This is a genomic window from Noviherbaspirillum sp. ST9 (assembly GCF_048799745.1).
GTDB lineage: Bacteria > Pseudomonadota > Gammaproteobacteria > Burkholderiales > Burkholderiaceae_D > Noviherbaspirillum.
In genome coordinates this window covers 113,397-171,067 of record NZ_JBLWFR010000002.1, presented here as the reverse complement: position 1 = coordinate 171,067, position 57,671 = coordinate 113,397, and the positions used below count along the sequence as shown (strand labels likewise).

General features: G+C 60.4%; 50 protein-coding genes, 2 tRNA genes and 1 pseudogene (2 of these 53 cut by a window edge). 20 read left to right on the top strand and 33 right to left on the bottom strand.

Annotation, left to right across the window (positions count from 1 at the left end; translation table 11 throughout):
• On the bottom strand, positions 1-1,060 hold the 5' portion of the coding sequence (locus ACNOHI_RS04210; RefSeq protein ID WP_420473394.1) for an MBL fold metallo-hydrolase RNA specificity domain-containing protein. The gene continues 302 nt to the left of window position 1, outside the view; 1,060 of the gene's 1,362 nt are visible here — the first part of the coding sequence; it begins with the start codon at positions 1,058-1,060; the stop codon falls past the left edge of the window.
• Between the two features lie 461 nt (positions 1,061-1,521).
• On the opposite strand from ACNOHI_RS04210, the gene ACNOHI_RS04205 reads away from it, so the two are divergent.
• The 4 genes from ACNOHI_RS04205 to ACNOHI_RS04190 all read left to right on the top strand — a co-directional run bounded on the left by ACNOHI_RS04205 (position 1,522) and on the right by ACNOHI_RS04190 (position 6,694).
• Positions 1,522-3,471: a serine protein kinase gene (locus ACNOHI_RS04205; protein WP_420473393.1), complete on the top strand. Its 1,950-nt coding sequence runs from the start codon at positions 1,522-1,524 to the stop codon at positions 3,469-3,471.
• Positions 3,472-3,484: 13 nt separating this feature from the next.
• Positions 3,485-4,639 carry a DUF444 family protein gene (locus ACNOHI_RS04200; RefSeq protein WP_420473392.1) on the top strand — a complete coding sequence of 385 codons (1,155 nt, stop codon included), beginning with the start codon at positions 3,485-3,487 and terminating at the stop codon, positions 4,637-4,639.
• Between the two features lie 12 nt (positions 4,640-4,651).
• Positions 4,652-6,058: a SpoVR family protein gene (locus tag ACNOHI_RS04195; RefSeq protein ID WP_420473391.1), complete on the top strand. Its 1,407-nt coding sequence runs from the start codon at positions 4,652-4,654 to the stop codon at positions 6,056-6,058.
• A 171-nt stretch (positions 6,059-6,229) separates the two neighbouring features.
• Positions 6,230-6,694 (top strand): RrF2 family transcriptional regulator, encoded by a 465-nt coding sequence (locus ACNOHI_RS04190; RefSeq protein ID WP_420473390.1) that lies wholly within the window; start codon positions 6,230-6,232, stop codon positions 6,692-6,694.
• Positions 6,695-6,706: 12 nt separating this feature from the next.
• Here the strand turns inward: ACNOHI_RS04190 and ACNOHI_RS04185 are convergent, their stop codons facing one another.
• Together ACNOHI_RS04185 and lhpH are read right to left on the bottom strand one after the other, a co-directional pair.
• Positions 6,707-7,621: a delta(1)-pyrroline-2-carboxylate reductase family protein gene (locus ACNOHI_RS04185; RefSeq protein WP_420473389.1), complete on the bottom strand. Its 915-nt coding sequence runs from the start codon at positions 7,619-7,621 to the stop codon at positions 6,707-6,709.
• A 9-nt stretch (positions 7,622-7,630) separates the two neighbouring features.
• On the bottom strand, positions 7,631-8,641 hold the full coding sequence (lhpH, locus tag ACNOHI_RS04180) for a trans-3-hydroxy-L-proline dehydratase (protein WP_420473388.1): 1,011 nt from the start codon (positions 8,639-8,641) through the stop codon (positions 7,631-7,633).
• A 93-nt stretch (positions 8,642-8,734) separates the two neighbouring features.
• Here lhpH and ACNOHI_RS04175 point away from each other — a divergent pair, with 93 nt between their 5' ends.
• The gene (locus tag ACNOHI_RS04175; RefSeq protein WP_420473387.1) at positions 8,735-9,466 is read left to right on the top strand and encodes a FadR/GntR family transcriptional regulator; all 732 of its coding nucleotides are present in this window, start codon (positions 8,735-8,737) and stop codon (positions 9,464-9,466) included.
• Between the two features lie 24 nt (positions 9,467-9,490).
• Here ACNOHI_RS04175 and serA read toward each other — a convergent pair whose 3' ends face one another.
• Entirely contained in the window at positions 9,491-10,690 is a 1,200-nt protein-coding gene (serA, locus tag ACNOHI_RS04170) for a phosphoglycerate dehydrogenase (RefSeq protein ID WP_420473386.1), read from the bottom strand.
• An 85-nt stretch (positions 10,691-10,775) separates the two neighbouring features.
• Between serA and ACNOHI_RS04165 the strand changes: the two genes are divergently transcribed.
• The gene (locus ACNOHI_RS04165; RefSeq protein WP_420473385.1) at positions 10,776-11,567 is read left to right on the top strand and encodes a ferredoxin--NADP reductase; all 792 of its coding nucleotides are present in this window, start codon (positions 10,776-10,778) and stop codon (positions 11,565-11,567) included.
• Between the two features lie 3 nt (positions 11,568-11,570).
• Here ACNOHI_RS04165 and ACNOHI_RS04160 read toward each other — a convergent pair whose 3' ends face one another.
• From ACNOHI_RS04160 to ACNOHI_RS04065, 20 genes are all read right to left on the bottom strand, one after another.
• Entirely contained in the window at positions 11,571-12,239 is a 669-nt protein-coding gene (locus ACNOHI_RS04160; RefSeq protein WP_420473384.1) for an SGNH/GDSL hydrolase family protein, read from the bottom strand.
• Positions 12,239-13,351 carry an acyltransferase family protein gene (locus ACNOHI_RS04155; RefSeq protein ID WP_420473383.1) on the bottom strand — a complete coding sequence of 371 codons (1,113 nt, stop codon included), beginning with the start codon at positions 13,349-13,351 and terminating at the stop codon, positions 12,239-12,241. The genes ACNOHI_RS04160 and ACNOHI_RS04155 overlap by 1 nt, the downstream gene beginning before the upstream one ends.
• 190 nt (positions 13,352-13,541) lie before the next feature.
• Positions 13,542-15,212: an SGNH/GDSL hydrolase family protein gene (locus tag ACNOHI_RS04150; RefSeq protein ID WP_420473382.1), complete on the bottom strand. Its 1,671-nt coding sequence runs from the start codon at positions 15,210-15,212 to the stop codon at positions 13,542-13,544.
• A gap of 127 nt (positions 15,213-15,339) precedes the next feature.
• A complete protein-coding gene (locus ACNOHI_RS04145; RefSeq protein ID WP_420473381.1) occupies positions 15,340-16,236 on the bottom strand; it encodes an SGNH/GDSL hydrolase family protein in 897 nt (298 codons plus the stop codon).
• A 298-nt stretch (positions 16,237-16,534) separates the two neighbouring features.
• Positions 16,535-16,903, bottom strand: a complete 369-nt coding sequence (locus tag ACNOHI_RS04140) for a hypothetical protein (RefSeq protein WP_420473380.1) — start codon at positions 16,901-16,903, stop codon at positions 16,535-16,537.
• A 189-nt stretch (positions 16,904-17,092) separates the two neighbouring features.
• On the bottom strand, positions 17,093-18,517 hold the full coding sequence (locus tag ACNOHI_RS04135) for a hybrid sensor histidine kinase/response regulator (RefSeq protein ID WP_420473379.1): 1,425 nt from the start codon (positions 18,515-18,517) through the stop codon (positions 17,093-17,095).
• 105 nt (positions 18,518-18,622) lie between these two features.
• Positions 18,623-20,815 carry an EAL domain-containing protein gene (locus ACNOHI_RS04130; RefSeq protein WP_420473378.1) on the bottom strand — a complete coding sequence of 731 codons (2,193 nt, stop codon included), beginning with the start codon at positions 20,813-20,815 and terminating at the stop codon, positions 18,623-18,625.
• A complete protein-coding gene (locus tag ACNOHI_RS04125) occupies positions 20,812-21,207 on the bottom strand; it encodes a response regulator (protein WP_420473377.1) in 396 nt (131 codons plus the stop codon). The genes ACNOHI_RS04130 and ACNOHI_RS04125 overlap by 4 nt, the downstream gene beginning before the upstream one ends.
• 225 nt (positions 21,208-21,432) lie before the next feature.
• Positions 21,433-23,511, bottom strand: a complete 2,079-nt coding sequence (locus tag ACNOHI_RS04120) for a 3-hydroxyacyl-CoA dehydrogenase NAD-binding domain-containing protein (RefSeq protein ID WP_420473376.1) — start codon at positions 23,509-23,511, stop codon at positions 21,433-21,435.
• Between the two features lie 154 nt (positions 23,512-23,665).
• On the bottom strand, positions 23,666-24,877 hold the full coding sequence (locus ACNOHI_RS04115; RefSeq protein ID WP_420473375.1) for an ABC transporter substrate-binding protein: 1,212 nt from the start codon (positions 24,875-24,877) through the stop codon (positions 23,666-23,668).
• A gap of 180 nt (positions 24,878-25,057) precedes the next feature.
• Positions 25,058-25,654: a gamma carbonic anhydrase family protein gene (locus tag ACNOHI_RS04110; protein WP_420473374.1), complete on the bottom strand. Its 597-nt coding sequence runs from the start codon at positions 25,652-25,654 to the stop codon at positions 25,058-25,060.
• Positions 25,654-26,352, bottom strand: a complete 699-nt coding sequence (locus ACNOHI_RS04105; protein ID WP_420473373.1) for an ABC transporter ATP-binding protein — start codon at positions 26,350-26,352, stop codon at positions 25,654-25,656. The genes ACNOHI_RS04110 and ACNOHI_RS04105 overlap by 1 nt, the downstream gene beginning before the upstream one ends.
• Positions 26,353-27,117, bottom strand: a complete 765-nt coding sequence (locus ACNOHI_RS04100) for an ABC transporter ATP-binding protein (RefSeq protein ID WP_420473372.1) — start codon at positions 27,115-27,117, stop codon at positions 26,353-26,355.
• The gene (locus tag ACNOHI_RS04095; RefSeq protein WP_420473371.1) at positions 27,114-28,400 is read right to left on the bottom strand and encodes a branched-chain amino acid ABC transporter permease; all 1,287 of its coding nucleotides are present in this window, start codon (positions 28,398-28,400) and stop codon (positions 27,114-27,116) included. Before ACNOHI_RS04095 ends, ACNOHI_RS04100 begins: the two co-directional genes overlap by 4 nt.
• A gap of 19 nt (positions 28,401-28,419) precedes the next feature.
• The gene (locus ACNOHI_RS04090; RefSeq protein WP_420473370.1) at positions 28,420-29,367 is read right to left on the bottom strand and encodes a branched-chain amino acid ABC transporter permease; all 948 of its coding nucleotides are present in this window, start codon (positions 29,365-29,367) and stop codon (positions 28,420-28,422) included.
• A gap of 113 nt (positions 29,368-29,480) precedes the next feature.
• Positions 29,481-30,725 carry a branched-chain amino acid ABC transporter substrate-binding protein gene (locus ACNOHI_RS04085; RefSeq protein ID WP_420473369.1) on the bottom strand — a complete coding sequence of 415 codons (1,245 nt, stop codon included), beginning with the start codon at positions 30,723-30,725 and terminating at the stop codon, positions 29,481-29,483.
• A 304-nt stretch (positions 30,726-31,029) separates the two neighbouring features.
• Entirely contained in the window at positions 31,030-32,277 is a 1,248-nt protein-coding gene (locus ACNOHI_RS04080) for a branched-chain amino acid ABC transporter substrate-binding protein (protein WP_420473368.1), read from the bottom strand.
• An 80-nt stretch (positions 32,278-32,357) separates the two neighbouring features.
• Positions 32,358-34,010: a 3-(methylthio)propionyl-CoA ligase gene (locus ACNOHI_RS04075; protein WP_420473367.1), complete on the bottom strand. Its 1,653-nt coding sequence runs from the start codon at positions 34,008-34,010 to the stop codon at positions 32,358-32,360.
• A 124-nt stretch (positions 34,011-34,134) separates the two neighbouring features.
• Positions 34,135-34,710: an HD domain-containing protein gene (locus tag ACNOHI_RS04070; RefSeq protein ID WP_420473366.1), complete on the bottom strand. Its 576-nt coding sequence runs from the start codon at positions 34,708-34,710 to the stop codon at positions 34,135-34,137.
• A 119-nt stretch (positions 34,711-34,829) separates the two neighbouring features.
• Positions 34,830-35,606 carry a class II aldolase/adducin family protein gene (locus ACNOHI_RS04065; protein WP_420473365.1) on the bottom strand — a complete coding sequence of 259 codons (777 nt, stop codon included), beginning with the start codon at positions 35,604-35,606 and terminating at the stop codon, positions 34,830-34,832.
• Between the two features lie 116 nt (positions 35,607-35,722).
• On the opposite strand from ACNOHI_RS04065, the gene ACNOHI_RS04060 reads away from it, so the two are divergent.
• The 7 genes from ACNOHI_RS04060 (at position 35,723) to ACNOHI_RS04030 (ending at position 40,857) form a co-directional block, all read left to right on the top strand.
• A complete protein-coding gene (locus tag ACNOHI_RS04060; protein WP_420473364.1) occupies positions 35,723-36,511 on the top strand; it encodes a Crp/Fnr family transcriptional regulator in 789 nt (262 codons plus the stop codon).
• On the top strand, positions 36,508-38,022 hold the full coding sequence (locus tag ACNOHI_RS04055; protein ID WP_420473363.1) for a protein adenylyltransferase SelO: 1,515 nt from the start codon (positions 36,508-36,510) through the stop codon (positions 38,020-38,022). The genes ACNOHI_RS04060 and ACNOHI_RS04055 overlap by 4 nt, the downstream gene beginning before the upstream one ends.
• Positions 38,019-38,411, top strand: coding sequence for a peptide-methionine (R)-S-oxide reductase MsrB (gene msrB / locus ACNOHI_RS04050; protein ID WP_420473362.1), 393 nt, complete (start codon positions 38,019-38,021; stop codon positions 38,409-38,411). The genes ACNOHI_RS04055 and msrB overlap by 4 nt, the downstream gene beginning before the upstream one ends.
• Before the next feature lie 16 nt (positions 38,412-38,427).
• Positions 38,428-39,045 (top strand): septation protein A, encoded by a 618-nt coding sequence (locus ACNOHI_RS04045; protein WP_420473361.1) that lies wholly within the window; start codon positions 38,428-38,430, stop codon positions 39,043-39,045.
• Positions 39,042-39,317: a BolA family protein gene (locus ACNOHI_RS04040; RefSeq protein WP_420473360.1), complete on the top strand. Its 276-nt coding sequence runs from the start codon at positions 39,042-39,044 to the stop codon at positions 39,315-39,317. The genes ACNOHI_RS04045 and ACNOHI_RS04040 overlap by 4 nt, the downstream gene beginning before the upstream one ends.
• A gap of 48 nt (positions 39,318-39,365) precedes the next feature.
• On the top strand, positions 39,366-40,142 hold the full coding sequence (locus tag ACNOHI_RS04035; RefSeq protein WP_420473359.1) for a peptidylprolyl isomerase: 777 nt from the start codon (positions 39,366-39,368) through the stop codon (positions 40,140-40,142).
• 88 nt (positions 40,143-40,230) lie between these two features.
• Complete coding sequence (locus ACNOHI_RS04030; protein ID WP_420473358.1) at positions 40,231-40,857, top strand: glutathione S-transferase family protein; 627 nt, start codon at positions 40,231-40,233, stop codon at positions 40,855-40,857.
• A gap of 59 nt (positions 40,858-40,916) precedes the next feature.
• Here ACNOHI_RS04030 and purL read toward each other — a convergent pair whose 3' ends face one another.
• Complete coding sequence (gene purL, locus ACNOHI_RS04025) at positions 40,917-44,936, bottom strand: phosphoribosylformylglycinamidine synthase (RefSeq protein ID WP_420473357.1); 4,020 nt, start codon at positions 44,934-44,936, stop codon at positions 40,917-40,919.
• Positions 44,937-45,127: 191 nt separating this feature from the next.
• Between purL and ACNOHI_RS04020 the strand changes: the two genes are divergently transcribed.
• On the top strand, positions 45,128-46,447 hold the full coding sequence (locus ACNOHI_RS04020; RefSeq protein WP_420473356.1) for an amidase: 1,320 nt from the start codon (positions 45,128-45,130) through the stop codon (positions 46,445-46,447).
• 56 nt (positions 46,448-46,503) lie between these two features.
• On the opposite strand, the gene ACNOHI_RS04015 is transcribed toward ACNOHI_RS04020, so the two are convergent.
• Positions 46,504-46,965: a cache domain-containing protein gene (locus ACNOHI_RS04015; RefSeq protein WP_420473355.1), complete on the bottom strand. Its 462-nt coding sequence runs from the start codon at positions 46,963-46,965 to the stop codon at positions 46,504-46,506.
• A gap of 231 nt (positions 46,966-47,196) precedes the next feature.
• On the opposite strand from ACNOHI_RS04015, the gene ACNOHI_RS04010 reads away from it, so the two are divergent.
• The 3 genes from ACNOHI_RS04010 to ACNOHI_RS04000 all read left to right on the top strand — a co-directional run bounded on the left by ACNOHI_RS04010 (position 47,197) and on the right by ACNOHI_RS04000 (position 50,418).
• Complete coding sequence (locus ACNOHI_RS04010; RefSeq protein WP_420473354.1) at positions 47,197-47,901, top strand: ParB-like protein; 705 nt, start codon at positions 47,197-47,199, stop codon at positions 47,899-47,901.
• A 158-nt stretch (positions 47,902-48,059) separates the two neighbouring features.
• A complete protein-coding gene (locus ACNOHI_RS04005) occupies positions 48,060-49,313 on the top strand; it encodes a D-amino acid dehydrogenase (RefSeq protein ID WP_420473353.1) in 1,254 nt (417 codons plus the stop codon).
• On the top strand, positions 49,306-50,418 hold the full coding sequence (locus ACNOHI_RS04000) for an NAD(P)/FAD-dependent oxidoreductase (RefSeq protein ID WP_420473352.1): 1,113 nt from the start codon (positions 49,306-49,308) through the stop codon (positions 50,416-50,418). Before ACNOHI_RS04005 ends, ACNOHI_RS04000 begins: the two co-directional genes overlap by 8 nt.
• Positions 50,419-50,420: 2 nt before the next feature.
• On the opposite strand, the gene ACNOHI_RS03995 is transcribed toward ACNOHI_RS04000, so the two are convergent.
• A complete protein-coding gene (locus tag ACNOHI_RS03995; protein WP_420473351.1) occupies positions 50,421-50,684 on the bottom strand; it encodes a DUF2249 domain-containing protein in 264 nt (87 codons plus the stop codon).
• 168 nt (positions 50,685-50,852) lie between these two features.
• On the opposite strand from ACNOHI_RS03995, the gene ACNOHI_RS03990 reads away from it, so the two are divergent.
• Positions 50,853-52,385, top strand: coding sequence for an NAD(P)H-hydrate dehydratase (locus tag ACNOHI_RS03990; protein WP_420473350.1), 1,533 nt, complete (start codon positions 50,853-50,855; stop codon positions 52,383-52,385).
• The gene (locus ACNOHI_RS03985; protein ID WP_420473349.1) at positions 52,360-53,277 is read left to right on the top strand and encodes a DMT family transporter; all 918 of its coding nucleotides are present in this window, start codon (positions 52,360-52,362) and stop codon (positions 53,275-53,277) included. Before ACNOHI_RS03990 ends, ACNOHI_RS03985 begins: the two co-directional genes overlap by 26 nt.
• A 2-nt stretch (positions 53,278-53,279) precedes the next feature.
• Here the strand turns inward: ACNOHI_RS03985 and ACNOHI_RS03980 are convergent, their stop codons facing one another.
• A complete protein-coding gene (locus ACNOHI_RS03980; RefSeq protein WP_420473348.1) occupies positions 53,280-53,963 on the bottom strand; it encodes an ABC transporter ATP-binding protein in 684 nt (227 codons plus the stop codon).
• Between ACNOHI_RS03980 and ACNOHI_RS03975 the strand changes: the two genes are divergently transcribed.
• A complete protein-coding gene (locus ACNOHI_RS03975) occupies positions 53,962-54,612 on the top strand; it encodes an arylesterase (protein ID WP_420473347.1) in 651 nt (216 codons plus the stop codon). The genes ACNOHI_RS03980 and ACNOHI_RS03975 overlap by 2 nt on opposite strands.
• A gap of 61 nt (positions 54,613-54,673) precedes the next feature.
• On the opposite strand, the gene ACNOHI_RS03970 is transcribed toward ACNOHI_RS03975, so the two are convergent.
• The 5 genes and pseudogenes from ACNOHI_RS03970 to lon all read right to left on the bottom strand — a co-directional run.
• The gene (locus tag ACNOHI_RS03970; protein ID WP_420473346.1) at positions 54,674-56,605 is read right to left on the bottom strand and encodes a SurA N-terminal domain-containing protein; all 1,932 of its coding nucleotides are present in this window, start codon (positions 56,603-56,605) and stop codon (positions 54,674-54,676) included.
• Positions 56,606-56,803: 198 nt separating this feature from the next.
• Positions 56,804-56,880 (bottom strand) — tRNA-Asp (locus ACNOHI_RS03965).
• A gap of 30 nt (positions 56,881-56,910) precedes the next feature.
• Positions 56,911-56,986, bottom strand: a tRNA-Val gene (locus ACNOHI_RS03960).
• 99 nt (positions 56,987-57,085) lie between these two features.
• A pseudogene (locus tag ACNOHI_RS03955) lies at positions 57,086-57,373 on the bottom strand (HU family DNA-binding protein); the annotation flags it as partial.
• Between the two features lie 241 nt (positions 57,374-57,614).
• A protein-coding gene (gene lon, locus ACNOHI_RS03950) for an endopeptidase La (RefSeq protein ID WP_420473345.1) crosses the window boundary here: on the bottom strand, positions 57,615-57,671 show its 3' portion. Its footprint extends 2,358 nt past the window's final position; the window shows 57 of its 2,415 coding nt (coding positions 2,359-2,415); the start codon falls outside the window, past its right edge; the stop codon is at positions 57,615-57,617.

The window sequence follows — 57,671 nt, the reverse complement described above, 5'->3', positions numbered from 1 at the left end:
ACAGGATGGTATTGCGCGGATCGGAGGCGAACGCCTTGAGGTGATGCAGGACTCGTCCTCCGGTCGCCATGCCGCTCGCGGCAATGATGACCATCGGCATGTGCTTCATGTTCAGTGCCTTCGACTCTTCCACCGTGTTAACGAATTTCGCCGCATTGCACATGGCCCGGCACTGCGCGTCATCGAGCTTGTGATCCTTGCGGTACGCGCGATACAGGGCGGTGACGTCCGCCGCCATCGGGCTGTTCAGGTACACGGGCAGCACCGATGATATTGCGCCGGACTGCTTGAGTCGATCCATGTAGAAAAGCAAGGTCTGCGCACGTCCGACCGCGAACGACGGCACGATCACCAAGCCGCCCCGCGCGACGGTTTCCTGAATCGTCTTTCCCAGTAGATCCATGGGATCTGCGGGATCGTGCTTCCGGTTGCCGTAGGTCGACTCGAGCACAAGATAATCGGCGCGCTCGATCTGCGACGGCGGCGCGAGGATCGGGTCGTTCATGCGCCCGAGATCGCCTGAAAACGCCAGCGTCGTTTTCCCGTCGTCGAGGGTCACCATCGACGCGCCGAGAATATGTCCCGCACGGGCGAGTTCGGCGTGCAGGTGCCCCGCTACCGCGAACCGCTTGCCGAACTTCACCGGTGCAAAGTACTCGAGTGATTCCTCCGCGTCTTCCTCGGTATAGAGTGGCAAGGCAGGACTGTGCCTGGAATACGCATGACGATTTGCGTAGCCCGCCTCTTCCTCCATCAGGTGCCCGCTATCCGGCAACAGGATGCGGCAGAGGTCATAGGTAGCCTCGCTGCAATAGATCTTGCCGCGGAATCCGTTCTTTACCAGCAAGGGTATATAGCCGCTATGGTCGAGGTGTGCGTGGGTCAGGACGACTGCATCGATGGATGAAGGCGCGACGGGCAAATCGGACCAGTTGCGCAGGCGAAGTTGCTTGAAGCCCTGAAACAGTCCGCAGTCGACCAGGATTCTGGCGCGGCCGGTGGTGACGAGGTACTTCGACCCTGTCACTGTTCCTGTCGCGCCAAGGAATTGCAGATGCATTTGAAATCCTCTCCACGCCGCATGGTTGGCTGATGTTATTGAATAGCGGCAAGCATACGAACACTATGGACAACGGGACAAGCTTCGCCATTGATCCAGATCAACCATTCCGGAACGCTGCCGCAGTGCGCGTTTCTCGTGCTTCCTGCATGTAAGTTTTTCAAATTCATTTCTTTCCAGCGCCTCTTTTCCTTCCCTCTACGCGACGCCATCGGACAGCATGCCCCGCTGGATATGCTTGCATGCATCTTGCTACCTCGTTGTGTACCGATGTGCACAGATCAATCGACGTGGGGCGCGGAAACAGGGATAGCAGTGCATTCATTGACCATCCTCATCATTCGCACTTTTTGCAGCGCCCTATACTTAAATCGAGCGTGTCCTATCGAGAGTGACAGAAACGTAAACCCATTTCGGATGTCCATTCTGGGCAATCGATAAACTTACGGGGAGCACATGCAATGACCACGCATAGCGACGTCAATCGTACCGAGCAGCAAGACGACCTGCTGAAAAGCCTGATCGAGTTCACGAAGGATCATCGGGCAATCCACTGGTCCGGGACGGTCTCCGAATTCCTCGAAAGAGTGATGACGGCAGACCCGAAGGGAGCCGCGCGCACGTCGCACCAGTACATGTGGGACATGATCCGCTGGATGGGCTGCGAGGATGAAAGCGGCAATTTCCGCTGCAAACTGTTCGACCAGGAATTGTTCGGCGTTGACGAGTCGATCGAACGTGTCGTCGATTATTTCAAGGCGGCAGCGGCAGGATCGGAAGTCGGCCGCCGGCTGCTGTTGCTGCTCGGCCCGCCGTCGGGTGGCAAGTCCACCCTCGTCATCCTTCTCAAGCGCGGCCTCGAGGAATACAGCCGCACCGAAGCCGGCGCCATGTATGCCATCCAGGGATGCCCGGTCCACGAATCTCCGCTGCACCTGATCCCGCATTCGCTGCGTCCGCGCTTCCGCGATACGTATGGCGTGGATATCATCGGCGAGGTGTGCCCGCATTGCCGCACGCGGCTGGAGAATGACTACGCAGGCGACTTCCTGCGCATGCCCGTGGAGCGCATCTTCATTTCCGAAGCAGGCCGCGTCGGCATCGGCACGTATGCGCCGCATGATCCGACTACTGCCGACCTGGCCGACCTGGTCGGTTCGGTGGACCTGTCGAAAGTGGCGGAGTACGGCGACGAAGGCGACCCGCGCGCCTGGTCATGGTCCGGGGCTGTCTATGCCGCGAGTCGCGGCATGCTGGAGATGATCGAGATCCTGAAGGTCAAGCGCGAATTCCTTTACCTGCTGCTGACGCTCACGCAGGAAAAGAACGTGAAGGTGTCGCGCTTCCCGCTGATCTATCTTGACGAGACCATCCTCGCGCATACCAACCTTGCGGAATTCCGCAAGTTCCTGCAAGAGAGCGAGAACGAAGCCCTTCTCGATCGCATGGTCATCATCCAGGTTCCCTATACCTTGAATTACAAGGATGAGGCGCGAATTTACAAGAAACTGATTTCCTCGGCGGCACCCGCATTCCGCGAAGTGCATCTCGATCCGCATGTCCTTCATGCCGCTGCGGTCTTTGCGATCCTCACCCGCCTGCATGAGGCGGACGACAAGGAGGTTGAACTAAGCAAGAAAGTGCGCCTCTACGCCAATGAAGAGGTGGAAGGGTATGCCCACGCCGAGGCCGAGCGCATGAAGCAGCGCATGCCTGACGAGGGACTGGCGGGAATCTCGCCGCGCTTCGTCATCAACGCGCTGTCGAACGCGATCATCCAGACGAATGTGAAGAGCCTGACCACGATGGATGTGCTGCTCGCTCTCAAGGATGCGATCGAGAACGACGCCCGCATCGATCCGAAGCGCAAGCGTAAATGGATCGATTACCTGGTGCTGGCGCGCAAGGATTTCTACAACCGCTGGGTCAAGGAAGACGTGCACAAGGCCCTGTTCGTCTCTTTCGAACAGGAAGCACAGGACCTGCTCGACAAGTACCTGGACGAGGTGGAAGCGATGCTCGACAACCGCCAGATCAAGGACCCGATCACCAACGAGGAACGCAAGCCGGACGAGCGTTTCCTGCGCGCGGTCGAAGAGAAGATCCACATTTCCGATTCCGGCAAGCAGTCGTTCCGCCAGGAGGTGGTGCGCAAGGCGATGGGTGCGTACAAGCGCGGTGAGAAATTCACGCTCGACAGCCACGCCCAGTTGCACAACGCCGTGCAGCAATACCTGTTCGAGCAGCGGCGCGATGTATTGCGGCTGGTCAGTTCGACCACCCGTCCGGACGAGGAAGTCCGGCAGAAGATTTCGGTGGTCGAGAAGCGACTGGTCGATGAATACGGTTATGACAGCCACAGCGCACGTGAGGCGCTCAATTACGTGACCACGCTGATGGCACAGGAATGAGGCGGCATGCTCTATGACAGACCACATCACGATTTCTGCTGAAACACCCTGGTACGACCTGTTCTCCAGGGGCTCTCGCGACTGGCTGCGCCACAACCAGAAAGTGCGCGAGGCTGTCCAGCAGAATCTTCCCAACCTGGTCGCCGGCCCGGACGTCATGACCGGCGGAGAGGACCGCACCGTCCAGGTGCCGGTCCGCATGCTCGAACACGCGCGTTTCCGTCTTTCGGATTCGAACCAGAGCTATTCCAGTGCGGGCCAGGGAAAGGGCAAGCCGGGCGACGTGCTGCGCCAGGCGCAACCCGACATGGGCGGCGACGAAGGGGAAGGTGGGAACAACGATGGCGAAGTGAAATTGCTGCTCGAGTTCAAGGTCGACGACATCATCGACTGGCTGTGGGAAGAATTGCAATTGCCCGACCTGCAGCCGAAGCGCAATACCGCCGTCACCGACGACGAGTACGTGCGCGAAGGCTGGGACAAGCATGGCGCCCGCGCCCGCCTCGACCGGCGGCGCACCGTAAAGGAAGCCGTCAAGCGGCGGGCGACGCAGGAGAACCCGGTACCGTTCACCAATGAAGACTTGCGCTTCAAGCAGCTGGTGCAACGGCGCAAGCCGGCGACGAACGCGGTCGTGATCTTCGCTCTTGACGTATCGGCCAGCATGACCGATGCCGAGCGCAAGCTGGCGAAGAGCTTCTTCTTCTTCGTGTTGCAAGGTATCCGCCGCCGTTATGGCAAGGTGGAAACACGTTTCATTGCACACACGACGCAGGCGTGGGAATTCTCCGAAAGCGAGTTCTTCAACGTCAGCGGTACCGGTGGCACCGGGGCATCGACGGCATTCAAGCTTGCACTCGAGCTCATTGAAACAGAATACGATCCGTCGCAATACAACGGCTACCTGTTCTACGCCTCCGACGGCGAGAACTTCACGGAAGATCGCGCGGCGGCGACTGATTACCTGTCAAAGCTGGGCAGGCTGCTCAACTATATCGGCTATGTCGAAACCGTCCCGGGCTCCCCGCGCACGTCGGAAACGGAAATGAAGATGCTGTGCACCGAAGTCGAACGCAGCGGTGCACCGCTCGGCAGCAGCATCCTGACGAAGCACGAGGACGTGTGGAAAGCCATCCGCAAGTTCTTTGTGCAGCAGCAGGAGGAATAGGGAGACATCCAGATGTGCAATTCAGCAACCCATACTCCTGAGGCAATCGGCCAGCTGAAGGAGTATTCGACGCGCATCGAGAAACTTGCGCGCGATCTCGGCCTGGACTACTACCCGGTCGATTTCGAACTCGTGCCCAACAATTTCATGAATGAAATTGCGGTGTACGGCCTGCCGGTGCGCATGCATCACTGGTCATTCGGCGTGCGCTATATCCATCAGCTGATCCGGCAAGGCATGGGAAACTCGCGCATTTTCGAGGTGATGTTTCCCGGCGATCCGTGCCGCGCCTACCTGGTCAACGGCAATTCTCTCCCGGAGAACGCGCTCGTCACCGCGCACGTGCTGGGCCACGCGGACTTCGCCAAGAACAACCATCTCTTCGCGAAATTCATGGAGATGGCCGGAGGCCACATCCTCGAGCAGGCTGCGGAACGCGCGCACCGCATTGAAACCGCGATCCAGGAGCATGGACAGGAGCGCGTGGAAGCCGTGCTCGATGCCGCGCTTGCGCTGGAGCCGCACATTGACACCAACCGCGAACTGCATCGCCCGCTCTACCCCGTCCAGGCACCGAAGCCGGAACCGGAGCCCGCCCTGGATGCATTCCAAAAGCGTTTCCGCACCCTTCCCGGCGAACGCATGTTCGCCGAGGCGGCCCAGGCACAGAGCAAGCGTCCCGCCATCCCCCCTCAGCCGGAGTACGACCTGCTGTGGTTCATCGCGCAATATGCGCCCGAGATGGAAGACTGGGAACGCGACATCTTCCTCGCCGTGCGTGAAGAGTCGTACTACTTCTATCCGGTGTTCGCCTGCCAGATCATGAATGAAGGCTGGGCGTCCTACTGGCATGCGCGCCTGCTGCGCGAGGCGGATTTCCTGCCGCAGGACCTGTACCTGTCGGCGATCAAGGCGCACTCCGATGTGGTGCGCCCCTATGCGGCGGAGCGCCAGCTCGCACTGGCCGTCAACCCCTATCACCTGGGCTTCTCGATGTGGGAAGACATCATCGAGAAGCACGGACTGGAAAAGGCGCGTCAGATCGTCAAGGAAGAAGACGACTTCGGCTTCATCCGCAACTACCTGACCAAGGACTTGATCGAGAAGCTCGAACTGTTCGTGTACGAAGCACGGGACGATGGCGACATCCGGATTTCGGCCAACGAAGTACATGCCGTGCATGAAGCCATCCTGGCGCCGAAGTTCAATTACGGCGCACCACGCATCGCGGCCAATCACCTGCATGTGGACGGCAGCCTGCAACTCATGCACGACCACCAGAGCGACGGCCGCGGTGTCGACCTCAGCCGCGCCGAACGCGTGCTGGAATACATCGGCCGTGTCTGGCGGCGTCCGGTCACGCTGCACACCGTCGGTGACCGGGGCGAAGCGCGCGTCGTCACCAGCAAGCGCCTGTAACGCGTCGCATTCCGCAGCCCGCGTTGTCTTTACGGCCACGCGGGATGTTGCATTTCGGCTGAAAATGGACAAAAGGGCAAGGCTTCAAGCGAAAAGATCTACTTCAAATCAATCTTATTTTTCCGCACAGGGCTATAATCAGCATGTATTCCGCCTAAGACTGATCGAGCCATGCGCCTGACCGACTACACCGACTATTCCCTGCGTACCCTCATGTACCTGGGCACCCACCGCGAAAACCTCGCTACCATCCAGGACATCGCCGATGCCTATGGCATCTCCAAAAGCCACTTGATGAAGGTTGTCCACCAGCTGGGCCTGGCCGGACTCGTGGAGACCATCCGCGGGCGCAGCGGCGGGCTTCGCCTTGGGAAGGAACCGGAAGACATCAATATTGGCGACGTCGTGCGCGGAACGGAACCCGATTTCATGATGGTGGAATGCTTCAGCCGCGAGACGAACGAATGCATCCTGTCGCCCTCCTGCGAGCTGCATGACGTCCTTCGCCGCGCCACCAACGCTTACCTCGAAGTGCTGAGCGGCGTGACGCTGGCAGACTTGCTGCGCAACAGTGGCGCCCTGCGCCGGCTGGCGCGCGTGCAGGTGTACCCGCGCGAAAAGGCCAAGGCGGCCTGATCCCCCTCCCCGCTATACGCCGATCGCCACGCGTGCCGCAGCCAGGTCCCAGGCTGCCTGCCCGACCGTCTTGAAGACAGGGATGGCGGCCGGCCGCGGCACTTTGCCCGACAGCACGTCGCCCACACCAAAGACCGTCGTCCAATCCACGTTCGCCTGAATCAGGTCGCCCGCCTCATGTTTCGCGCCGTCGCGGTCATCGACGATGATTTGCCGGGCATGAAGCAGTTCGGGCGGGAATTCGGCCATGTTCGGCTTGAATGCGCCGACACCAATGGCAAGGGTATCGCCCGAAATAGTTGCCGGAATCACGGGCGTGGTGGAAGTCGTGAGGGCGATGATGACATCGGTTTCCGGCACTTCCTGCTTCAGCGCTTCAGCAACCATGGCTTGCACCGTCAGCCCCGGGTGACGCTGTCTCAATGCGGACGCCAATGCCTCGGCGCTAGCAAGCGTACGGCCCGCAATCCAGAATCGCTGCACACCGAAATAATCGATGAGGGCATCGGCATGGGCGACCGCCTGCGTTCCTGTGCCAATCAGAAGCGCCGACGCGGGCTGTCCTCGGGCGAGCGTTTCAATTCCCAGGAGCGTCATGGCGGCGGTCCTGCGCGCGGTGACCGTCGGTCCGTCCAGCAAGGCAAGCCTGCGGCCTGTCGCCGTCTCGAAAACGACAACTTCACCCTGGATTGCCGGTAGCCGGTGCTTCGCGTTGTTCGCGTGGACGGTAATCAGCTTGGTAACACTGATATCGCTTCCGATGGCCGGCATGCTCAACAGGACACTGGCGGCATCGATGGTGACGACCTGGCGCTCGGGAGCGATGATCGTCCCGGTCGACAATTCCCTCGCCGCCTGGGCAACTGCAGGAACAAGCCGGGAATACGGGAGCGCATGAACCGTCTGGTCTTGGTCGAGGATTTGCATGATGAGTGTTTATCGAAAGAAGAAGCCGGTCGGGAACGGGTCGGAATCTTCCAGCACCCATTGATTGAAACCGCTGATATGCGCACTCCCCGTGACCTCGGTGATGGCGCCGTCGAACGCGCCGACCTTCACTGCCTCGATCACACGGACCGCAAAGCTGCTGCCCACAATACTGCCGTTGATATAGGACTGGTTCAACGGTAGCCTGCCCCGCAAATACAACTGCGCCGCCCGCCCAGACGTTCCCGTTCCGGTCGGAGACCGGTCCACTTCCCGGTCCGCGAAGATGCACACGTTCGACTGATCGACGCCTGGCCGATTGGGCGGACCGTCGATGATGGTCCCGTACAGCGTATCCAGTCCCGGTTCAATGGGGTGGCGGATCTGGATTCTTTCTTTCACGGCGGCCTTCGTTTCAGCGCCAAGCTGGATCAGGGAACGAACCAGTTCCGGACGGATCTCCAAACCAGCCTGTTTGCCGTCGATATAGTAATAAAACGCGCCGCCAAAGACGATGTCGCCGACGAGACGACCGAAGGATGGCGTCTCGACCTCGAGATCCCGCATGAAAATGAACGCCGGGACATTCCGGAACGTGACCGCGCCGGCGCGGGTGCCGTCCCATTCGACATGGGCCTCGATGAAACCCGCCGGTGCATCGAAGCCAATCCTTGTCGTCGGACTCGTCCGCTCGACGTATCCCATTTCCACCAGCACCTTGCCCAGAGCGATGATGCCGTGGCCGCACATGTCGCTGTAGCCCTCGTTGTGGATGAAAATCACGCCAAAATCCGCACCGGGAGTGGTCGGCGGGAGCAGGTAGGCCCCGTACATGTCCGCGTGACCGCGCGGCTCGTTCATCAGGAATTGCCGGAGGTCGTCCCGGTGTTCCTTGAGCCATGCGCGCTTTTCCAGGATGTTCTTGCCCGGCACCGCCGGCATGCCCGAGATCAGGATGCGCAGCGGTTCGCCCCCGGTGTGGGCGTCAATGGTGTGAATCGTGCGAAGGAAATTCAGCATGGACCTTTTCCGTGATGAGAACGACGGGTGTATTGCTCGCCAAAAGTGGTTATAGTATAACCAGATTGGTTCTTTCAATAATCCAAATTTAAAATGAATTTTCCACCCGCGGACAAGCTTTCCTCCGCCCTCAGGGCGCCGCAACGGTATGAACTGGTGGCGGACCGGCTCAAGAACCTGATCCTGGACGGGACCTATCCGCCTGGCGCCAGGCTTCCCGCTGAACGGTTCCTGGCGTCGTCACTGGCCGTCGGCCGTGCCACGGTACGCGAAGCCATCGCGGAACTGGTCAACCAGGGGATCATCGAGACAAAGCGCAATTCCGGTTCCTATGTCCTGCAGGAAGCGGTCGACGTAATCCGCAGCGGAAATACGCCCTCCAGTCCCGACACCAGCCCCCATTCCACGCTGGAAGCGCGGCTGGCCGTGGAGCCCTTGATTGCGCGGTTTGCCGCAGCGCTGGGAAAACGTGACGCGGAAATGGAACGGCTCCTGGATTCGATGGAGGCAATGAGCGATTTGTCCGACCCCGACCTGCGCCAGAAATGGAATGCATGCGACAGGCAATTCCACGAGCGGATCGCGCAGATGACGTGCAACCCCGTCATGATCGGCATAGCGCGCGTGGTCGCGTCCGCCGTCGATGAGCCTCTCTGGCGGCAGTTGCGCGATACCGGGATCCATGATCCCGCCCGGGCACGCCTGTATGTCTACGAGCACCGGTTGATATACGAAGCCATCGCCACGGGGAATCAGGAAGCGGCGGCTTTTTATGTCCGGCAGCACCTGGAGCGCGTGCAGAAAGACATGCTCACGTTCGGGTGAAATCGGGGCGCCGCGCCCTCTTCCTCAAACGAGCTCGCAACGGATCGTCGCCGGCTCGTTGCACAGCTTGCGCAGCAATTCCTTCGAGATTGGCGCTTCCACATCGGTGATGACATAGCCAATCGCCCCCCGAGTCTGCAAATGCTGCGCAACGATGTTCAGCCCCGCCTCGGCGAAATCCGCGTTCATCCGCGCGATCACGCCCGGTTCATTGCGATGGACATGCAGCACCCTGCTGCGCGCCTGTTTCTCGACGTGGGAAATTTCCGGGAAATTGACCGCCCAGCGCGTGGTCCCCGCCTTCAGGAAACGCGCCAGCTTGTCCGAAACTTCCCGGCCGATGTTTTCCTGCGCCTCTTCCGTGCTGCCGCCGATATGCGGCGTAAGGATCACGTTGTCCAGCCCGCGCAGCGGCGAGACGAATTCCTCCTTGTCGTTGCGCGGCTCGACGGGATACACATCCAGGGCCGCCCCCGCAAGTTTCTTTTCGCGCAACGCCGCGTTGAGCGCATCGATATCGACGACGGTCCCACGCGAGGCATTGATCAGCACGGCCGTCGGCTTCATCCGTGCGATCCGCTCTGCCGTCATCATGTTTTCCGTCGTACTGCCACCGGGAACATGCAGGGTGACCACATCGGCCTGCTCCAGCAGCGCGTCCAGCGTCGGCACCGGCTTTGCATTCCCGAGCGGCAGCTTGCTCTCGACGTCGTAGTAGCACACGCGCATGCCGACGCTTTCGGCAAGAATGCCCACCTGCGCGCCGATATTGCCGTAGCCGATGATGCCAAGCAGCTTGTTGCGCACCTCGTAGGCGCCCTGCGCCGATTTATCCCATTGACCGCGGTGGGTGCGCGCATTCTTCTCCGGGATACGCCGCAACAGCAGGATGGATTGCGCAATCACCAGCTCCGCCACCGAGCGCGTATTGGAAAACGGCGCATTGAACACCGGGATGCCGTGCGCTGCGGCGGCATTCAGGTCCACCTGGTTGGTGCCAATGCAGAAGCAACCGATTGCCTTCAGACGCGGAAGCGCCTGAAGGGCATCGGCAGTGATATGTGTCGTCGAGCGGATACCCACCGCATCGGCGTCCGCCAATGCCGCCTTCAAGTCTTCTGTCTTCAAGGCCGTCGGAATCTGCACAATCTCGGAAAAGCCTTCCGCGTTCAGGTGCGCCGCCGCGCTCGCATGTATTTTCTCCAGCAGGACGATCCTGGCCATTGCTCACCTCGCTCTTAAGATTCATTTACAATAGATATTAATACGCGTCGCGAATTCCTGCTCATGACGGGTAGAAAGGACTGGCATGCTTATCGACCCAAAAACCGCAGAAAAGGCAACTGTGGAGAAAGTGCTCCGCCTGCAATGGTGGACTGACAAGCTCCTCACCTTTACGACAACGCGGCCGCCCGGATATTCCTTCGCCGCCGGCCAGTACGCACGACTGGGCTTGCGTGACGCCAACGGCCTGGTCTGGCGCGCCTACTCGATGGTGTCCTCCCCCGGGCAGGAGTTCCTTGAGTTCTACGGGGTCCTGGTTCCCAATGGACTATTCACGACACAGATGAAGGCGCTGAAAGAAGGCGACGGCGTCCTTGTCGAGAAGCAGTGTTACGGCTTCATGACGCCGGACCGTTTCACGGATGGCGAAGACCTCTGGATGATCGCCACCGGCACGGGCGTCGGCCCGTTCATTTCCATGCTGCGCGAGCCTTATGTGTGGGAAAAGTTTCGCAATCTCATTCTCGTGCACGGTGTGCGTCATGCGGATGAATTCCCCTACCGGGACGAACTGGCGAGTTACTGCCGCGAGGCGCCCTTCGGCACGAATGCGCCGCTGCGCCTCGTCCGTTCAGTGACGCGCGACGAGAGGCCGGCGCCCGATTCCCTGACATTGAACGGCCGGGTAACGACGCTGTTCGAGAACGGTGCGCTCGAAAAGGCCGCCGATCTTCCGGTGACGGAAGCAGCCTCCCGCTTCATGATGTGCGGCAATCCGGAGATGATCGACGACATGCGCAAGCTGCTGCACGGACGCGGCATGCGGCCGGTCCGCCGCGCCTTGCCCGGACACTTCGTGACGGAGAACTACTGGTAGGGGCTAACGTTCGAGGAAGGTCTTCGCGAAAACCTTCGCCGCGTAGCGGCCCTTCATGACATAGACAGCGTCCGACGGATGCAGTCCGTCGGGACACAGGATCGTCGGACTTTGCCCGCCGAGATATTCGGTCAGGTACCGGTACTGGTCGATGAGGGGAACCCTTTCCTCCAACGCGACCTTCCTCATCGCATTGACATAGACATCCAGGCTGTCGGGTCCGCTGTCGCGCGTCGGATTGGGCGTCTCGAAAATCATCTGCTTGCCGTGCGCTTGCGCGCCACGGGCAAGCGCGCGCAGGCAACCGGTGTAGCTGGCGAGATCATGCTTCCACTGGTCGTTGATGGCGAAATTGACGAGCACATAGCGCGCCTTCGATTTGGCCATCTGCTCCCGCCACGGCGCATGCCGCCCGTCCGTGCCGTTCAAGAGCTCGCACGCGGTGCTGCCGTTGACGCCTTCATTCCTGACCTCGAACCGCGACGAAGTTGGCAAAGACTCGGCGAATACGGCGGGCGCGGGCTTCGCGACGCGTTCCCCGGTCTGGGATTGGTAGCCCCAGATCGTCGAGTCGCCGTAGTATTCAATCAGCTGCGTGCCCTGCGCGCCGTGTCCATCCGCGGCGACGCATAACGCCAATGGCAACAAGGCCATGCGCATGAGGGATCGCATCACACACTCCTGCTGCCTGCGCCGACCGGCACGCGTGCGGCGAGCCTGTTGAAACGGTCCCGCAAAGGGCTCTCCACGAACCGGTAGGTCCATCCCGAAATGACGTACAGCACGATCACGTACGCCACGAGGATGATGACGTTCGACACGAGACCGTTGGCGCGCTTGGTGAGATTTTCGAATACCAGCAGAAGCGGCATGTGCATCAGGTAGATCGAGTACGAACGCTGGCCGAGCACCTGGAACAGCGCAGGCTTGAGTGCGTCCGCGAGCGGGCCGCTGTCCTTCGCCAGGCTGAGCACCATCACGGCGAACGCGACAGGGAACACAAACGCCGCGACCGACACGTGGTCCACCAGTGCGAGCAACATGAAGAGCCCAAACGATACGGTGATCTGCACCGCCGTCACGTTGATCTTCAGGACGCGGCTGGAATGGAAGGCAAGCGCGCCGAGGCAGAATGCGTGGACGCTTCGCGCCAGCCCGAAATCATAGGTCAGGGACAAGCAACCTTTCTCCGCAATGCAATTGTGCAGATTCACCGACGCCCACACGGAGATGATCAGGCCGGCGATGCTGAGCAACGACAGCATGACGATGCGCGCCCCTCCCGACAGGAACATGCACACGATCGCGAACAGAAGATAGGTATAGAACTCGACGCTGATGCTCCAGGTCGGCGTATTGAGAATCAGATGGTCATAGATGCCCAGTGCGTGCGTAAAGGTGAGCGTGGAAAGAATTTCACCGAAGCTCGGAACGAGATATTCAAGCGCCCCCGGATTATTCAGCACGCCCGCGTGTCCTGATGCAATGGCCAGCTTCTTGGCAAGGACGATGGCATTGGAGCCGAGCACGAACACGATGGTCGAGAAGACCAGAAGCGGAAAGAGACGGCCGATGCGCCGAAGGATGAAGGCGCGCAGGTCGGCGGTGTTCCGCATGGAATTTCCGTAGGCCGCAGCGATGACGAATCCGCTCAGCACGAAGAAGAGATCGACAAACAGATAGCCATTGCGGATCAGGGAAAAATGGTCACTGCCGATCTTCAGATGGTATAAGGCGACCAATAGCGCGGCTAAGCCGCGTACTCCTTCGATCGATTTGATCATAGTCTCGCGCGGGAGAATGTTGAACGGGTATGCCAGCCAGTATCAGTTGGTGCCCGCAACGGAAACTTGATGACGCTCATTCAACATCGCCGCCGATATTGAGATGACGCGAACAATGATGATCCCGGCGAGAAATGAAAAAGCCCCGCGGTGCGATGCACGGCGGGGCCGAAGGTGAAGCGTAGCTGATTTACTTGATGAACAGGCTGGTGAAGACACCGGCGGCGTACTTGCCCTTCAGGATGTAGACAGCGTCGGTCGGATGCAGTCCGTCAGGAACGATCGTGTAGACGCTCTGGCCGTTCAGGTACTGCCTCAGGTAGGTGTACTGGTCCACCACCGGCACGTTCTCCAGCGCCGCCACTTCCTTCATCGCGTTGGCCATGACACTCACGTCGTCGCGCGTCGGGTTCGGTGTCTCGAAGATCATCTGCTTGCCGTACTGCTTGGCCGTCTGTGCCAGCGAGCGCAGGCAGTCCTTGTACGTGTTCAGGTCCATCTTCCACTGGTCGTTGATGCCGTGATTGACGAACACATAGCGTGCCTTCGATGCGGCCATCTGCTCCGTCCAGCGCGGATGCCGGCCATCGGTGCCATTGAGCAGCTCGCACGCGGTCGAACCGCTCACGCCCTCATTCCTTACGATATAGGCGGACGGGTTGGGCAGCGCTGCGGCAAATGCCGCCGGCGCCGGGACGGCGACCTGCCCGCCTGTATTCGTGCGGTAGCCCCATACGGTGGAGTCGCCATAGTATTCAATGGTCTGGACCGTCCCCGTCGCGGGCGTCGTTGTCGAAGTGGACGTTGCTACCTGGCACACCTTGCTGGCTCCCGGATAGGGGTCGCCGAAGACAGCATTGTTGCATCCGATCGAACCGGTGGCCGTCCGCGTTGCCCAACGGTCACCGAGGCCGTATCGGACCTGCAGCGTTCCGGAGAACGTGCATGTGCCGTACTCCACCGCGCACTGCGTCCACGAAGTTGCCGGTGCAGGTGCAGGCGCCGGTGCGGGCGCTGGTGCGGTTGTGCCGGTGGCAGGCGCGTAGTCGCACACCTTGCTCGCGCCAGGATAAGGATCGCCGAAGACGGTATTGTTGCACCCGATCGAACCCGTTGCCGACCGAGTCGCCCAGCGGTCTCCCCAGCCATAACGGACTTGCATCGTGCCGCTGAATGAACAGGTCCCGTACTCGGTTGCACAACGTGTCCAGGAAGTCGTCGCATCGGGCGTCGGGCTTGGCGCGGGTGCAGGAGCCGGTGCGGGTGCGGGTGCAGGAGCCGGTGCTGTCGTCGTTGCCTGATAATCGCAAACCTTGTTCGCCCCCGGATAAGGATCGCCAAAGACGGCGTTATTGCATCCGATCGAACCAATAGCCGTGCGCGTCGCCCATCGGTCTCCAAATCCATAACGGACCTGCATGGTTCCACTGAATGAACAGGTCCCGTACTCGGTCGCGCAGCGTGTCCATGAAGTCGACGGAGCCGGCGCCGGGCTCGGCGCCGGTGCAGGAGCGGTCGTCGGGGCCTGGTATTCGCACACCTTGTTCGCTCCCGGATAAGGATCGCCGAAGACGGCGTTGTTGCAGCCGATCGAACCGGTCGCCGTGCGCGTCGCCCATCGGTCGCCAAGTCCGTAACGCACCTGCATGGTGCCAGTAAAGGAACAGGTGCCGTATTCGACGGCGCATCGTGTCCAGCCTGTGCTGACTGTCGTTTCCGGCGCCATGAGTGAGGTACCGGCGGTGGTGTAACTGGCGTCGGATTCGGTCTTGTCCGATCCACCGCAAGCGGCGAGAAGAACCGCTGCGCAGGCAGCGGCAAGGGTCGCTGGTGTGCAGCGATAGGCGTTGGTGTAGCGCACGATGAGTCCCCGAGGAAGGTTGGAATGCAGTCCATCCCTTCCGCCCGGCGCGCCGGGAGCAAACGGACAGCATCATGAAAATACCCCGCTGTGCAGAGCGGGGTATCTGGTTAAGGCGCGATAGTTCTTACTTGATGAACAGGCTGGCGAAGACACCGGCGGCGTACTTGCCCTTCAGGATGTAGACGGCGTCGGTCGGATGCAGTCCGTCGGGAACGATCGAGAACACGCTCTGGCCGTTCAGGTACTGCCTCAGGTAGGTGTACTGGTCCACCACCGGCAGGTTCTCCTGCGCGGCCACTTCCTTCATCGCATTGGCCATGACACTCACGTCGTCGCGTGTCGGATTCGGTGTCTCGAAGATCATCTGCTTGCCGTACTGCTTGGCCGTCTGCGCCAGCGAGCGCAGGCAACCCTTGTACGTGTTCAGGTCCATCTTCCACTGGTCATTGATGCCGTGATTGACGAACACATAACGTGCCTTCGATGCGGCCATTTGCTCGGACCAGCGCGGATGACGGCCATCCGTGCCATTAAGCAGTTCGCATGCCGTCGTGCCACTCACGCCTTCGTTGCGCACGACATAGGCGGACGGGTTGGGCAGCGCAGCGGCGAATGCTGCCGGCGCGGGGACGGAAACCTGCCCGCCGGTATTCGTGCGGTAACCCCATACGGTGGAGTCGCCGTAGTATTCGATGACCTCCGGTGTGGCAGGCGCGGTAACTGGCGTCGTTTGGACCGGCGTCGGCGTGCTTACCGGCTGCTGCACCGGGGAAGTCGTCGTGCCGGATGTTTCGGTCGTGCTTTGCGTCGGGCTTGCGGTCGCGGTGGACGTCGATGTCGCTCCTGCGGGCGATACCGTGGCGCTGCTCGCGGCCGGGGCCGATTCCGCCGCCATGGCAACCTGCTGGACACCGCTTGCCGTCGATGTCGTGGCCGGCGCCTCACCGGATCCACCGCCGCCGCCACAGGCAGCGAGGATCAGGGTCATGGCGAGAAGGGAGGGATAGATTGGCTGTTTCAATTGCAACTCCATGCATGGTTCGGATACGCCGCTCGTGCTACGCGTGCAACACACTGCGATAGCAAGGCACCTTGTTGTTCGTGTTATGCAACCCGGCGTTTCCGGGCCCATGCGTTAAAGAGTTTTCCCTGGAGAAAAAGTTCCAGAGAGAATGATTGTTCTGAGGAATGATTGCCGCTTGATGAATGCTGCAAAGGCAAGCAGGCGAGCCATGCGAATCAGGCCCGCAACCGGGACGCGCGCGGTTCAGGCCAGGACTGCGCCTTCGTCGTGTATTGATGACGAAGGCGAGAAGGACTTAACAATCGATGGGCCCCGTGGTGGTCGGGGAAGTCGTTGTTGTTGTCGTCGTGGTCGTCGGAGTCGTCGTCGTTGTCGTTGTCGTGACCGGATCCGTGGCAGGTTGCTGCTGAACCGGCGTGGTCGAGCTGTCCGAGGTCGTCGGGGCGGTGGTCGTGTCGTTCTTCTTTTTTCCCGCCGTCGAGGATGCCGATGCGGCCACGGTTATGCTGGTGCCAGCGTCAAGTGTTGTCGATTCGGACGTTGCCATCTGCGGCGTGCCGCTTGCCGTTGTCGCCGATGATGTCATCTCGCCGGATCCGCCTCCGCTACAGGCAGCAAGGACCAGGGACATCGCGAGAAGGGAAGGATAGAGGAAATATTTCAATTGCAACTCCATGCGTGGATCAGACAAGCCGCCGTTGCCCCCGACATGCACGGGCAAGGCAGACAACTTGTCTTTGTGTCAGGCAGCCCGGCGTATTCCGGGCTCACGCTTAAAAGAGTTTGCCGTGGAGAAAAAGTTCCAAAGAGAAAAATTGCGCGTTTTGCCAGAAGGCTTCCGCGGCAGCGCTATTCAGGCGGCCGCCGGAGCCGGAAGCGTCGCCTCCCGGTAAGGCAACCACACCATGAACTCGGAGCCTTGTTGCAGTTCGCTTCGCACCGTCATCACGCCGCCATGCAGTTCGACGAGCTGTTTGACCAGCGCCAGGCCAAGGCCGGTTCCTTCGTACTTGCGCGCGAGGCCGCTGTCGAGTTGCACGAAGGGTTGGAACAAGCGTCCCACGTCCGCTTCGCTGATGCCTATTCCGGTATCGATGATGCAAATGGTGAGGAATTGCCGGACCGACGGATCGGGCCCCTCCTCGCCTACCAGCCGATGCGATTGCAGTGCCCCGGCGTCCTGGCTGCACATGCGCAGCGTGACCGAACCGCCCGGCTGCGTGAACTTGACTGCGTTGGAAAGGAGGTTGTAGACGATCTGGCGCGTCTTGCGGCGGTCGACCAGCATGGTATCGACGGTTTCCATTTCCAGGCGCAGGCGAATCTGTCCGGCGATCGCCTTGTCCTTGAACACGGTCAGCGTGTTCTGCATCAGGTCCTGCATGTCGGTGGGCTCGAGCTCGAGCTCCATCTTTCCGGCCTCGATCTTGGACAAGTCAAGGATGTCGTTGATCAGCAGCAGCAGATGCTTGCCGCTGTCGTAGATATCCCCTGCCGCGTCCTGCTGCGCCGGCGCCAGCGCCCCCAGCAGGCCATCGCGCAGTGCCTCCGAAAATCCGATGATGGCATTCAGCGGCGTGCGCAGTTCGTGCGACATGTTGGCGAGGAACTCCGACTTCATCCGGTTTGCCTGCTCGAGTTCGACGTTCTTGCGCGCGATCTCGCGGTTGGTGGCTTCGAGCTGGGCCGCATGGTGTCCGAGGCGCACATTGAGTTCGTTGACCTGCCGCTCGCGCGCCTGCAACTCTTCATTGACAAGCACTGCCTGCTCGTAAGTAGACACAAGGAGGTCGAGGATCTGCTGACGGTCCGCGTTGACGATATGTTTTTCGCCGTTGAGATAGATGGCGGTGCCGCCAGATTCCCCGTCTTGCCGCAGACGGAAATTCCTCAGCACGTGCTCGATGCGAACCAGCAGGTATTCATCGGCATAGGGCTTGCGCACAAAATTGTCGGCGCCGCATTCCAGCCCGCGCACGATGTCCCCCGGGTCGATGAGCGAGGTCACCAGGATCACCGGCACGGAGCGAATCGCCGGATCCGATTTGATTGCCTGGCACAAGGCATACCCATCCATCTCCGGCATGATGATGTCCGAGAGCACGAGATCGGGGCGGCGGGTGTGCATGGATTGCAGCGCAAGCATGCCGTTGCCCGCCACTTGGACGCGGTAGCCCTTTCCCTCAAGGAGAATGCGAAGCTTCGCAGCCTGGGTCGGGCTGTCCTCCACGACCAGGATCTCGATCACTTCCTGCGGCTTCTGACTCTCTGCCTGCACCTTTACGCTCCTGTTTTCCCCGACGGCACGGCCGCGGCGTTCAATCTGTTATTGGAGCCGTTGCACCGGGATCAATTCCATGATCCGGATCAAGTTGACGCCAAATCATCCTTTCCTCAATTCATAACGCCGGTATGCATCGCGGATGCATGCCTGCACCTTGTCCGGGCTGGCCGGTTTCATGAGCACCCGGAAGACCTCCCCGCGATTGACCGCGTCGACCACCTTGTCGAGATCTGTATCGCCGGCGAGAAGGACGCGCATCGATTCCGGATACATATCGCGCACGCGATGCAGAAACGCGCTGGCCTCGCCGTCCAGCGCGCAGACCACGATGCCGACGTGGTTCGCGGCCAGCAGTGAGAACGCCTCTGCCGTATTCGTCGCGGCCAGGACGCGCCAGTCGTCGCGCTCCAGGCTCTGCCGCAATTCCTCCAGCGTCGCCGAATCCTCGCCCACCACGAGCACGCCGCGTTGGGCGACTGACGCCGCTTCCGCGGACAACAGCCTGCTGCCGTCGGCAAGCAGGCGCGCAATCTCGGGTGCGGGAACGGCCCGGCTGAAGAGGAAACCCTGCATCTCGTCGCAGGGCTGCTTGCGCAGATATTCGAATTGTTCGGTCGTCTCGACGCCCTCGGCAATCGTTTCCAGGCCGAGGTTGTGCGCCATCGCGAGGATACTGCGCACCAGCGCCGCACTGCCCGCATGGAGCACCATGTCGCGGATGAAGGACTGGTCGATCTTGATCCGGTCCACCGGGTAGCGCCGCAGGTAGCTGAGCGACGAATAGCCGGTGCCGAAATCGTCCAGCGACAGGCTGACGCCGAGCTGCTTGAGCTCATGCATGGCCTGGATGGTCTGTTCGACATTCTCTAGGATCAGGCTCTCGGTCAGCTCCAGCTCCAGGAATTCCGGCGCCAGTCCGGCATCGTCGAGGGCCCCGCGCACGATGGACACCAGTTCTGCCAGCCTGAACTGCAGCGCGGACAAGTTGACGCCCATGCGCAGCGGCGCCAAGCCCATGTCCTGCCATTCCTTCGCTTGCCGGCAGGCCTGCCGCAGCGCCCAGCCGCCGACGGCCGGCATCAGGCCGCATTCTTCCAGCAAGGGGACAAAATGGCCGGGGCCGAGCAGGCCGCGCTGCGGATGCTGCCACTGCAGCAAGGCCTCGACGCCAACCATCCAGCCGGTGCGCAGGCTGAGCTGGGGCTGGTAGAAAAGCTGGAACTCGCCGCGCTCCAGCGCCCTGTGCAGTTCCGCTTCGGTGCGGGCGCGCAGTTCAAGCCCGCGATCAAGGGCCGCGTTATAGACGAGGAATCCGCCTTCCGCGCCATTATGGTCAGCCGCCGCCCGCGCCCGCCGCAAGAGCTGGCCGATCTCTTCCTCATGGGTCGGAAATAGCGCCGCGCCGACGCTCGCTCCAAGGAAAATTTCACGCTCCCCGAGACGAACCGGCTCTTCCAGGGCCGCAAGCATGCGGCGGGCAATCGATTCGATTTCCGCGGCTTCCTCGCGCCCCGGGAGCGCCAGCACAAACTCATCCTGCCCGATCTGTGCGAGAAATCCATCGCCGCGCAGCATCTCCAGCCGCTGTGCCAGCTGGCGCAGCACGTCGTCCATCGCGAGGCGGCCGAACAGGTGCCAGGCGCGATCAAGCCGCAATACGCGGATATCGAGCAGCGACAGGCTCGGCGCTTTTTTCGCTAGTGCCGGAAGCCGTTCGTCGAGCAAGGCGCGGTTCGGCAAGCCGGTCTGCGCATCGTAGAAAGCCATGTAATACAACTTCGATTCCGCCGCAAGACGACGCTGCTCGACCAGCATGTGTTCGAGCGAGAACGACATGTCCTGGCCGACTTCATGCAGCAGCGCGACCGTCGCTTCATCCAGCAAGTCGGCACGCGCGGCATAGAGCATGAACACGCCGGCAACGCGGCCGTTCTCGTGCAACGGCAAGGCGGCCACCGCGGCAATGCCAAGCTGCGCCCAGCCCTCGCTGGACAGGTCCTTTCGGACACACGCCTGGCCGGTGTCACGCACGGTATCCGCAATCGCCTGTGCCAGCTCAAACGCCCCATCTCCCGCGCTGTCGCCGGCATGTGCCAGCATCCGCAGTTCATGCCCAAAAGGATCGGAAAGGCCTACCCACGCAAAGCGAAACAGCCCGCAATCCACAGCAATGCGGCAGGCGTCGCTGTAAAGCATGTCCGGAGAATCCGCGCGGACCGCGGCGCGCACGATACCGCTCAGCATCGACAGCACGCGATGGGTATGGCCGGGAAGGGGGCCTGGCTTGCTCATCGCTCGCCAGAGCCCGCTTTCAGGAGCCGTGCGACGTGCTGGGAAAGCTCCCAGCGGTCCACGGGTTTGTGAATGACTTCATCCGCGCCAGCGGAGGTGACGCGGCGGCGCGACGCAATATCGTCGAGCGACGAAACGACAATCAATGGAATGTGACGCAGCGACGCATCCCCTTTCAGCGTGCGCGCCACGTCAAAGCCGTCCATGCCGGGCATCATCATGTCGAGGAGGACCAGGTCCGGGCGTTCGCGCGCCGCGATGGCCACCGCCTCGCGTCCATCGCCGACGGAAATCGTGCGGTAGCCTTCGGCCTGCATGAACACTTCGAGCAATTTTCGGTTCCGCTCCTCATCGTCGACAATCAGGATGGTGGCGGTGACGGATGCTTGCATGCGACGCCTTGTTCTGTTTATGGGAAAAGACAATGCCCTTGGACTAGGGGCGTCCGGTGTTGTTGCATGTTCTGTCCGGACGCGTTGCAGGAGTGATCCGCCAACGGCATGGAGCTATCTTAGCAAGATACGGAAATTGCTTCACGCCCCGATTAATTGCCAATTGGAATGGAAAATAAAAAAGCCCGGAGGCATGCCCCGGGCTTTCCTTGTTGAGACTAAGACTTAGTTGAAGGACTTGCCTTCGGTAGCCAGTTTCGCCAACAGCGGCGCCGGTTTCCAGGCGTCGCCATGACGGCCCTTCGCATATTTCTCCATCGCCATGACGACGTTCTGCAGGCCGACCGTGTCGGCGTAGAACATCGGACCACCGCGGAATACGGGGAAACCGTAGCCGGTCAGGTACACCATGTCGACGTCGGAAGCACGCTGGGCGATGCCTTCCTCGAGGATGTAGGCGGCCTCATTCACCAGCGCAAACACGAGGCGCTCGACGATTTCCTGGTCGCTGATCTTGCGGCGCTCGATGCCGAGGTCGGCCGAATGCTTGACGATCATGTCATTCACGACCTGCGAGGGATACGGCTTGCGGTCACCCGGCTTGTAGTCGTACCAGCCTGCCGAAGTCTTCTGCCCGAAGCGGCCCATTTCGCACAGCAGGTCGGCGGTCTTTGAATAGGTAACTTCCGGCTTCTCGATGTAGCGGCGCTTGCGGATGTACCAGCCGATGTCGTTGCCGGCCAGGTCGCCCATGCGGAACGGGCCCATGGCGAAACCAAACTTCTCGATGGCCTTGTCCACCTGCTCCGGCAGCGCACCCTCTTCCAGCAGGAAACCGGCCTGGCGGCTGTACTGCTCGATCATGCGGTTGCCGATGAAGCCGTCGCACACGCCGGACACGACACCGGTCTTCTTGATCTTCTTCGAGAGCGCCAGCGATGTCGCCAGCACGTCCTTGGCGGTCTTCTCACCGCGCACGATTTCCAGCAGCTTCATGACGTTGGCTGGGCTGAAGAAGTGCAGGCCGATCACGTCCTGCGGACGCTTGGTGAAGCTGGCGATCTTGTTGACGTCGAGCGTGGACGTGTTGGAGGCCAGGATCGCACCGGGCTTCATGACTTCATCCAGCTTCTTGAACACCTGCTCCTTGACGCCGATATCTTCAAACACCGCTTCAACCACGATATCTGCCTGGCCAATGTCTTCATACGACAAGGTACCGGTAATCAGGCCGACGCGCTGCTCGAACTTCTCTTGCGTCAGCTTGCCCTTCTTCATCGTGTTTTCGTAATTTTTGCGGATGGTGGCGAGGCCCTTCTCCAGCGCTTCCGGCTTCATCTCGAGGATCTTGACCGGGATACCGGCGTTCGCGAAGTTCATCGCGATGCCGCCGCCCATGGTGCCGGCGCCAATCACCGCCGCGCTCTTGATCTGGCGGACCGGGGTATCTTCCGGCACATCCGGAATCTTGCTGGCGGCGCGCTCGCCAAAGAATGCGTGGCGCAACGCCTTCGATTCGGTGGTCTGCACCAGTTCAACGAACAGGTCGCGCTCGAACTTGATGCCGTCGTCGAATTTCTTCGTTACGGCTGCAGCGACGGCCTCGACGCATTTGAGCGGTGCCGGGAACGGGCCCGCCATCGCCCTGACCGTATTGCGGGAGAACTGCAGGAAGCCTTCATGGTTCGGGTAATCGATCTTGATGTCGCGCACCTTCGGCAGCGGACGCACATCGGCGACCTTGTTGGCGAAAGCGATGGCGGCTTCCATCAGGTCGCCATCGACCAGCTGGTTGAACAGCGCGGTCTTGGCCAGCTTTTCGGACGGGACCGGCGTGCCGGACACGATCATGTTCAGCGCCAGCTCCAGGCCGACAACGCGCGGCAGGCGTTGCGTGCCGCCTGCGCCGGGCAGGATGCCCAGCTTCACTTCCGGCAGCGCGATCTGCGCGCCCGGCGAGACAACGCGGTAGTGGCAGCCGAGCGCCAGTTCCAGGCCGCCGCCCATGCAGACGGTATGGATCGCGGCGACAACCGGCTTGGTGGAATTTTCGATGACGTTGATGACCGTATGCAGGGTCGGCTCGGCGAGCGCCTTGGGCGAGTTGAATTCCTTGATGTCCGCACCGCCCGAGAATGCCTTGCCGGCGCCAGTGATCACGACTGCCTTCACGGCATCGTCGTTCTGGGCCTGCTTCATGCCTTCCACAATCGCACTGCGGGTCGAGTGGCCGAGGCCGTTGACCGGCGGATTGTTGAGCGTGATGACGGCGACGGAGCCGTTGACCTTGTAATCGGCAGTCATATCTCTTCCTTATAAGTTTGGTGTTGGGTCTGTGAAGCGGTCTTGTTTGTTTTGTAGCGCTTAACTATAACCCAAAATAGAACGATCGTATTATTTTCGAAGAAAAAAATACGGCAGTCCCGCGAAGGACTGCCGTATTGCTTGCCGGGCAAGCTTATTGCGCTTTCATGCGAAGCAGCGCGCCGCGCTTCTGGTCGTCCGCGTACGCATAATCGACGCGCCCGTTCGTCACCACGCCCATGATCAGCATGTTCTGCGTAATCGCATCGTGATCTTCCTTCGAGAACGGCTTGTTGTAACTGGTGATCACGCCCTGATAGCGGCTCTTCAGGTTTTCCAGCGCGTCCTTGATCTTCGTTCCCTCGGTGGAATTCGCCTGCCGCAGGGCAAGGTAAAGCAGATGCATGCCATCGTAGCCTTGCGCTGCACTCATCGGTGAAGGGATGCGGTCCGTCTTGAACGTACGCTTGTAGGCGAGCAGGAAACTGTTCTTGCTGCTGGATCCCATGTCCTGGATGAAGGTTTGCGGCATCAACGCGCCCTCGCCCGCCTTTCCCGACCCGTCAATAAAGTTGCGCATGGAGAAGGTCCAGCTTCCCAGCATTGGCGCCTTCCAACCGAGCGCCTCCTTGTTGCGCGCAATTGCGGCGAGTTCCGGGCCGATCCCCCATACCACCAGTGCCTGCGCGCCGGTTGCCTTCGCATTCTTTACCTGGGCGGTCATGTCCTGGTCGCCGATCTTGAAACGCTCCTCGCCGGATACTTCCACACCGGCGCCTTTTGCTTGTTCCTGGAACGCCTTCAGGCCCGCATCGCCGTAGGCGGTCGTGTCGGCAAGAATGGCGACCTTCTGGGCGCCCTTGCGCTTGAGCTCGGCCACGACCACCTTCGCCTCAAGATCGAGCGTCGGCGAGATTCGGAAGATGTAGTTTTCGGGCGCAGCGGGCGGCGCGTACTTGCGTGTCAGCGAAGTCCCGGTCGACACGGCGATCAGCAGCGGCACCTTTGCCTTCTGGTACGCGTCGATCGATGCAAGACCTACACCGGTATTGACGATGCCCACGGTCGCGACAACTTTCATGCGCGCCAGCTCCTCGGCGATTTTTGCGCCCAGCTCCGGATTGGCTTGATCATCGCGCTCGACCAGCTCGATCTTCCGGCCATTCAGACCGCCGATGTTGTTGATCTCTTCTACCGCGATGCGGATGCCGTTGCGCATGCTCTCACCCATTGGGCTGGAGCCGCCGGTGAAAGGCCCGGAGACACCGATGCGAATCGGGGACGTCTCCTCAGACTGAGCGATGGCAAACGCGGGAATCAGGGAAATGGCGCCAAGAAGCAGCGCACGGCGGCCAGGAATGAACATCGTTTTCTTCTCCTTGCGGGAATGATTGCCCGCCCTGCTTTTGACGACGGGCAGCAGTTGTCAGCGGAGTGTGGGCCACTGCCGCCGGGGCAACAAGCGTAGAAATACGCAGACTACGCAAGTGTAACCACACTTTCCATGCAGCAACAAGCCAAGGGTGTTGCGAAGACGATGAATTTTTTACGCCGGGGCGCCGGGGCCGTCGCCCGACAGAAGGAGTGTCAGGCGTTGCATTTCCGCCATCATCTCAGGCGGGAAGGATGCCTCATCCCAAGCGCGGTAGTTCCCGCAAGCATAGGCAAGCGCATTCTTGTAATACGCATATGCGTTGAGCCGGTTGCGCACGAAGTTGTTCTGCACGCGTGTGACTTTACCCGGCGCGCCCACCACGATGGAATTCGGCGGAACGACCGTGCCTTCCTTCAGGTAGGTATGCCCGCCGACGATGCTGTTTTCGCCAATCACGCAACCGTCCATGATCGTGGCATTGATGCCGATGAGGCAATTGTCGCCGATGGTGCAGCCGTGGATGGTGCAATGGTGGGTGATTGAACAGTGGCTGCCGATGATGGTATCGGTACGGTCGCCGATATGGAGCATCACAAAGTCCTGGATGTTGGTGTACGCGCCGATCACGATCTGCTTGTGCTCGGCGCGCGCCACGACATTGGCCCAGATCGACGCATGTTCCTCGACAGTCACCTTGCCGTACAGGTAAGCAGTCTCGTGTACATACGCCGGCTTGCGGAGGACGACATCCGGACCAATGAATCCCATCACACCTCCAGCCATTCCTTGCGGATCGTGGCGTTGGCCCGCAAGTCCGACGGCGAGCCTTCGAACACGATGGAGCCATGGCCCATGACGTAGACGCGCTGGGAAATTTCCAGCGCAATCGCCAGCTTCTGCTCCACCAGCAGCACCGAGATGCCGCGATTCTTCAGTTCCTTCAGGTACTCTGCAACCAGGTCAACGATCTTCGGTGCCAGCCCCTCGGTCGGCTCGTCGATCATGATCAGGTCCGGGTCGCCCATCAGGGTGCGGCAGAGCGTCAGCATCTGCTGCTCGCCGCCGGACAGCACGCCCGCGGGCGTGTGCTGGCGCTCCCGCAGGCGCGGGAACATCTTGTACATGTCGTCCAGGCTCCAGCGCGACTTCTTGCCTTTCTTCTCGCCGAGGATCAGGTTCTGTTCCACCGTCAGTGTCGGAAACACGTCGCGATTTTCCGGCACGTAGCCCAGTCCCTTGTGCGCGATCTCGAAGGCCTTCAGGCCGGTAATTTCCTCGCCCTTGAACTTGATCGAGCCTTCCACGTCCACATGGCCCATGGTGGCCTTCACTGTGGTCGAACGCCCTACACCGTTACGACCCAGCAGGCTGACGATCTCTCCCTCACCGACGCTCATGTCCACGCCGTGCAGCACGTGGCTCTTGCCGTAGAAAGCGTGCAGGTCTTTGATTTCGAGTAGTGCCATTTATGCTGCCTCCACAGGAGCATGGCCGCCAAGATAGGCTTCCTGCACCTTTGCATTGTTGCGGATGTTCTGCGGTGTATCGCAGGCGATCACCTCGCCATACACCACCACAGCGATCTTGTCGGCCAGGCCGAACACCACGCTCATGTCGTGTTCCACCATCAGCAGCGTCTTGCCGACCGTCACCTTGCGAATCAGTTCGACCGCCGCGTCGGACTCCGAACGGCTCATGCCGGCCGTCGGTTCATCGAGCAGGATGACGTCGGCACCGCCCGCAATGGTGATGCCGATTTCCAGTGCCCGCTGTTCCGCATAGGTCAGCAGGCCGGCCATCGTGTCGCGGCGGCGGCGCAGGCCGATCTGCTCCAGCACCTGTTCGGCGCGCTCGTGCGCATCCTTCAAGCCGTTCAGGCGATGCCAGAAGGAATACTTGTAGCCCAGCGACCAGAGCACGGCGCAGCGCAGGTTTTCATACACCGACAGCCGGTGGAAGATATTGGTGATCTGGAAGCTGCGCGACAATCCGCGACGGTTGATCTCGAAAGGCTTCAGGCCGAGGATGCTCTCGCCGTTGAGGCGGATGTCACCCGAGGACACCGGGAAGCGGCCCGAGATCAGGTTGAACAGCGTCGACTTGCCGGCACCGTTCGGCCCGATGATCGCGAAGCGCTCCCCCTTCGGGACTTGCAAGTTTGCACCGCGAATGATCTCGGACTTGCCGAAGCTCTTGCGGACGTCTTTCAGTTCGAGGGACAGGTTGCTCATGCTTCCGCCCTCCGGATCAGGTCTTCAATTTCGGTATTCACTTCGCCCCACGCGTGTTTGAAAGACTTCCTTGCATGCCAGAAGCCGTAGATGCCAATGGCCAGTAATGTTCCCGCGAAGAACCAGCCCGATGGCGCAGCCGTATCGACCATGAAGCCGAACAGCTTCATTTCGGTGCCGTTGGCCGATTCAAGCGTCAGGTGGTACAGCATCTCGATGACCATCACGAGGCCGAACAGGCACACGAGCGCCATGGCAGACACCGCCCACAGATGCGGCCACACCCTGCCAAACCGGCCGTACTTCGCCACCCGCAGGTTCAGCATGATCAGGCTGGCGATACCGCCCGGCGCATACATGACCATGACGATGAAGAACACGCCGAGATACAGCTGCCAGGCCTTGGTGAAATCGGACAGCATCACCGACAGGAACACGCCCACGATGGCACCGATCATCGGGCCAAAGAAGAAGCCCACGCCGCCGATGAAGGTGAACAGCAGGACGCCGCCCGAACGGATCGCGCTGACGTTTTCCGCCGTGACGATTTCGAAGTTGATCGCTGACAGGCCGCCCGAGATGCCGGCGAAGAAGCCGGACAGGATCAGCGTCAGGTAACGCGCCCACTGCGTGTCGTAGCCGATGAACTCGACCCGCTCCGGGTTGTCGCGCACTGCGTTGATGATGCGGCCCAGCGGCGTCTGCGTGAAGGCGAACATGCCGATCGTGCTGATGAACAGCCAGAACGCAATCAGGTAATACACCTGGATCTGCGGACCGAAGGTGATGCCGAGGAACTTCTCGCCGTACACGCGGTTCGTCGAGATGCCGCCTTCGCCGCCGAAGAATTCCGGGAACATCAGCGAGCAGGCGAAGACCAGTTCGACGATACCCAGCGTAATCATCGCAAAGGTCGTACCCGACTTCTTGGTCGTTACATAGCCGAACAGGATGCCGAAGAACATGCCGGCAAAGCCGCCCACCAGCGGGATCATCGTCACCGGCATCCAGATCTTGCCGGCTGTCGCCAGGTTCATTGCATGGATCGCGAAGAACGCGCCAAGGCCCGAATACACCGCATGGCCGAAGGACAGCATGCCGCCCTGCCCCAGCAGCATGTTGTAGGACAGGCCGAAGATCATCACGGTACCGATCTGCGACAGCAGCGAGATCGAGGAACCCGAGCTGAACAGCATGGGCGCGAAGATCAGGACCAGGGCGAACAGGCCCCAGACAATCCAGCGTCCCAGGTTCATGGGCTTGTAGGTCATGGAATTGGTCATTGTGATTGCATTCATCGGATCAGCCCTCGCGAGTGCCCATCAGACCGCGCGGCCTGAAGATCAGGATCAGCACCAGCAGCAGGTAAGGCATGATCGGTGCGACTTGGGAAATGGTGAGTTTCAGGACGGGATAGCCGAAGGTTTCCGGCGTGATGGTGGCCCCGAAACTGGTGAACAGGGTCATGATCGAGTGGTCCAGCGCGACGGCGAAGGTCTGCAGGCTGCCGATCAGGAGCGACGCCAGCAAGGCACCGGTGAGGGAGCCCATGCCGCCAACCACGACCACCACGAAGATGATGCTGCCAACCGTGGCGGCCATGCCCGGTTCGGTCACGAAGGCATTGCCGCCGATCACGCCGGCAAGGCCGGCCAGCGCGCAGCCGCCGCCGAAGACCAGCATGAACACGCGCGGCACGTTGTGGCCGAGCGCCTCTACCATTTCGGGATGGGTCAGCGCCGCCTGGATCACGAGACCAATGCGCGTCTTGGTCAGCACCAGGAAGATCGACACCAGCATCAGCACCGCGATCAGCATCATGAAGCCGCGATACATCGGGAAAGTGGTCGTGAACAGGGTGAACAGCGGACCGTCCAGTTCCGCCGGAATCGGATACGGCACGGCAGCACGGCCCCAGACCAGCTGCACCATTTCCACCAGCACATAGGACAGGCCGAAGGTGAACAGCAGCTCGGGAATGTGGCCGTACTTGTGCACGGTGCGCAGGCCGTAGCGTTCGACCACACCACCGATCACGCCGACCAGCAGCGGCGCGACGATCAGCGCCGGCCAGAAGCCGATCTTGACGCTGATCGCGTAAGCGAAGTAGGCACCGAGCATGTAGAAGCTCGCATGCGCAAAGTTGAGCACACCCATCATCGAAAAGATGAGCGTCAGCCCGGAGGAAAGCATGAACAGCAGGAGCCCGTAGCTCAGACCGTTAAGCAATGTGATTAAAGTAAACTCCACGAGGCACCCCTATGTCTTACAACCTAGAATTAAATTCTTGTACGACCGTACTATTTTTTGCCCGAAAAAACGCAGCGTGACGGTTGGGCCGTCACGCTGCCCTGCAGAAACGATCAGGACGGACGCTTCATCTGGCACGAGGTCGGCTGTGCGCCGACGTGCGTGTCGAACTTGACGTCTGTCTTCCACCCGTAGCCGGTATTCTCCTGGTCGAACTTCACATCCTTGCCGTTGACCTTGGTCCAGGTGGCGATGTAGAGCGGCTGCTGGAGCTGGTGATCCTGCTTCCGCATTTCGACCTCGCCGTTCAGGCTGGTCATCTTCATGCCCTCCATCGCGAAAGCCACCTTCACCGGATCGGTCGACTTGGCTTGCTTGATGGCCTGGCCAATCATGTTCAGGCTGGTATACGTCGCCAGAACATAGTAGTCGTCGTTGAATTTCTTCTTGTAGCCCTCAACGATTTCCTTGCCGGTGAACTTCTCGTTGTTCACGTTCCAGTACCCGGCATACTTCACGCGTTCCGCGCCGGCCGCGCCCATGGCGGTTGGCACGCCCGTGGTCGATGCGTAGTAGGTATAGAAGTTGGCCTCCAGGTTGGCATCCTTGGCTGCCTTGATCAGCAGCGCCAGATCCGCGCCCCAGTTGCCGGTGATGATGGTGTCGGCACCCGACGCCTTCATCTTGGCCACATAGGGCGAGAAGTCCTTCACCTGGCCGATCGGATGCAGGTCGTCGCCGACGATCTGGATATCCGGGCGCTTGCGTTTCAGGTACTCCTTCGCGGCGCGCGTGACCTGGTGGCCGAACGCATAGTTCTGGCCGATGATGTAGACCTTCTTGATGTTCGGGTTCTTCTCGATGAAGGAGGTCATCGCCTCCATCTTCTGGTCGGAGTTCGCATCGAAGCGGAAGTGCCAGAAGCTGCACTTGCTGTTGGTCAGGTCGGGGTCGACCGCCGCGTAGTTGATGAACACGATCTCCTTGCCGGGATTGCGTTCATTGTGCTTGTTGACCGCGTCGAGCAGTGCCGCCGCCGCACCCGAGCCGTTGCCCTGGATGATGTAGCGGTAACCCTGGTCGATGACCGTCTTCAGCACCGACAGCGATTCCTGCGGGCTGGCCTTGTTGTCAAAGCCGGTGATCTCGAACTTGTGCTCGCCGGCCCACTTCTCGTTGTTCGCCTTTTCGGCGATGTACTGGAAGCTCTTGAGGATGCCCTGCCCCACGGGAGCAAACGGACCGGACAAGGGATCGATGAATGCCATCTTCACCGTCTCCGCGCTTGCCGAAGCAGGCAATGCAAACGCGGCGGCCAAGGAAAGCGGAATGATCAGTTTCTTGAATTGAGTAGCCATTGTCTCTTCCTTTATCAGTGTTATGTGGTTTACAGCATATCGGTGGTTATACCCAGTGTAAAGCACTGATCTAGCTTGTATTGGCCATAGCTTTTTCCCTTCACGCGTGGTTCGTTTTTGTCGTCTTTGAGTCGCCAAGAGCACGCCGCTGCAATGATCTCTGCCGGGTCATTCTGCAGCACCACGGCGCGGGCGGAGCATCTCCGCCTGCCGTGAGTTCAGGTCTGTTGAATCACTTTCGCTGCGCCGCAGCGAACTACGGCACGGACCGCTTCGGTCCGCGCCGCGACCATCGATCGATGGATTAGGAAGGACGTGCCGGACGCTTCATCTGGCACGAAGTCGGCTGGGTGGCCACGTAGCTTTCGACCTTCTGGTCCATCAGCCAGCCATAGCCGGTGTTTTCCTGGTCGTACTTGACCTTCTTGCCGTCGACTTTTGCCCAGGTGGAAATGTAGAGCGGCTGCTGCAGCTGGTGGTCGACGGCGCGCATTTCGACATCGCCGTTGATCGCCTTGACCTTGGCGCCTTCCATGGCGAACGCGACCTTCACCGGATCGACCGAGTTGGTGTCCTTCGCCGCCTTGGATACCATCTGCACAAGGGTGTAGATGTCCTGGACGTAGAAGTCGTCGTTGTACTTCTTCTTGAAGGCTTCGACGATTTCCTTGCCCGAGAAGGTTTCGTTGTTCGGGATCCAGTAGGCAACCTGCTTCACCAGTCCGGCAGTCGCGCCGCCCATGGCGGTCGGCACGCCGGAAGTGCCGGCGTAGTAGGTATAGAACTTGGCGGTCAGGCCGGCATCCTTGGCAGCCTTGACCAGCAGCGCCAGGTCGGCGCCCCAGTTGCCGGTGATCACTGCATCAGCACCGGCAGCCTTGATCTTGGCGACGTAGGGTGCGAAGTCTTTCACCGTTGCAATCGGATGCAGGTCGTCACCGACGATCTGGACGTCCGGACGCTTGCGTTTCAGGTATTCCTTTGCAGCGCGGGTGACCTGATGACCGTGGGCGTAGTTCTGGCCGATGATGTAGACCTTCTTCAGGTCCTGGTCCTTGGCCATGTAGGAGGTCAGCGCCTCCATCTTCATGTCCGAGTTGGCGTCGAAGCGGAAGTGCCAGAAGCTGCACTTGCTGTTGGTCAGGTCGGGATCGATCGCGGAGTAGTTCAGGAAGACGATTTCCTTGCCCGGGTTACGCTCGTTGTGCTTGTTGACTGCATCAATCAGTGCGAGCGCCACGCCGGAGCCGTTACCCTGGGCAATGTAACGATAGCCCTGGTCGATCACGGTCTTGAGCTGGTTCAGCGACTCCTGCGGGCTGCCCTTGCCGTCAAATGCATTGACCTCGACAGTATGATTGCCGGCCCACTTCTGCTGGTTGGCCATTTCCGTGAACATACGGAAGGTATTGAGCTGGTTCTGGCCGATCGGTGCAAAGGCACCGGACATCGTTTCGATCATGGCGATCTTGATGGTGTCGGCGTGGACCGCGGGTGCTGCGCATGCTGCTGCTACGGATAATGCCAAAACGAGGGGGCGCATCTTCATCATCTGTCTCTTTTCCTTTGGTGGGATTGCTCTAGTTATAAAAACGATGGCTGATTAGCTTCTGTTCTTGTACATCAATTCGATTACGCAGTCGGCAGTTTGTACTCCTTGAATTGCTCTCGAATACGGTTCTTCAGGACCTTGCCGGTCGCGCCGATCGGCAGCGCTTCGACAAAGACCACGTCATCCGGCGTCCACCACTTGGCGATCTTGCCGTCGTAGAACTTGACCAGTTCTTCCTTGGAGACTTCCGCGCCCGGCTTCTTCACGACGACCAGCAGCGGACGTTCGTCCCACTTCGGATGGAAGACGCCGATACAGGCGGCTTGCTGCACAGCGGGATGCGCCATGGCGATGTTTTCCAGGTCGATGGAGCCGATCCACTCGCCGCCGGACTTGATCACGTCCTTGCTGCGGTCGGTGATCTGCATGTAGCCGTCGGGACTGATGATCGCGACGTCGCCGGTCGGGAACCAGCCGTCCTGCAGCACGTCGCCGCCCTCGCCCTTGAAATAGCTGTTGATGATCCACGGGCCGCGCACCAGCAGGTTGCCGTAGGTCTTGCCGTCCCACGGCAGTTCCTCGCCGTCGTCGCCCACGATCTTCATGTCGACGCCGTAGATCGCATGCCCCTGCTTTTCGAGAACGGCCTGCTTCTGTTCCTCCGGCAAATCCAGGTGATGGGCCTGCAGCGTGCAGGCGGTACCCAGCGGCGACATCTCGGTCATCCCCCAGGCGTGCACGACTTCCACGTTGTATTGGTGGCGGAAGGTCTTCATCATCGCGGGCGGGCATGCCGAGCCGCCGATGACGGTACGCTTGAACGTGGAGAATTTCAGGTTGTTCTGGCCGACGTAATTCAAGAGGCCCAGCCAAACCGTAGGCACGCCCGCAGAGAACGTCACCTTCTCCTGCTCGAACAATTCGTAGACCGATTTGCCGTCGAGCGCCGGCCCCGGGAACACCATCTTGGCGCCGGTCAGCGGCACCGAATACGGCAGTCCCCAGGCGTTGACGTGGAACATCGGCACGACCGGGAGGACGGCGTCGCGCGCGGACACGTTCAGCGCATCCGGCATGGTCGACGCATACGAATGCAGTACGGTCGACCGATGGGAGTACAGCGCCCCTTTCGGATTGCCGGTGGTGCCCGAGGTGTAGCACAGGCTCGACGCCGAGTTCTCGTCGAACAGCGGCCACACGTACTGGTCGGAATTCTTCTCGATCAGGTCCTCGTAGCACATCAGGTTCGGGATCTTCGACTCGGCCGGCATGCGGTCCTTGTCGGCCATCAGGATGAAGCCCTTGACCGTCTTGCAGTGGGCGGCGAAAGCCTCGACCAGCGGCACGAAAGTCAGGTCGAAGAACAGGTACTGGTCCTCGGCGTGGTTGGCGATGTAGGCGATCTGCTCCGGATGCAGGCGCGGGTTGATCGTGTGCATGACGGCACCCGAGCCGGAGATGGCGTAATACAGCTCCAGGTGGCGGTAGCCATTCCAGGCCAGGGTCGCCACGCGATCCCCCATCTTGACGCCGAGCGCGCCGAGGGCATTGGCCATCTGGCGGGCGCGCTTGTGGCAATCGCGGTAGGTATAGCGGTGGATGTCTCCTTCAACCCGCCGCGACACGATTTCATTGCCGCCGAAATAGCGATCCGCGTGCTGGATGATGCTGGAAATGAGCAAAGGCTGGCTCATCATCTGGCCCATGAGCGGGCTCTTCGGGTACTGCGACATCCTGCCTCCTGGATATTGTGGTTAGAGTATTGCCACTAATTCTAGGTGTGATTTTTGAACGACCGTACGAAAATCGTCAACGATTTTCGATGGTGCGTCGCACCAATGTCACCTGTGCGACGTTTCATTCCACCACGGTTTTATAGAGCGTATTCTTGGGACGAGCCATCACGCGGCGCAACATAGGCTCGAAGAAATCGAGCGGCAGCGTCTCGTAGTCGGGATCAAACGCGGGCGCGTCGTACTTCTCGCAGAACTCCAGCGTCCGGTCATACAAAGGCTGTCCGGCAAACTGATCGCGCAGGTTGCGATCCATACCCAAGTGATGGAAGAAATAGTGGCCCTGAAAAATGCCATGCTTTTCGACCATCGCGTGGTTCTCCGGACTGACGAAGGGTTTCAGGATCGCCGCGGCGATGTCTGGATGGTTGTAGCTGCCGAGCGTGTCACCGATGTCATGAAGCAAGGCACAAATAATGTATTCCTCATCCCGACCGTCCCGAAAAGCGCGAGTTGCCGTCTGCAGGCTGTGCGTAAGCCGGTCGACCGGGAAGCCCCCGCAATCGCCATCGAGCAGACGCAGATGCGCGAGGACGCGATCGGGCAAGGCGGCAGCATACGGCTGGAATTCGCCGGCAATGATTTTCCAGTCGTCGGCGGTGCTCTCCTGCATGTCTTTGAAGTTGGCGCGTGCGTTCATGGTTTGTCTCCAGTGAGAGGTGATGTACCCGCAGTCTGTGCAGCGGGCAAGGACGAAAAGCGGAAAGCCGCCGGCGAGCGCGTGCTGCCGGCGGACAGGGGCGTGGAGAAGATGCTGCTTCAGGTCCGATAGGACGGATCGATGCGGTCAAGACGGCGCAGCAGTGCCGGCCATGCCAGCATGCCGCCCTGCGACTTGGTCACGGTTTTTGCCTGTTGCTGCGCACCGTCGATGATGGCTTGCGGGACACGGACGAGCTCGCCCCCTCCCGCCTGCGCGCGGACCTGGATCATGCAGGTTGCCTCAAAGATGTACATGTTGACGAAGGCGTCGGCGATCGTCTTGCCCAGCGTGAGCAGGCCATGGTTGCGCAGCATCAGGTAGGTCTTGTCGCCGAGGTCGGCCACGAGCCGCGGTTTTTCTTCCGCGTTCAGCGCCACGCCCTCATAGCCGTGGTAGGCCAGGCTGGACAGCACGAAGATCGATTGCTGCGAAATCGGCAGTACACCTTCTTTCTGCGCGGACACCGCGACGCCGTTCACGCTGTGCGTGTGCAACACGCATTGCGCATCGTGACGGACGGCGTGGATTGCCGAATGAATGGTGAAACCGGCCGGATTGACCGGGAACGGCGACTCCTCGACCTTGTTGCCGTCAAGGTCGATCTTCACCAGCGAGGACGCGGTGATTTCGTCGAACATCATCCCATAGGGGTTGATCAGGAACCGGTCCTCTTCGCCGGGTACGCGTGCAGTGATGTGCGTGAAAACGAGGTCGCTCCAGCCGAAGTTGGCCACCAGCCGGTAGCATGCGGCGAGATCGACGCGCGTCTGCCATTCCTCTGGAGAAACACGGGCTTGTAACGAAGGGATCGCCAGCTTTTCAGGGGCGTTCATATGGGGTCTCCTCTTCTCTGTCAAAATATGGGCGCCTGCCTGGTGCAGATCTGGTCTTGTCGTTCTAGTATCGGCATAACGCACTGCACAAGACTGTCAACTTCTTAACATTCGCCATGGTTATCCGCCGCCCGCATGACATCGACAAATCCGAATTGCTGCGCAAGTCGTGGCTCGCGGGATTTCCCGATGAGGTCATTGCGGATGCAGCGGCCTGCGGAAGCCTGCGCCCGGTCGGCGACGGCACCCTGCTGCATGCGCGGGGTGCCGAAGCCGACGGCTTTTATACGATTGCGAGCGGCTCCGTGCGCTTTACCCGGACAACGGAAGACGGGCACGCCACCACGATCGGCGTACTCGACGCGCCAAGCTGGTTCGGGGAGATTTCGCTGTTCGACGGGCTCCCCCGCTCCCATGACGGCTATGCGGTAGGCCCGACGACGGTGCTGTTTCATTCGAAATCCGATTTCAAGCGATTGCTCGACAACTACCCGGCCATCTACGAACGCTTTGCGAAGATGTTGTGCCTGCGTTTGCGTGCCACTTTCGACCTCGTTGAAGAAGCCGCTGTCGCGCCCCTGCCGCAGCGCCTCGCGCGACGCCTGCTCGAACTGGCGCATCTGAAGCCGTCCATGCTGGAAGCAGCGACGACTGCAGGCATACGCGAAGTCCCGCTGACACAGGAAGAGCTCGGCCATCTGCTCGGCAAGTCGCGACAGAGCATTTCGAAGTTGCTGCAAGGATGGGAACAAAACGGCTTGATCCAGACCAAATATGGCCGCATATCGATCAAGCAGCCCGACGCGTTGCACAAGGTCGCTTTTCCGGACCTTGCCCAGCAACGCGGTCGAAGCCCGTCAGGCGCCGTTGGCCATCATGCCAGGCGCAGCAAGGAAACCACATGAACGCACCGGACACTGGCCTCTTCTGCCACACCGCAGAATCATTGCCGCTTGAAAACTCTTTCGCGGGACTGCCGGAGGATTTTTACACACGTCTTCGCCCGACGCCGATTCGCGCCCCCTATCTCGTCGGCGCAAGCACAAGTGCCGCTGAGCTGATTAACCTCGACCCGGCCGAATTTGCGCACGAAGCTTTTGTGGAGGCCTTCGCCGGGAACAGCACGCTGCCCGGCTCGACGCCGCTCGCGGCAGTCTATTCGGGTCACCAGTTCGGCGTCTGGGCCGGCCAGTTGGGCGACGGGCGCGCCATTCTCCTCGGCGACGTCCCTGCCGGCGCTCCTTCGGCGGAAAACCCGAGCGGCCGCATGGAACTGCAGTTGAAGGGATCGGGCCTGACGCCCTACTCCCGCATGGGCGACGGCCGTGCCGTCCTGCGCTCCTCGATCCGCGAATTCCTGTGCTCCGAGGCGATGGCGGCGCTCGGCATCCCGACCTCCCGCGCGCTCTGCGTCGTCGGCACCGACATGCTTGTCATGCGCGAGACGCCCGAGACCGGCGCGGTCGCGACACGGATGGCCCCGACATTCGTGCGCTTCGGCTCGTTCGAGCACTGGTTCTACAACAACCGCAAGGATGAGCTGAAGATACTCGCGGACTACGTCATCGATCATTTCTACCCGGCGCTTCGCGACGCGACGAATCCGTACCAGGCGCTGCTGAAAGAAGTCACGCGCCGCACGGCCGAACTGATCGCACAATGGCAAGCGATCGGTTTCATGCACGGAGTCATGAATACGGACAACATGTCCATTCTCGGCATTACCATCGACTACGGCCCATTCGGCTTCATGGAGGCATTCGATGCGCGTCACATCTGCAATCACAGCGATCACCAAGGGCGCTACGCGTATCAGATGCAGCCGCGTATCGGTCAGTGGAACTGCTTCGCACTCGGCCAGGCATTGCTGCCGCTGATCGGGGAAGTCGACGATGCACAGGCTGCGCTTGAAATCTACAAGCCGGCCTACGACGACAAGCTCGAGCAACTGGTGCATGCCAAGCTTGGCCTGCAATCGACGCTGCCGGAAGATGGCGCCCTCATCGACGCCATGTTCAACATGATGCAGGGCAGTCATGTGGACTTCACCCTCTTCTTCCGCCGCCTTGGCGACCTGAAGATGGACGATCCGGCGTCCGACGAGCCTTTGCGCGACCTCTTCATCGACCGCCCGGCCTTCGACGCCTGGGCCGTGCAATACCGTCTGCGGCTAAAACAGGAAAACAGCGAGGACGCCGCACGCCGTGCCGCCATGCACGCGGTGAATCCGAAATTCGTCCTCCGCAACTACCTGGCGCAAATCGCCATTGAAAAGGCGCAAAATAAGGATTTCTCGGAAGTTGCCAAATTGCTCAAGATTCTCGAACGCCCCTTTGACGAGCAACCGGAGCACGAGGCATATGCGAACCTGCCGCCCGACTGGGCGAGCGAACTGGAAGTGAGCTGCTCATCATGAACAAGGTAGTGAAAACCGACGCCGAATGGCGGGCCCAACTTGACCCCATCGAATACCAGGTGACCCGGAACGCCGCAACCGAACGCGCGTTTACCGGACGCTACTGGGACCATCACGAACATGGCATCTATACCTGCGTCTGCTGCGGCACGCCACTGTTTGAATCGGATGCGAAGTTCGACTCCGGCTGCGGCTGGCCCAGTTACTTCAAGCCGCTTGATCCCGAGCATGTAACCGAGCGCGTGGACCGCAGTCATGGCATGATACGCACCGAAATCCTGTGCAATGTTTGCGACGCGCATCTCGGCCATGTCTTTCCGGATGGACCGCCGCCTACGGGATTGCGCTATTGCATCAACTCCGCGTCATTGCGGTTTGACCCCAAGTAACGGAAAGCCTGGCTCAATGAAGTTCCTATTCGATCTTTTCCCTGTCATCCTGTTCTTCGCCATGTTCAAGTGGGGTGAAGGACACCCTGATGCAGCCCAGGCCCTCGCCCAGCAATTCCTGTCCGGCGTGACTTCCGGAGCGGCCACCTCGGTCCAGGCGCCGATCATGCTCGCGACAGCGGTCGCCATCCTCGCCACCTTCGCGCAGATCGGCTACCTGCTGCTGCGCCGTCGCAAGGTGGACGGCATGCTCTGGGTTTCACTCGCAATCATTACCGTCTTCGGTGGCGCCACCATCTACTTCAACAACGAAACCTTCATCAAGTGGAAGCCGACCGTGCTCTACTGGTGCTTCGGTGCGGCGCTGCTGATTGCGCAGACGCTGTTCGGAAAGAACCTGATCCGCATGATGATGGAGAAGCAGATTTCGCTGCCCGATCCCGTATGGCAGCGCCTCAGCCTCTCATGGGCGGGCTTCTTCGCTGCAATGGGCGTCGTCAATCTTTATGTCGCCTACAGTTTTCCAACGTCGTTCTGGGTGAACTTCAAGCTCTTCGGCTTCACCGGGCTGATGATCGCCTTCGTCGTCGCACAGAGCGTTTTCCTGTCCAAACATGTGAAGGACCAGCGATGAGCGAACGTATCGAAAAAATGCGGAGCCGGCTGACCGCAACTTTTGCACCTCTTGAATGTCAACTTGTCGATGATTCGCACCTGCATGTGGGGCATGCAGGCGCCGCCTCGGGCGCAGGACATTACAGCGTCCGCATTGTTTCCGACCGTTTTGATGGGTTAAACCGCGTGGCGCGCCATCGGCTGGTGTATGATTGCCTCCGTGACATGATGACCAGCGACATACACGCCCTCAACATCATCGCATTGGCGCCGTCGGAAGTTGCGAAATAGCGCGCCGCATTTACAATCTTTCATCCCTCGTAACTAGGAACGAAAACAATGACACTGAAACCCGCTCGCCTGCTGATGCTGCTCGTCACCGCAGTTGCACTGCCCGCTTTCGCACAGAACCTCGCAGTGGTCAACGGCAAGCCCGTTCCCTCCTCCCGCGCTGACGCGATGATCAAGCAACTGGCAGCACAGGGCCAGCCGGATTCACCGCAACTGCGTGCCATGGTCAAGGAAGAGCTGATCAACCGTGAAATCCTGATCCAGGAAGCCGACAAGCTCGGCCTGTCCAACTCGGCCGACGTCAAGAACCAAGTCGAGATCGCCCGCCAGTCGATCGCGATCCGCGCACTGGTGCAGGACTACCTGAAGAAGAACCCGGTCAAGGACGCGGAAATCCAGGCCGAGTACGACAAGTTCAAGTCCCAGGCCGGCGACAAGGAATACCACGCACGCCATATCCTCGTCGACAAGGAAGACGAAGCCAAGGCCATCATCACCAAGCTGAAGGGCGGCGCCAAGTTCGAAGACCTGGCCAAGCAGTCCAAGGATCCGGGCTCCGCAGCCAACGGCGGCGACCTCGACTGGGCCTCCCCGGCCTCCTTCGTAAAGCCGTTCTCCGACGCGATGGTTGGCCTCCAGAAGGGCCAGATCACCGAAGCACCGGTGAAGACCCAATACGGCTACCACGTGATCAAACTGGAAGACGTGCGCACGGCCAAGCTGCCGGCCCTGGAAGAAGTAAAGCCGCAGATCGCGGAATCGCTGCAGCAGAAGAAGCTGCAGGCTTACCAGGAAGACCTGCGCAAGAAGGCCAAGATCCAGTAAAGGCCGAATGCATCAACAAGAAGGCGCTCCACTGGAGCGCCTTTTTTTATATGCTTGTCATCCTGCACCACTCTCACGGAGGCGAGCGATGAATGAACTCGAGTTCTACACCAACCCGCAATCCCGCGGGCGCATCGTCCACTGGATGCTGGAAGAAACCGGGGCCGATTACAAGACGGCATGGCTGGACTTCGGCTCGACAATGAAGGACAGTGCCTATCTCGCCCTCAACCCCATGGGCAAAGTACCCGCACTCAGGCACGGAAATGTCGTCGTCACGGAAGCAGCCGCCATTTGCGCATATCTGGCCGACCTGTTCCCGGAAAAGATGCTGGCTCCACCCGCAGGTGAACCGACGCGCGGGACCTACTACCGCTGGCTGTTTTTCGCAGCAGGACCACTCGAGGCCGCTGCGACTGCCAGATCGCTGGGCTGGCAGGTGCCGCCTGGGAAGAGCAAATTCGTGGGTTTCGGCAGCTACGACGACGCGATCAATGCTGTCGAAAAAGCGCTTGCCGACGGTCCGTACGTCTGCGGCGAGCAGTTCACCGCGGCCGATGTGTACGTCGGCTCCAGTCTCGGCTGGGGAATGATGTCTGGCTCGATCGACAAGCGCCCGGTGTTCGAAGCCTATGTCGGGCGTCTGTATGCCCGTCCTGCCTGGCAACGTGCCAACGCGATCAACAATGATTTCCTGAAATCGTCCAAGCACTGACCAAAAGCAAAAAAGGCACTCCGCGGGGAGTGCCTTTCATTAGTGGAAGCAAATCTGTCTTAGCCGACCCACTTGCGCGCATTGCGGAACATGCGCATCCACGGCGAGTACTCGCCCCAGCCGTCCGGATGCCAGGAGTGCTGCACCGTGCGGAACACGCGTTCCGCATGGGGCATCATAACCGTGAACCGGCCGTCCGGCGTCGTCACCGAGGTAATCCCCTGCGGCGAGCCGTTCGGATTGAACGGATAAGCCTCGGTCGCCTGGCCCTTGTTGTCGACCCAGCGCATCGCGATTAGAGCCTGGTTGATGTCACCGGTCTGCGAGAAGTCGGCAAAGCCTTCACCATGCGCAACGGCGATCGGCGTCTGCGTTCCCGCCATGCCCGCGAAGAAGATCGACGGCGAATCCGCCACTTCGACCATCGCAAATCGCCCTTCGAACTGTTCCGACTTGTTGCGGGTGAACTTCGGCCATGCCTGCGCGCCGGGAATGATGGACTTGAGATTGCTCATCATCTGGCAGCCATTGCAAATGCCCAGCGCGAAGGTATCGCCGCGATTGAAGAATCCGGCGAACTGTTCGGCCAACCTGGCATTGAACAGGACCGTCTTCGCCCAGCCCTCGCCTGCACCGAGGACGTCACCGTAGGAGAAACCGCCCACGGCGATGAATCCCTTGAAATCATCCAGTCGCGCACGTCCGGCGATCAGGTCGCTCATATGGACGTCCACGGCTTCAAAACCGGACTTGTGCATCACGTAGGCGGTCTCGATATGCGAATTGACGCCCTGCTCGCGCAGGATCGCTACCTTCGGCTTCGCACCAGTCGCAATGTAAGGCGCGGCGATATCCTCCTGCGGATCGAAGGCCAGCTTCGGCGTCATGCCCGGATCGGACGTGTCGAGGATGCGGTCGTATTCCGCGTCGGCACAAGCCGGGTTGTCGCGCAGGCGCGCGATGCGCCAGCTGGTCTCACTCCACAGGCGCTGCAGCTCGACGCGCTGCTGGCTGAAGATCACCTTCGCATCGCGCGTGAACTCGACAGCATCACGGTCATTGAGCTTGCCGATGATATGGCTGCACGCACCAAGGTTGTATGACCGCAGCACGTTCATCACCTCCGACTTCTCGTCGGCGCGCACTTGGATCACTGCGCCCAGCTCTTCGCTGAGCAGGGCGCGCAGCGTCATGTCGTTGCGTCGCTCGGCGATCTGGCCCGCCCAATTCTTCGCCTCGCCGGAATCCGAGGCATGCTCGCCTTCCATGGTCAGGATGTCGAGGTTGACTGAGACGCCAGTACGGCCGGCGAAGGACATCTCGCACAGCGTGGCGAACAGGCCACCATCCGAACGATCGTGATAGGCGAGCAGCTTGCGCTCAGTGTTGAGCTGCTGGATGGCATTGAAGAAGGCCTTGAGGTCTTCCGCGCTGTCGACGTCGGGCACATCGTTGCCGATCTGCTGCATCACCTGCGTGAGCGCCGACGCGCCCATGCGGTTCTTGCCGCGGCCGAGGTCGATCAGGATGAGCGCGGTGTCGCCGAGATCCTTGCGCAGTTGCGGCGTGAGCGACAGGCGCACATCCGGCACAGGCGCGAACGCAGATACGATCAGCGACACAGGCGAAACGACTTCCTTGCTGCCTTCCGCATCCTTCCACGTCGTCCGCATGGACAGCGAATCCTTGCCCACCGGGATGCTGACTCCCAGCGCCGGGCACAGCTCCATGCCGACCGCTTTCACGGTGTCGAACAAGGCAGCATCCTGACCAGGCTGGCCGCATGCGGCCATCCAGTTGGCGGACAGCTTGATGTCCGAAATATCTGCGATAGGCGCAGCGGCAATGTTCGTGATTGCTTCGCCGACGGCCATGCGCCCCGATGCCGCCGCATTGACGACGGCCAGTGGCGTACGCTCGCCCATGGCCATGGCTTCGCCACGATAGCCTTCAAAGCTCATTGCAGTGACCGCGCAATCGGCCACCGGCACCTGCCATGGACCGACCATCTGGTCGCGCACCGAGGTTGCGCCGACGGTGCGGTCGCCGATGGTGATCAGGAAGGATTTGTCTGCCACGGTCGGCAGGCGCAGGACGCGCTGCGCAGCATCTTCGAGTTCAATGCCGGTGAGGTCGACAGCGGGGAAGTTGTTGGCCACGTGCGCCACGTTGCGGTGCATCTTCGGCGGCTTGCCCAGCAGGACTTCCATCGGCATGTCGACCGGATTGTTGTCGTGTTCCGGATCGATCACCTTCAGCTGGCGCTCTTCGGTCGCCGTACCGACAACCGCGAACGGTGAACGCTCGCGTTCGCACAGGAACTGGAACAGCGGCAGGCTTTCCGGCGCAATCGCCAGCACATAGCGTTCCTGCGACTCGTTGCTCCAGATTTCCTTGGGCGCCATTCCGCTTTCTTCCAGCGGCACCTTGCGCAGGTCGAAGATCGCGCCACGCTTCGCGTCATTGGTGATTTCGGGGAAGGCATTGGACAAACCGCCCGCACCGACGTCATGGATGGAAAGGATGGGATTGTCATCACCCATCGCCCAGCAGGCATTGATGACTTCCTGCGCACGGCGTTCCATCTCCGGATTGCCGCGCTGCACGGAATCAAAATCGAGGTCGGCTGTATTGGTGCCCGTCGCCATCGACGACGCGGCACTCCCCCCCATGCCGATACGCATGCCGGGTCCACCGAGCTGGATGAGCAGGCTGCCCACCGGCAGGTCATGCTTTTTCGTGTGCTTGGCCGAGATGTTGCCCATGCCGCCGGCAATCATGATCGGCTTGTGATAGCCGTAAACCTTGCCCGCGACCTTCTGTTCATAGGTACGGAAGTAGCCGCCGAGGTTCGGGCGGCCGAATTCGTTGTTGAACGCCGCGCCGCCGATGGGGCCATCGATCATGATCTGCAGGGGAGATGCGATGCGGTCCGGCTTGCCGTAGATGCCGGACTGGCCGTGATGCTCGCGCTGTGCGACCGGTTCGGTCGCATCGCGCGCATTTTCCCAAGGCTGGACGGAATGCGTCAGCATCAGGTTGGAAACCGTGAAGCCGGTCAGGCCCGCCTTCGGCTTCGCGCCGCGGCCGGTTGCGCCTTCGTCGCGGATTTCACCGCCGGCGCCGGTGGACGCACCGGGGAACGGCGAAATCGCCGTCGGGTGGTTGTGCGTCTCGACCTTCATCAGGATATGGGTGAGTTCTTCCTTCTCCTCGTACACGTTGCCGTTCTTCGCGCCGTTCGGGAAGAAACGCATCACTGACGCGCCTTCGATGATGGACGAATTGTCGCTGTAGGCAACCACCGTGCCCTTCGGATTGAGCTGGTGCGTATTCTTGATCATCGCAAACAGCGACTTGTCCTGCGCAACGCCGTCGATCGTCCAGTCCGCATTGAAAATCTTGTGGCGGCAATGTTCGCTGTTGGCCTGCGCGAACATCATCAGCTCGACGTCGGTCGGGTTGCGCTTCGCCTGGGTGAACGCGTTGAGCAGGTAGTCGATCTCGTCTTCCGACAGCGCGAGGCCAAGGTCGGTGTTGGCGGTGACGAGTGCTTGCCTGCCGCCAGCCAGGACGTCGATGAACTCCAGCGGTTTGGCATCGAGTTCGCGGAACAAGCCCGCAGCGTCGTTCGCATTGCGCAGCACGGCCTCGGTCATGCGGTCATGCAGCAAGGCCGCGACTTCCAGGATCGCCGCCTCCGACAATTTCTTCGCGCCGCCAAGCAGGCCGGTCTTGAGCTGCACGTGATAGGACACGCCGCGCTCAACGCGCTTGATGTGCGTCATGCCGCAATTGTGGACGATGTCGGTCGCCTTGCTAGCCCACGGCGAAATCGTGCCGAATCGCGGGATGACCACGAATTCATCGCCGTCCGCCGACGCCGTGAAGGGCTCGCCATAGGTGAGCAGCGCGTTCAGGCGTCCGATGTCATCCTGGCTCGGTGCGTTTGCCGCATCGACAAAATGGAGGAAGCGCCCGGTGACCCCGATGATGGCGGGCTCGACTGCTTGCAATTGTGACAAAAGACGCTGGGTACGGAAGGCAGACAGGGCATTGGAGCCCGGCAGAATCAACATGGCGGCAAGAGAATTGATGCAGCGCGGCCGTGGACGGGCACGGCGTGGTTGCAGGTTAAATCGGAATCCGAGATTATACCGCGAGGAGCCATCATGGCAGCTTGTCAATGCACCGGCCGCGCCGCCTGGCAATCCGCTCCGTGTGCTATTGTTGGCGAGCCGCACCCACCCTTGGACCAATCGTATTCCGCATGAATCCGCTGACCGCCAAATCGATACCCGCCCTTGACCGCTATTCCCGCTTTTCACTCGTGGAAGTCAGCCTGGACGAGGCGGCAAAATTCCCCTCCGTCTTCACCCGCCTTTATCCCGAAGCCGCTCGCGCCGCCGGAGAACATGCGGACAGCATGCGTGCCGCAGGGGTTGAAGTCTCGCCGCTTGCCGGCCTGCCTGTGTCGATCAAGGACCTGATCGATGTTGCAGGCGAAACGACCCTTGCAGGGTCGACGGTGCTGCGTGATTCCGCCCCGGCAAAAGCCGACGCGCCGGTCGTCAAACGCTTGCGCATTGCCGGTGCTGCCATTATCGGCAAGACGAACATGACGGAATTCGCGTACTCCGGCGTCGGCTTGAATCCGCACTACGGGACACCCGCCAATCCGGCCGATACCGCAGTCGCCCGCATTCCGGGCGGTTCGTCCTCGGGCGCGGCCGTCTCCGTCGCTACTGGCCTGTGCGTGGCGGCGATCGGTTCCGATACTGGCGGATCCATCCGCATTCCCGCGGCGCTGTGCGGCGTCGTCGGCTTCAAGCCGACTGCCCGCCGCGTACCGACTGCCGGGACCATACCGCTATCCACGACACTCGACACGATCTGCGCGATGACGCGCTCCGTGGATGACTGCATCCTGGTCGACAACATCATCGCCAATACTGTCCTGTCCATTCCCGACCTGCCTCTGGCCGGGCTGCGCCTGGCAGTACCGCAGACGGTCATGCTCGACAGTCTCGAACCACATGTTGCCGCATCCTTCTCCGACGCTTTGTCACGACTTTCCAAAGCAGACGCGAAGATCGTCGACGTGCCCTTTGGACTACTTGCGGAAGCGTCCTCCCTCAATCGTTTCTCCGGCCCGGAATCCTTTGCCTGGCACCGGAGCCTCCTGTCGACACGCGAGGCGGAGTACGACTTCCGCGTCGCCAAGCGCATCAGAATGGGCGAATCGGTGAGTGCCGCCGACTACATCGACATGCATCGGAATCGCCGCGACTGGATCACGCGCATGGAAGAGGCGCTCGCCCCCTTCGATTCGCTGATCATGCCAACGGTGCCGATCGTTGCGCCAGCCATTGCCGAGCTCGAAGGATCGGAGGAAGCCTTCTTCAAGGCGAACAGCCTGCTGCTGCGCAATCCGTCCACCATCAACCTCCTCGACGGCTGTGCGGTTTCCCTGCCCTGCCATGCGGAGGGCACGCTGCCCGTGGGCCTGATGGTTGCAGGTCCCGCAATGTCCGACCGCAAGATCCTTGCTGTGGCCCGCGCGATCGAACGCACACTGCAAGCGCAATAAAAAAAGCGCATGCCGGATCCGGCATGCGCCAACTTCCCGCACCGTTGTCGAATGGATTACTTGTAGACGCCCGACCCCACGATCAGGTTGTCGACTTTTTCAACGTAACCCGATTTCTGTTCCACCGCCTTGGTCACGGGATTCGGCCACTTGTAGTCCACCCAGCCCTTGCCCTTGGCATTCGCGACGTCGATGAAGCCCTTGATGATGAATTTGCCATCATGGTCCTTCATTTCCAGCAGGTTCTTTCCGACCATCTTCGGATTGTTCCCGTGCGCCACGCTGTTACCGTTCAGGTCATACACAAAGATGTACAAGTCGCGATCGTGGAATGCGGCGTTCCCAGGGTTGCCGAACTCGGCAAAGGCTTTTTCCTTGCCGTTCTCTTTCATGTAGGCGATCGCCTTCTTGACCATGGCAACCGCCTCGTCGGCGGAGCCCCGGTCCGCAGCCGTCGCGCTTGCATGAATGAGCAATGCAAGCATTGCCGTCGTGATCGTTTTCAGCAGATGTTTCATGTTGTCTCTCCCTGACTGGAATCTGTTGATTGTTCTTGGTGACGCCCACCGTCACCTGCCGCAAAGTATTCTGCCGTTGGCAACGCGGCACAAGCGTACAACTACGCACCGCGCCTTACGTACCATCACGTACGTCAGGCGGCAATCATCGATCCGAGAAAGAAAACCGGTCGCCGATACCGAGGCGCGAAGGCGGGGTATCATCGTGTTTTCTCCGTTGACCGACAGACAATGCATCGCCTGCCCCGCGCTTCCTCGCGCTTTCTCGTTTCCCTTGCCATCGCACTCGCGCCGCTGACGACAAGCTTTGCAGCGCCTCAATGCAGCCGGGACATTCCACTCAACGCGACATGTGAAATCAACCTCGCCACGCTGCACCCCACCCAATCCGCCGTAGGCATGATCCAGGTCGAGGAGCGCGCGGCGCGCATGACGGGTGACACCGATTTTGTGCGCTCTACGGCCAGGCGCCCCATTCCGGTCGTACAAGGGCCCGACGGCCACTTTTACCTGACCGACAGCCATCACCTTGCAAGCGTCCTCGTACGGGTAGGCGCGCAACGCGCCACTGCCCAAGTCATTGGGCGTTTCGACAATTCCGCGACGTTCTGGCAGGAGATGCAAGCCCGGCGCTGGGTCTACCTGTACGATGCGAAGGGCAAACCCATCGAGCCGTCCGCGCTGCCCAGGCGGCTGGTGGACATGGCCGACGATCCGTACCGCGCGCTTGCCGGATATGCGCAGGATGCCGGTTACTACCGCAAGACGGATGCGTATTTCATGGAATTCCACTGGGCACGGTATTTCGGTGACCGCATGGGATGGCGGCCGATAGACCGCCTCAACCTTCTGGAGGCCATGCAGGCAGCCGAGGTGCTTGCATGCCAGCCGGAAGCCCGGGACCTGCCCGGCTACCCAGGTCCCTGCAAGCACTGAGCACGACGCGGATGCCGCATGGTCCGTCGTCGAATAAAATTACGGCTTTGAACTAGAAATATGTCCGGCGGTCTACGATTTCTTGACCCGGGCGAACATCGCCTGCCCGCATTCCGGCTTATCCTCTCGACTGCGGTCCATAGCAATCAGGTTATTCTGTGACACAAAAACAAGTAGCAGTGGTCGGTGGTGGCGTCGTCGGCGTCTGTACCGCATACTTCCTTGCGGAAGCCGGGCATGACGTCGTGGTCATCGAACGGCACCAGAACGTCGCCCAGGAGGCGAGCTTTGCCCATGGCGGCATGGTGGCCCCGGGCTATGCCGCTCCCTGGGCGTCTCCCGGCATGCCGAAAAGGATTCTCTCCCAGCTCTTTCGCGCCGAAGCCCCGGTCAGGCTGAAGCCCAGCCTGGATCGCACGATGTGGCACTGGGTGCGCCGCTGGATGGCGGAATGCGAACTGGAGCGTTATCGCATCAACCGCTCGCGCATGCAGCGCCTGGCGCTGTACAGTCGCGACATCCTTCGCCAGATGCGCGACTATTACCAGATCGACTATGAGCAGACGCAAGGCGTGCTGCAACTGTTCCGGACGGAGAAGGACCGCCTGCTCGCCGCGCCGGGTATCGAACTCCTGGCCGAGAACGGATTGCCGCACGAGATCCTGGACGCCGAAGGCGTCCGCGCGATCGAACCGGCGCTTGCATCCGACACGCCGCTGGCTGGCGGCATCTACCTTCCTCAGGACGAGGCCGGCAACTGCCCGCTGTTCACCAAGCGCCTCAAGCAGATCGCCAGTTCCATCGGTGTGCAGTTCCACTTTACGAGCACCGTGCACGCGATCGAAACGGAGTCGAGAGGCGTTGCCCTGCAGATTGACGAAGGCCGCTATCCTGCCGACGCCGTGGTCGTCGCTGCAGGCATCGACAGCGCCAGCCTGCTCAAGCCACTGGGAATCCATGTGCCAATGTATCCGGTAACGGGTTATTCGGCGACCGCGCACATCAAGAACTTCGAACACGCCCCGCAGGCCGCCGTCGTGGACGAGGCCTACCGCGTCGCCATCACGCGCCTTGGAGGACGCGTGCGGATCGCGGGCACCGCAGAACTGGGTGCACGTTCCGACGCGTTGCGTGACCGCGCCCTGCGCACACTGCTCAAGGTAGGCAGCGACTGGTTTCCCGACGCCGCCAATTATTCGCAGGCCAATTTCTGGACCGGCATTCGACCGATGCTGCCCGATGGGCCGCCGCTTATCGGCGCAACGCCGGTACGCAATGTATTCGTCAACATTGGCCACGGTTCCAACGGCTGGACCATGGCGGCCGGTTCCGGCAAGGTTCTCGCCGATGTCATCTCCGGCTATGCGCCGGACATCGACATGGACGGGCTGACGTTGTCGCGCTATGGATAGGATTGACTGTGCCGTCATCGGTGCGGGCGTCATCGGTCTGGCGATTGCAAGGGAGCTTGCCCGCGAGGGACGCGAAGTCATCGTGATCGAACGGTATCCGGCGATCGGCATGGAAACAAGCTCACGCAACAGCGAGGTCATTCACGCCGGTCTGTACTACCCGACGGGAAGCCTCAAGGCGCGCCTCTGCGTGCAAGGCCGCGATGCGCTCTATGACTACTGCGATGCGAAGGGCATTGCTTACCGGCGTTGCGGAAAACTCGTGGTGGCCACCTCCGACCAGCAGATACCAAAGCTGGCAGCGATCCTCAGGCAAGCGCAGGACAATGGTTGCGCCGAAGTTCATTGGCTCGATGGCAAAAGCGCAAGGGCGATGGAGTCCTCGCTTTCCTGTGTTGCCGCCCTCGCATCCCCCAACACCGGCATCATCGATACGCATGGCTACATGCTGGCGTTGCAGGGCGATGCGGAACATGACGGTGCCGTATTTGCGATGGACAGCAGAGTGGTGTCGGGACGGCTGACAGACGCAGGCGTCGTATTGCAAGTCAAAACGGGGGAAGGTGAAGAAACCGAGCTGGAGGCGTCCACGCTCGTGAACTGTGGAGGGTTGTGGGCGCCGCATCTTGCGCACGCCATTGAAGGACTGGATCCGGTATCCATTCCTGGCGCCCATTTCGCGAAAGGCAATTACTATTCCCTCGCCGGCAAGGCTCCGTTTTCTCGCCTGATCTATCCCGTGCCCGAACCAGGCGGTCTCGGTGTGCACCTCACCCTCGACATGGGAGGCCAGGCGCGCTTCGGCCCGGATGTCGAATGGCTGTCAGCGCCGCAGGAGGAAATCGACTACAGCGTCGACGCGTCCCGCGCCGCAGCTTTTTACCGCGAGATCCGCGCGTACTGGCCGGATCTCGGCGACGATGCTTTACAGCCGGCCTATTCCGGCGTGCGCCCGAAGATCACTCCACCCGGCGCACCGGCCGCCGACTTCCTGTTCGCAGCGCATGGCAGCCCGCACTACCTTGGCCTTTACGGCATCGAATCGCCGGGATTGACGGCCTCCCTCGCGATCGCGGCACATGCGGCTGCCCTATTACGCAAATAGCTTCAGGAAGCGACCAGGAAGTCGATGACGATTTCGCCCGGCTCGCGGCTGACGTAGGCCATCTTGATGCGCGGTCCGAAGTAGTTGTCGATTTGCGCCAGCAGGGGCAAGGGATCATGGTCATTGCAGAACCGCATCGTTTCGCCCGGTTCGAGCGCATCGAGCGCGCCGAAAATCGCTGCGTGGCGGAAACGCTTCGCTACACCACGTGCATCGAACGGATAAATGCCTCCATTAACTAGCGGACGGGAACAATCGTGTGACATGCCAGGACTCCTTGGGTTAAACGATGTGGAAAGACGCGATTCAAGACAATCGCCATTAACATTCATCATAAATGAATCTTTAAACCAGGGCAACGAAAACAGCGACATTTTCGCGACAGCGTTGGACTTGGCATAAAATCCATTCACGCCCACCGACCACCCGCCTCCATGTCCGCCCAGACCGCGCTCTACACCGTTGCCGAGATTCGCGAGATCGAACAGGCCAGCCTTGCCGCCCTGCCCGAGGGGACGCTGATGCAGCGTGCAGGCAAGTCTGCCGCCGAATTCGCTCTTGGAGTCCTGGCCCATGCATCTACCGACGCACGCGTCATTGCATTTGCGGGACCCGGCAATAATGGCGGCGACGCAGTCGAAGCAGCGCGACTTCTCGCAGAGCACGGACTGGATGCAACACTGCTGATGTGCGCCGATCCTGCGCGCCTACCCGACGATGCACGCCGCATGCTGGAGCGTGCCCGGCACAGCCCACTGCACATTGTCGATGCCGCAACGGCGCTGCCCGACGAGACGTTCCCCTGCGACCTTGCGATCGACGGCCTGTTCGGAATTGGTCTCACGCGGCCGATTGCCGGGATTTACCGCGATCTGGTCGAACGCATCAATGCACTCTCTTGCCCGGTGATCGCACTCGATGTCCCGAGCGGGCTCGACGCCGACACTGGCGCAATCGTCGGCGAAGACGGCACCGCCGTTCGTGCTACGCACACCATCACATTCATTGCAGACAAGCCGGGCCTCCATACCCTGCACGGTCGTGACTACGCCGGCCTCGTCCATGTAGCAGGACTCGACCTTGACGCCTGCCGTTTCAGCCCCTCCCAAATGCGTCTGAATTCGGTTGATGCCTTTGCCAGCTTCCTCAGGAAGCGCCCACACCATTCCCATAAAGGGAGCTTCGGCGACGTCGTCATTATCGGCGGCGCAACGGGCATGGCGGGCGCGCCCATTCTTGCGGCCAGGACCGCCGCCAAATGCGGGGCCGGCCGCGTCTATGCAGCCTTCATCGGCGATACTCCGTCGTACGACAGTGTGCAACCGGAATTGATGTGCCGTTCCGCCGCCGCCATGGATTTTTCCTCCGGCGCGCTCGTTGCCGGGCCCGGCATGGGCTCATCGCAAGAAGCAAATGATGTACTGGCGAGCGTCCTGCTTGCCTCTGTACCGCTGGTCGCCGACGCAGACGCCCTGAACTTGATCGCAGCCGAGCCCGGACTGCAAACCCGGATGGCAGAACGGTCGGCACCCACGATCATTACGCCCCATCCGCTTGAAGCAGCACGGCTTCTCGATTCAACGACGAAAGAAGTGCAATCGGATCGCCCCCTGGCCGCGCGCGAACTCGCCCGCCGCTTCCATGCTGTGGTTATCCTGAAAGGATCCGGCAGCATCATCGCGCGGCAGGATGGAGAAATCGCCATCAACACGACCGGCAATCCCGCGCTGGCGACAGCTGGTACCGGCGATGTACTGGCAGGAATTTGCGGTGCCCTGCTGGCGCAAGGTTTCCCAGCCTGGAATGCGGCGCTGGCATCTGTATGGCTTCACGGACAAGCGGCGGATACGCTGGTACGGCAAGGCGCCGGCCCCATCGGACTGACGGCAAGCGAACTGATCCCCGCCATACGCATCCTCTTGAACCAGCTTACAGAAGCGCATGCCGACAGCCACTCCCCGCGCTAAGCTCTGGTTGGGCATCGCCTGCCTCGTCCTTGGACAATGGACGCTTTCCCTGCTTGATACCGCAGGCAAGCTGCTGGCCCAATCCGGTTATCACGTGGTCATGATCGCGTGGATGCGGTACTCGCTGAACACCCTGATGATGGCCGCCGTCCTGGCGCCGCACTTTTACCGCAAGTATGGTCACAGCATCCTACGTACGCGCCGCCCTCGCCTGCAGCTATTCCGAGCGGCGCTCCTCCTCCTCTCCACGATCGTCTTTTTCTCGGTGCTGAAAATCGTCCCGCTATCCGAAGGCACGGCGATGAATTTCTGCGCGCCGCTTTTCGTGCTCGCCATCTCGCCCTGGCTGCTCAAGGAAAAGTCTTATGCCTCGCGATGGGTTGCCGTAGCAGTCGGTTTTACCGGCATGCTGATTGTCATGCGCCCTGGGGGAAACATTGTGCCGGTCGGTGTGATGCTCGGCCTCCTCTCCGCGCTGATCTTCGCCGCCGTGGTCGTCCTCACCCGCAAAACGAATCAGTTCGACCACCCGATGGTGACGCTTTTCTACGGCGGACTGGTGGGAATGGTCATCAGCTCTGCCATCGTTCCCTTTTTCTGGACACCACATGTCCCGACGACGGCCGAATGGCTGATCCTCGCATCGACCGGCATTACCAGCACGATCGGGCACCTGCTCGTGAACAGTGCCTACAAGCACGCCGAGGCATCGCTCCTCGCGCCGTACGCCTACCTGCAAATCATTTCGGCAACGACAATGGGATGGCTGGTCTTTGGCCAGCTGCCGGACAGTCTTACTGCCGTGGGAATAGGAATCATCTGTGCGGGCGGCGTCGGTATCGCCTTTGTCGAGCATCGCCGTGTCCACGTCGATGCACCGGCATCGCGCTGACGCTAGGTCAATTGGCCGGCAGCGATCGTAATCGTGCGCCGGCAGCGCGCGGCAATCGAAGAGTCATGCGTCACAAGTACCAGTGTCGATCCGCGCTCTTCATTCAGTTCGAACATCAGTTTGATCACCGCCTCGCCAGTCACCGCGTCGAGGCTGCCCGTCGGCTCATCCGCGAACAGCAAGGGCGGCTCCGTCACGAACGCGCGCGCCAATGCCACGCGCTGCTGCTCCCCCCCGGAAAGGTATTTCGGGTAATGCCGCAACCGGCTGGATAGGCCGACACGCCCCAGCATTGCTTCCGCCTTCGCACGCGCATCGTCATCTCGCCGCAGTTCGAGCGGCAGCATCACGTTTTCCAACGCGGTGAGATGCGAAAGCAACTGAAACGACTGGAACACGAACCCGAGCTTCGCCTGCCTCAACCCGGCCCGGCCATCTTCACTCAGCTCGAAGATGTCGACGCCATCGAGCTTCACCGTCCCTTCCGAGGGGGTATCGAGGCCGGCGAGCAAGCCAAGCAAAGTGGACTTGCCCGAACCTGACGCACCGACGATCGCCAGCGTCTCCCCTGCCTGCACGGTAAAATCGATATCACGCAGAATCGTCAACTCACCCGTCGCATCCGCGACACGCTTGCTCAAATGAATGGTTTCAATCGCAGCAGTTTTCGAGGAAGGTCCAGGCATGCAGGATAACGTCAGTAAATTGGGAAAAGGAATTGGGTGGATACAGATGGCGGCGGCGTTGACGCTGGTCTTCTTCGCAACGTGCGCCTATTCTGCATCAAAAACTGTGCTTGTGCTCGGTGACAGCCTCTCCGCAGAGTATGGCATCGCACGCGGTGCCGGATGGGTCACATTGCTTGAGCAACGCCTGAAGGCGGAGCAAATCGACGCCAGTATCGTCAATGCCAGCATCAGCGGCGAAACAACCAGCGGCGGCAAGGCACGGCTCTCGGAATTGCTCGGACAGCACCGCCCTTCCATCGTGGTCATTGAGTTGGGCGGGAATGACGGACTACGCGGCCTTCCGCTTGCCTCGGCGGAAGCGAATCTCCGCGCGATGATCCAGGAGTCGCAGAAGGCAAAGGCCAAGGTCCTGCTGGTTGGGATGCAAATTCCGCCCAACTACGGACGAGAATATGCCGACCGGTTCTCTGGTCTTTACCAGAAGCTGTCGAAGGAAGCCAAAGTCCCGCTTGTGCCGTTTCTGCTCGAAGGCGTTGCCAACCGGCCGCAATTGTTTCAGGCGGATCGGATACACCCGCTCGCCGAAGCACAACCAATTATGCTGGACAATATCTGGCCGCACTTGAAATCCCTGCTGCAAAGGTAAAGAGCAGAAGGCAAAAAAAAACCGCTCGACAATGCGAGCGGTTTTTCATTTCCAGACCCGGTTACTTTCCTTCGTTCGACGCTCCGTCGGCCGGTTTGCCCGGCTTGCTCAGGATTTCCACCTTCGCCTTCTTTTTCAGCGCCTCGAGGTACGCATGAGACTCGAGCTGAGCGAGTGCTCCGGCGATCTGTTGCTGTTCGGCCTGGCGGCGTGCGGTATCGACATTGGCCGGTTGGTTGACCTTGTTGACGCGGTAGAGCGCGTAGCCCTGGCCCGGCAATTCGACACTGACGTAGGACGGCAGCTTGGTCGTATCCGCCTTCATGATTGCGCCCAGCGCCTCTGGACGTACGCCCTGGTTCTTCACGCGGGACACCGTCTTCGCGTCCGAGAATCCCGCCGCTTCACCGCCGCTCTTGAGCGCCGCAAGCTTTTCTTCACCTGCCTTGCGGGCAAGGTTCGCAGCCTCGATCTGGATCACGCGCTCTCGCACGGTGGACTGCACTTCTTCGAACGGACGCTTCGTTACCGGCTTGTACTCAAGGACGCGACCTGCGACCAACGTGCTCGGCGCCACCTCGACTGCTTCGGTATTGCGCTTGTTCTTGATTGCATCGTCAGAGAACAGTACGCCGAGGAATTTCGGATGGTTGAACGGTGCATTAGGCGCTGCCGACGGGCTCGGCTTGCGCGTCAGTCCGGCAGCAGTCTCGATCTTGAGGCCCAGCTTGTCGGCAACAGGCTTCAAGCTGTCGGACTGCTCGTACACCATATTCGTGAATTGCTCGGCCATCTCGGAAAACTTCTTCCCCGCGAGTTGCTTCTTGATCTCGCCTGCAATCTGGCCCTTCACAGCGTCGAGGCTCTTTGCCGATCCCGGCTTGATTCCGGTGACCTGGATGATGTGGAAACCGAAATCGGACTGGACGACATCGCTGATCTCGCCCTGCTTCAGCTTGAACGCCGCCTCTTCGAATGGCGGCACCATCATGCCCTTGCTGAAGAAATCGAGGTCGCCCCCGCGTTCGGCGGATCCCGGGTCCTGCGAATTTTCCTTGGCCAGCTTGGCAAAATCGGCCGGGTTCTTGCGCAACTGCGCAAGCAGTTTTTCCGCCTTCTCCTTGGCCGCAGCCTTATCCGATGCCGAAGCGCCTTTCTCGGCCTTGATCAGGATGTGACTGGCGCGGCGCTGTTCCTCTTCTACAAAGCGCTTTGCATTCTGCTCGTAGTATGACTTGATGTCCGCGTCATTGACGGAGATTTGCGCAGCGACAGTGTCGCTGTTCAGCACGACATATTCTGCCTTGACCTGCTCCGGAATCTCGAACTGCGCACCGTTCTTCTCGTAATACGCCTTCAGCATCTCGTCGGTGACCTTCACCTGCGAAGCAAAGTCCGACGCCTTGAACACCAGTTCCTGCACCTCGCGTTCCTGGTCGCTGAGGTCGGACAGGCGGTTTGCCACCGACTTCGGTGCAAATGCCGTCCCCTGAATCGCGCCACCCACCTGCTGGAGGGTAAGGTCACGGCGCAATTGCGCTTCGAACATCGCAGGTGTCATGCCTTGCGCGGCTAGCGCGGACTTGTAGCGCTCAACATCGAACTTGCCGTCGGGACCGGTCAGGCCTTGCATCGCGAGGATGTTCTGCTGCAAGGTCTGGTCGCTCACGGACAGACGGCTCTTTGCCGCCTCGGCTGCCACGACACGCTGCGCAATCAGGCCTTCTAGGATTTCCTGCTTGGCTTCGGGCGTATCCAGCATCTTCGGATCGAACTGTGCACCGAACATCTGACGGAATCGCTCCATCTGCTCACGCTGTGCAGCGTCAAGCTCCTGCTGAGTGATCGAGTTGCCGCCCACTTTTGCGACGGCATTGCCTGCATCGCTGAGACGGGTATAGCCTTCGAGCCCGAAAAACACAAATGAGGGGAAAATGAACAGCAGGAGCACGAACTGCATCAGGCGTTGATGCGTACGAATAAAATCAAACATGGGCGATCCTACAGGCGTACAGATTGTGAAAACGAAATTTCGATAACGCGGTTCGCCGGAGCGCTGCTTAGCACGCAACGGATCAAACCATTCCTAGCTGCCATTCGACACCATGGGGCCGAGGGCATTCTGGGAAATACTTCAAAAATCCTTCGCGCATAAGAAAAAAGGCGAACTTTCGTTCGCCTTTTTCGTTTTTGGCGGAGTGGACGGGACTCGAACCCGCGACCCCCGGCGTGACAGGCCGGTATTCTAACCGACTGAACTACCACTCCTGAAACTCTACTGCATAGCTTGGCTGCTTTTGGTGGGTGCTGAGAGGCTCGAACTCCCGACCTACGCCTTGTAAGGGCGCCGCTCTACCAACTGAGCTAAGCACCCTGAAACCACACTTAGTCAGCCAAACTTCACGACGTTTGTCACCACGTCGTAAAAAACAAGATTATAGCGTATCTTTTTTCGAGATGCACTACCTAATTGTTAGTTCAGTGCATCCTTGAGTGCTTTGCCCGGGCGGAACTTCGGCACCTTGGCGGCCTTGATCTTGATTGCGTCGCCGGTGCGCGGATTACGTCCGGTACGAGCGGCACGCTTGCCAACCGTGAAAGTACCGAAACCGACCAGGGTCACGGAACCGTTCTTTTTCAATGTGGTTTTGACTGCACCGATCAGTGCGTCGAGCGCGCGCGTTGCGGCGGCTTTCGAGATGTCCGCGGTCCCGGAGATGTGATCGATTAGTTCGGTTTTATTCACTGACGCCCCCTCAAAAAAGTTGGATTTTGTGGTGCCTGTTTATGGCTCTTTTTAGTAGCACAAGCGACACAAAATGCAGATAAGAAATTTTCTGCAGCACGTATTAAACAAGCCGCAAAGCCTTGTGTCAAGCGCTTTCCCGGGCGATCGCCTAACGCCGATCAAGGCATACAGACAAAATCTGACGCTTATTTTTTAAGCAGTGAAATGACATAAAAAAAGCGCTCCGAAGAGCGCTTTCTTATGCGGTTTTGGATTAATGCTTGACCACCGTCGGATCAGCAGTTCCTGTTGCCGCAGTGACCGCAGTATC

Coding starts and splice junctions, on each gene's coding strand:
- ACNOHI_RS04155 (WP_420473383.1), bottom strand. CDS start 13,351: ATGATCAAATCGATCGAAGGAGTACGCGGCTTAGCCGCGCTATTGGTC.
- ACNOHI_RS04060 (WP_420473364.1), top strand. CDS start 35,723: ATGGTTATCCGCCGCCCGCATGACATCGACAAATCCGAATTGCTGCGC.
- ACNOHI_RS04035 (WP_420473359.1), top strand. CDS start 39,366: ATGACACTGAAACCCGCTCGCCTGCTGATGCTGCTCGTCACCGCAGTT.
- ACNOHI_RS04000 (WP_420473352.1), top strand. CDS start 49,306: ATGGATAGGATTGACTGTGCCGTCATCGGTGCGGGCGTCATCGGTCTG.
- ACNOHI_RS03985 (WP_420473349.1), top strand. CDS start 52,360: ATGCCGACAGCCACTCCCCGCGCTAAGCTCTGGTTGGGCATCGCCTGC.
- ACNOHI_RS04080 (WP_420473368.1), bottom strand. CDS start 32,277: ATGATGAAGATGCGCCCCCTCGTTTTGGCATTATCCGTAGCAGCAGCA.
- ACNOHI_RS04100 (WP_420473372.1), bottom strand. CDS start 27,117: ATGAGCAACCTGTCCCTCGAACTGAAAGACGTCCGCAAGAGCTTCGGC.
- ACNOHI_RS04030 (WP_420473358.1), top strand. CDS start 40,231: ATGAATGAACTCGAGTTCTACACCAACCCGCAATCCCGCGGGCGCATC.
- ACNOHI_RS04055 (WP_420473363.1), top strand. CDS start 36,508: ATGAACGCACCGGACACTGGCCTCTTCTGCCACACCGCAGAATCATTG.
- ACNOHI_RS03980 (WP_420473348.1), bottom strand. CDS start 53,963: ATGCCTGGACCTTCCTCGAAAACTGCTGCGATTGAAACCATTCATTTG.
- ACNOHI_RS04130 (WP_420473378.1), bottom strand. CDS start 20,815: ATGAGCAAGCCAGGCCCCCTTCCCGGCCATACCCATCGCGTGCTGTCG.
- ACNOHI_RS04160 (WP_420473384.1), bottom strand. CDS start 12,239: ATGCGATCCCTCATGCGCATGGCCTTGTTGCCATTGGCGTTATGCGTC.
- ACNOHI_RS04010 (WP_420473354.1), top strand. CDS start 47,197: ATGCATCGCCTGCCCCGCGCTTCCTCGCGCTTTCTCGTTTCCCTTGCC.
- serA (WP_420473386.1), bottom strand. CDS start 10,690: ATGGCCAGGATCGTCCTGCTGGAGAAAATACATGCGAGCGCGGCGGCG.
- ACNOHI_RS04175 (WP_420473387.1), top strand. CDS start 8,735: ATGAATTTTCCACCCGCGGACAAGCTTTCCTCCGCCCTCAGGGCGCCG.
- ACNOHI_RS04110 (WP_420473374.1), bottom strand. CDS start 25,654: ATGGGATTCATTGGTCCGGATGTCGTCCTCCGCAAGCCGGCGTATGTA.
- ACNOHI_RS03995 (WP_420473351.1), bottom strand. CDS start 50,684: ATGTCACACGATTGTTCCCGTCCGCTAGTTAATGGAGGCATTTATCCG.
- ACNOHI_RS04165 (WP_420473385.1), top strand. CDS start 10,776: ATGCTTATCGACCCAAAAACCGCAGAAAAGGCAACTGTGGAGAAAGTG.
- ACNOHI_RS04085 (WP_420473369.1), bottom strand. CDS start 30,725: ATGGCTACTCAATTCAAGAAACTGATCATTCCGCTTTCCTTGGCCGCC.
- ACNOHI_RS04070 (WP_420473366.1), bottom strand. CDS start 34,710: ATGAACGCACGCGCCAACTTCAAAGACATGCAGGAGAGCACCGCCGAC.
- ACNOHI_RS04200 (WP_420473392.1), top strand. CDS start 3,485: ATGACAGACCACATCACGATTTCTGCTGAAACACCCTGGTACGACCTG.
- ACNOHI_RS04075 (WP_420473367.1), bottom strand. CDS start 34,010: ATGTCGCAGTACCCGAAGAGCCCGCTCATGGGCCAGATGATGAGCCAG.
- ACNOHI_RS04115 (WP_420473375.1), bottom strand. CDS start 24,877: ATGTTCATTCCTGGCCGCCGTGCGCTGCTTCTTGGCGCCATTTCCCTG.
- ACNOHI_RS04095 (WP_420473371.1), bottom strand. CDS start 28,400: ATGACCAATTCCATGACCTACAAGCCCATGAACCTGGGACGCTGGATT.
- ACNOHI_RS04125 (WP_420473377.1), bottom strand. CDS start 21,207: ATGCAAGCATCCGTCACCGCCACCATCCTGATTGTCGACGATGAGGAG.
- ACNOHI_RS04195 (WP_420473391.1), top strand. CDS start 4,652: ATGTGCAATTCAGCAACCCATACTCCTGAGGCAATCGGCCAGCTGAAG.
- ACNOHI_RS04045 (WP_420473361.1), top strand. CDS start 38,428: ATGAAGTTCCTATTCGATCTTTTCCCTGTCATCCTGTTCTTCGCCATG.
- ACNOHI_RS04105 (WP_420473373.1), bottom strand. CDS start 26,352: ATGGCACTACTCGAAATCAAAGACCTGCACGCTTTCTACGGCAAGAGC.
- msrB (WP_420473362.1), top strand. CDS start 38,019: ATGAACAAGGTAGTGAAAACCGACGCCGAATGGCGGGCCCAACTTGAC.
- ACNOHI_RS04185 (WP_420473389.1), bottom strand. CDS start 7,621: ATGCAAATCCTCGACCAAGACCAGACGGTTCATGCGCTCCCGTATTCC.
- ACNOHI_RS04120 (WP_420473376.1), bottom strand. CDS start 23,511: ATGACTGCCGATTACAAGGTCAACGGCTCCGTCGCCGTCATCACGCTC.
- ACNOHI_RS03970 (WP_420473346.1), bottom strand. CDS start 56,605: ATGTTTGATTTTATTCGTACGCATCAACGCCTGATGCAGTTCGTGCTC.
- ACNOHI_RS03975 (WP_420473347.1), top strand. CDS start 53,962: ATGCAGGATAACGTCAGTAAATTGGGAAAAGGAATTGGGTGGATACAG.
- ACNOHI_RS04190 (WP_420473390.1), top strand. CDS start 6,230: ATGCGCCTGACCGACTACACCGACTATTCCCTGCGTACCCTCATGTAC.
- ACNOHI_RS04020 (WP_420473356.1), top strand. CDS start 45,128: ATGAATCCGCTGACCGCCAAATCGATACCCGCCCTTGACCGCTATTCC.
- ACNOHI_RS04065 (WP_420473365.1), bottom strand. CDS start 35,606: ATGAACGCCCCTGAAAAGCTGGCGATCCCTTCGTTACAAGCCCGTGTT.
- lhpH (WP_420473388.1), bottom strand. CDS start 8,641: ATGCTGAATTTCCTTCGCACGATTCACACCATTGACGCCCACACCGGG.
- ACNOHI_RS04040 (WP_420473360.1), top strand. CDS start 39,042: ATGAGCGAACGTATCGAAAAAATGCGGAGCCGGCTGACCGCAACTTTT.
- purL (WP_420473357.1), bottom strand. CDS start 44,936: ATGTTGATTCTGCCGGGCTCCAATGCCCTGTCTGCCTTCCGTACCCAG.
- ACNOHI_RS03990 (WP_420473350.1), top strand. CDS start 50,853: ATGTCCGCCCAGACCGCGCTCTACACCGTTGCCGAGATTCGCGAGATC.
- ACNOHI_RS04205 (WP_420473393.1), top strand. CDS start 1,522: ATGACCACGCATAGCGACGTCAATCGTACCGAGCAGCAAGACGACCTG.
- ACNOHI_RS04015 (WP_420473355.1), bottom strand. CDS start 46,965: ATGAAACATCTGCTGAAAACGATCACGACGGCAATGCTTGCATTGCTC.